At 63.6% G+C, this 49,049-nt stretch carries 47 protein-coding genes, 1 other RNA gene and 2 pseudogenes; 23 read left to right on the top strand and 27 right to left on the bottom strand.

All coding sequences use genetic code 11. From position 1 onward, the window contains the following. From APH35_RS20045 to APH35_RS20090, 10 genes and pseudogenes are all read right to left on the bottom strand, one after another. Window positions 1–1,010: pseudogene (locus APH35_RS20045) on the bottom strand (glycine dehydrogenase); the annotation flags it as partial. Window positions 1,011–1,142: 132 nt separating this feature from the next. Then, window positions 1,143–1,526, bottom strand: coding sequence for a glycine cleavage system protein GcvH (gene gcvH / locus APH35_RS20050; protein ID WP_012274747.1), 384 nt, complete (start codon window positions 1,524–1,526; stop codon window positions 1,143–1,145). A 51-nt stretch (window positions 1,527–1,577) separates the two neighbouring features. Next, the gene (gene gcvT, locus APH35_RS20055; RefSeq protein ID WP_012274748.1) at window positions 1,578–2,660 is read right to left on the bottom strand and encodes a glycine cleavage system aminomethyltransferase GcvT; all 1,083 of its coding nucleotides are present in this window, start codon (window positions 2,658–2,660) and stop codon (window positions 1,578–1,580) included. Window positions 2,661–2,783: 123 nt separating this feature from the next. Next, complete coding sequence (locus tag APH35_RS20060; RefSeq protein WP_060493204.1) at window positions 2,784–4,406, bottom strand: ABC transporter permease; 1,623 nt, start codon at window positions 4,404–4,406, stop codon at window positions 2,784–2,786. A 162-nt stretch (window positions 4,407–4,568) separates the two neighbouring features. After that, window positions 4,569–5,570 carry an extracellular solute-binding protein gene (locus APH35_RS20065; RefSeq protein WP_012274750.1) on the bottom strand — a complete coding sequence of 334 codons (1,002 nt, stop codon included), beginning with the start codon at window positions 5,568–5,570 and terminating at the stop codon, window positions 4,569–4,571. Between the two features lie 218 nt (window positions 5,571–5,788). Further along, a complete protein-coding gene (locus APH35_RS20070; protein ID WP_171577245.1) occupies window positions 5,789–7,006 on the bottom strand; it encodes a 2-octaprenyl-3-methyl-6-methoxy-1,4-benzoquinol hydroxylase in 1,218 nt (405 codons plus the stop codon). A 9-nt stretch (window positions 7,007–7,015) separates the two neighbouring features. Further along, window positions 7,016–7,498: a DUF4442 domain-containing protein gene (locus APH35_RS20075; protein WP_012274752.1), complete on the bottom strand. Its 483-nt coding sequence runs from the start codon at window positions 7,496–7,498 to the stop codon at window positions 7,016–7,018. Beyond that, a complete protein-coding gene (gene ubiH, locus APH35_RS20080; protein ID WP_012274753.1) occupies window positions 7,495–8,694 on the bottom strand; it encodes a 2-octaprenyl-6-methoxyphenyl hydroxylase in 1,200 nt (399 codons plus the stop codon). The genes APH35_RS20075 and ubiH overlap by 4 nt, the downstream gene beginning before the upstream one ends. Beyond that, window positions 8,691–10,025 carry a Xaa-Pro aminopeptidase gene (pepP, locus tag APH35_RS20085; protein ID WP_060515339.1) on the bottom strand — a complete coding sequence of 445 codons (1,335 nt, stop codon included), beginning with the start codon at window positions 10,023–10,025 and terminating at the stop codon, window positions 8,691–8,693. Before pepP ends, ubiH begins: the two co-directional genes overlap by 4 nt. Window positions 10,026–10,046: 21 nt before the next feature. Beyond that, entirely contained in the window at window positions 10,047–10,601 is a 555-nt protein-coding gene (locus APH35_RS20090; protein ID WP_016489744.1) for a YecA/YgfB family protein, read from the bottom strand. A gap of 181 nt (window positions 10,602–10,782) precedes the next feature. On the opposite strand from APH35_RS20090, the gene APH35_RS20095 reads away from it, so the two are divergent. The 4 genes from APH35_RS20095 (at window position 10,783) to APH35_RS20110 (ending at window position 12,173) form a co-directional block, all read left to right on the top strand. Then, window positions 10,783–10,965, top strand: coding sequence for a TIGR02449 family protein (locus APH35_RS20095; RefSeq protein WP_041166806.1), 183 nt, complete (start codon window positions 10,783–10,785; stop codon window positions 10,963–10,965). Next, window positions 10,962–11,282, top strand: coding sequence for a cell division protein ZapA (locus tag APH35_RS20100; protein WP_010955726.1), 321 nt, complete (start codon window positions 10,962–10,964; stop codon window positions 11,280–11,282). The genes APH35_RS20095 and APH35_RS20100 overlap by 4 nt, the downstream gene beginning before the upstream one ends. Window positions 11,283–11,299: 17 nt before the next feature. Continuing rightward, window positions 11,300–11,479: non-coding RNA, 6S RNA (gene ssrS, locus APH35_RS20105), on the top strand. 85 nt (window positions 11,480–11,564) lie between these two features. Further along, the gene (locus APH35_RS20110; protein ID WP_060493202.1) at window positions 11,565–12,173 is read left to right on the top strand and encodes a 5-formyltetrahydrofolate cyclo-ligase; all 609 of its coding nucleotides are present in this window, start codon (window positions 11,565–11,567) and stop codon (window positions 12,171–12,173) included. A gap of 18 nt (window positions 12,174–12,191) precedes the next feature. Here APH35_RS20110 and APH35_RS29090 read toward each other — a convergent pair whose 3' ends face one another. Continuing rightward, window positions 12,192–12,344 (bottom strand): hypothetical protein, encoded by a 153-nt coding sequence (locus APH35_RS29090; protein WP_012274758.1) that lies wholly within the window; start codon window positions 12,342–12,344, stop codon window positions 12,192–12,194. A 179-nt stretch (window positions 12,345–12,523) separates the two neighbouring features. Between APH35_RS29090 and APH35_RS20115 the strand changes: the two genes are divergently transcribed. The 4 genes from APH35_RS20115 (at window position 12,524) to APH35_RS20130 (ending at window position 17,859) form a co-directional block, all read left to right on the top strand. Further along, window positions 12,524–12,973, top strand: coding sequence for an EVE domain-containing protein (locus APH35_RS20115; protein ID WP_060493201.1), 450 nt, complete (start codon window positions 12,524–12,526; stop codon window positions 12,971–12,973). A gap of 95 nt (window positions 12,974–13,068) precedes the next feature. Beyond that, a complete protein-coding gene (locus APH35_RS20120; RefSeq protein WP_012274760.1) occupies window positions 13,069–14,028 on the top strand; it encodes an HlyD family secretion protein in 960 nt (319 codons plus the stop codon). Continuing rightward, a complete protein-coding gene (gene rbbA / locus APH35_RS20125) occupies window positions 14,025–16,745 on the top strand; it encodes a ribosome-associated ATPase/putative transporter RbbA (protein WP_060515340.1) in 2,721 nt (906 codons plus the stop codon). The genes APH35_RS20120 and rbbA overlap by 4 nt, the downstream gene beginning before the upstream one ends. Window position 16,746: 1 nt before the next feature. Next, window positions 16,747–17,859 carry an ABC transporter permease gene (locus APH35_RS20130; protein WP_060515341.1) on the top strand — a complete coding sequence of 371 codons (1,113 nt, stop codon included), beginning with the start codon at window positions 16,747–16,749 and terminating at the stop codon, window positions 17,857–17,859. 93 nt (window positions 17,860–17,952) lie between these two features. Here the strand turns inward: APH35_RS20130 and APH35_RS20135 are convergent, their stop codons facing one another. Beyond that, on the bottom strand, window positions 17,953–18,357 hold the full coding sequence (locus APH35_RS20135; RefSeq protein WP_012274763.1) for a flagellar basal body-associated protein FliL: 405 nt from the start codon (window positions 18,355–18,357) through the stop codon (window positions 17,953–17,955). Window positions 18,358–18,514: 157 nt separating this feature from the next. Here APH35_RS20135 and APH35_RS20140 point away from each other — a divergent pair, with 157 nt between their 5' ends. Then, window positions 18,515–19,492 (top strand): NADPH:quinone oxidoreductase family protein, encoded by a 978-nt coding sequence (locus APH35_RS20140; protein WP_060515342.1) that lies wholly within the window; start codon window positions 18,515–18,517, stop codon window positions 19,490–19,492. A 53-nt stretch (window positions 19,493–19,545) separates the two neighbouring features. Here APH35_RS20140 and APH35_RS20145 read toward each other — a convergent pair whose 3' ends face one another. The 5 genes from APH35_RS20145 to trxA form a co-directional block, all read right to left on the bottom strand. Continuing rightward, window positions 19,546–20,196, bottom strand: a complete 651-nt coding sequence (locus APH35_RS20145) for a gamma-glutamylcyclotransferase (RefSeq protein WP_012274765.1) — start codon at window positions 20,194–20,196, stop codon at window positions 19,546–19,548. Window positions 20,197–20,442: 246 nt separating this feature from the next. Further along, entirely contained in the window at window positions 20,443–21,411 is a 969-nt protein-coding gene (locus APH35_RS20150; protein WP_012274766.1) for a CDP-6-deoxy-delta-3,4-glucoseen reductase, read from the bottom strand. Beyond that, a complete protein-coding gene (gene ubiD, locus APH35_RS20155) occupies window positions 21,411–22,877 on the bottom strand; it encodes a 4-hydroxy-3-polyprenylbenzoate decarboxylase (RefSeq protein WP_012274767.1) in 1,467 nt (488 codons plus the stop codon). Before ubiD ends, APH35_RS20150 begins: the two co-directional genes overlap by 1 nt. A gap of 123 nt (window positions 22,878–23,000) precedes the next feature. Then, window positions 23,001–24,260 carry a transcription termination factor Rho gene (gene rho, locus APH35_RS20160; protein ID WP_003253661.1) on the bottom strand — a complete coding sequence of 420 codons (1,260 nt, stop codon included), beginning with the start codon at window positions 24,258–24,260 and terminating at the stop codon, window positions 23,001–23,003. Window positions 24,261–24,487: 227 nt separating this feature from the next. Beyond that, on the bottom strand, window positions 24,488–24,814 hold the full coding sequence (gene trxA / locus APH35_RS20165) for a thioredoxin TrxA (RefSeq protein WP_012274768.1): 327 nt from the start codon (window positions 24,812–24,814) through the stop codon (window positions 24,488–24,490). A gap of 256 nt (window positions 24,815–25,070) precedes the next feature. Between trxA and ppx the strand changes: the two genes are divergently transcribed. Next, on the top strand, window positions 25,071–26,573 hold the full coding sequence (ppx, locus tag APH35_RS20170) for an exopolyphosphatase (RefSeq protein WP_012274769.1): 1,503 nt from the start codon (window positions 25,071–25,073) through the stop codon (window positions 26,571–26,573). Here ppx and ppk1 read toward each other — a convergent pair. Further along, complete coding sequence (ppk1, locus tag APH35_RS20175) at window positions 26,560–28,803, bottom strand: polyphosphate kinase 1 (protein WP_060515343.1); 2,244 nt, start codon at window positions 28,801–28,803, stop codon at window positions 26,560–26,562. The genes ppx and ppk1 overlap by 14 nt on opposite strands. Before the next feature lie 213 nt (window positions 28,804–29,016). Between ppk1 and APH35_RS28490 the strand changes: the two genes are divergently transcribed. Beyond that, window positions 29,017–29,661, top strand: coding sequence for a DedA family protein (locus APH35_RS28490; RefSeq protein WP_151884243.1), 645 nt, complete (start codon window positions 29,017–29,019; stop codon window positions 29,659–29,661). A gap of 501 nt (window positions 29,662–30,162) precedes the next feature. Here the strand turns inward: APH35_RS28490 and APH35_RS29465 are convergent. After that, window positions 30,163–30,789, bottom strand: a pseudogene (locus APH35_RS29465) (sterol desaturase family protein); the annotation flags it as partial. A 112-nt stretch (window positions 30,790–30,901) separates the two neighbouring features. Here APH35_RS29465 and elbB point away from each other — a divergent pair. Next, window positions 30,902–31,561, top strand: a complete 660-nt coding sequence (gene elbB / locus APH35_RS20190; protein WP_012274772.1) for an isoprenoid biosynthesis glyoxalase ElbB — start codon at window positions 30,902–30,904, stop codon at window positions 31,559–31,561. A 96-nt stretch (window positions 31,562–31,657) separates the two neighbouring features. Here elbB and APH35_RS20195 read toward each other — a convergent pair whose 3' ends face one another. Continuing rightward, the gene (locus APH35_RS20195; protein ID WP_012274773.1) at window positions 31,658–32,110 is read right to left on the bottom strand and encodes a YaiI/YqxD family protein; all 453 of its coding nucleotides are present in this window, start codon (window positions 32,108–32,110) and stop codon (window positions 31,658–31,660) included. Window positions 32,111–32,276: 166 nt separating this feature from the next. Between APH35_RS20195 and APH35_RS20200 the strand changes: the two genes are divergently transcribed. Beyond that, window positions 32,277–35,132, top strand: a complete 2,856-nt coding sequence (locus APH35_RS20200; RefSeq protein ID WP_060515346.1) for a class I adenylate cyclase — start codon at window positions 32,277–32,279, stop codon at window positions 35,130–35,132. A gap of 113 nt (window positions 35,133–35,245) precedes the next feature. Here APH35_RS20200 and rnk read toward each other — a convergent pair whose 3' ends face one another. The 3 genes from rnk to cyaY form a co-directional block, all read right to left on the bottom strand. Beyond that, window positions 35,246–35,656 (bottom strand): nucleoside diphosphate kinase regulator, encoded by a 411-nt coding sequence (gene rnk / locus APH35_RS20205; RefSeq protein ID WP_012274775.1) that lies wholly within the window; start codon window positions 35,654–35,656, stop codon window positions 35,246–35,248. Between the two features lie 146 nt (window positions 35,657–35,802). Continuing rightward, window positions 35,803–36,027, bottom strand: coding sequence for a DUF1289 domain-containing protein (locus APH35_RS20210; protein WP_060515347.1), 225 nt, complete (start codon window positions 36,025–36,027; stop codon window positions 35,803–35,805). 1 nt (window position 36,028) lies between these two features. Further along, window positions 36,029–36,361 (bottom strand): iron donor protein CyaY, encoded by a 333-nt coding sequence (gene cyaY / locus APH35_RS20215; RefSeq protein WP_012274777.1) that lies wholly within the window; start codon window positions 36,359–36,361, stop codon window positions 36,029–36,031. Window positions 36,362–36,551: 190 nt separating this feature from the next. Here cyaY and lptM point away from each other — a divergent pair, with 190 nt between their 5' ends. From lptM to APH35_RS20245, 6 genes are read left to right on the top strand one after another with little or no spacing between them, the layout of a single operon-like run. Further along, entirely contained in the window at window positions 36,552–36,764 is a 213-nt protein-coding gene (lptM, locus tag APH35_RS20220) for an LPS translocon maturation chaperone LptM (protein WP_012274778.1), read from the top strand. Window positions 36,765–36,773: 9 nt separating this feature from the next. Further along, window positions 36,774–38,021 (top strand): diaminopimelate decarboxylase, encoded by a 1,248-nt coding sequence (gene lysA, locus APH35_RS20225; protein ID WP_012274779.1) that lies wholly within the window; start codon window positions 36,774–36,776, stop codon window positions 38,019–38,021. Window positions 38,022–38,025: 4 nt separating this feature from the next. Then, window positions 38,026–38,856: a diaminopimelate epimerase gene (gene dapF, locus APH35_RS20230; RefSeq protein ID WP_060493197.1), complete on the top strand. Its 831-nt coding sequence runs from the start codon at window positions 38,026–38,028 to the stop codon at window positions 38,854–38,856. A gap of 13 nt (window positions 38,857–38,869) precedes the next feature. After that, window positions 38,870–39,580 (top strand): DUF484 family protein, encoded by a 711-nt coding sequence (locus tag APH35_RS20235; protein WP_012274781.1) that lies wholly within the window; start codon window positions 38,870–38,872, stop codon window positions 39,578–39,580. Next, entirely contained in the window at window positions 39,580–40,479 is a 900-nt protein-coding gene (gene xerC / locus APH35_RS20240; RefSeq protein WP_012274782.1) for a tyrosine recombinase XerC, read from the top strand. The genes APH35_RS20235 and xerC overlap by 1 nt, the downstream gene beginning before the upstream one ends. Next, window positions 40,476–41,171, top strand: a complete 696-nt coding sequence (locus APH35_RS20245) for an HAD family hydrolase (RefSeq protein ID WP_012274783.1) — start codon at window positions 40,476–40,478, stop codon at window positions 41,169–41,171. The genes xerC and APH35_RS20245 overlap by 4 nt, the downstream gene beginning before the upstream one ends. An 84-nt stretch (window positions 41,172–41,255) precedes the next feature. Here APH35_RS20245 and sutA read toward each other — a convergent pair whose 3' ends face one another. The 3 genes from sutA to glnK all read right to left on the bottom strand — a co-directional run bounded on the left by sutA (window position 41,256) and on the right by glnK (window position 43,731). Then, the gene (sutA, locus tag APH35_RS20250) at window positions 41,256–41,585 is read right to left on the bottom strand and encodes a transcriptional regulator SutA (protein ID WP_011536349.1); all 330 of its coding nucleotides are present in this window, start codon (window positions 41,583–41,585) and stop codon (window positions 41,256–41,258) included. A 429-nt stretch (window positions 41,586–42,014) separates the two neighbouring features. Then, a complete protein-coding gene (locus APH35_RS20255) occupies window positions 42,015–43,346 on the bottom strand; it encodes an ammonium transporter (RefSeq protein WP_016712640.1) in 1,332 nt (443 codons plus the stop codon). A 46-nt stretch (window positions 43,347–43,392) separates the two neighbouring features. Next, the gene (gene glnK / locus APH35_RS20260; RefSeq protein WP_002555808.1) at window positions 43,393–43,731 is read right to left on the bottom strand and encodes a P-II family nitrogen regulator; all 339 of its coding nucleotides are present in this window, start codon (window positions 43,729–43,731) and stop codon (window positions 43,393–43,395) included. A 372-nt stretch (window positions 43,732–44,103) separates the two neighbouring features. Here glnK and APH35_RS20265 point away from each other — a divergent pair, with 372 nt between their 5' ends. From APH35_RS20265 to APH35_RS20275, 3 genes are read left to right on the top strand one after another with little or no spacing between them, the layout of a single operon-like run. Then, window positions 44,104–44,364, top strand: a complete 261-nt coding sequence (locus APH35_RS20265) for an accessory factor UbiK family protein (protein WP_041166618.1) — start codon at window positions 44,104–44,106, stop codon at window positions 44,362–44,364. Beyond that, window positions 44,365–44,718, top strand: a complete 354-nt coding sequence (locus APH35_RS20270; protein ID WP_012274786.1) for a gamma-glutamylcyclotransferase family protein — start codon at window positions 44,365–44,367, stop codon at window positions 44,716–44,718. It begins immediately after the preceding gene. Between the two features lie 38 nt (window positions 44,719–44,756). Beyond that, window positions 44,757–45,185: a TOBE domain-containing protein gene (locus APH35_RS20275; RefSeq protein ID WP_012274787.1), complete on the top strand. Its 429-nt coding sequence runs from the start codon at window positions 44,757–44,759 to the stop codon at window positions 45,183–45,185. 29 nt (window positions 45,186–45,214) lie between these two features. Here the strand turns inward: APH35_RS20275 and APH35_RS20280 are convergent, their stop codons facing one another. Beyond that, entirely contained in the window at window positions 45,215–47,209 is a 1,995-nt protein-coding gene (locus tag APH35_RS20280) for a DUF4034 domain-containing protein (protein WP_060515348.1), read from the bottom strand. Between the two features lie 215 nt (window positions 47,210–47,424). Between APH35_RS20280 and APH35_RS20285 the strand changes: the two genes are divergently transcribed. Then, window positions 47,425–48,957, top strand: coding sequence for a YifB family Mg chelatase-like AAA ATPase (locus APH35_RS20285; RefSeq protein WP_256098736.1), 1,533 nt, complete (start codon window positions 47,425–47,427; stop codon window positions 48,955–48,957). Window positions 48,958–49,049: the final 92 nt, after the last annotated feature.

Here is a 49,049-nt window from a genome sequence, read left to right on the forward strand (position 1 = left end):
GCCGTGCAGATGTTGGAGTTGGCCTTCTCGCGGCGGATATGCTGCTCGCGGGTTTGCAGGGCCATACGCAATGCCGTGTTACCACGGGCGTCGCGCGATACGCCGATGATGCGCCCCGGCATGGCCCGCTTGTAGTCGTCGCGGCAGGCGAAATAGGCCGCGTGGGGCCCGCCGTAGCCCATCGGCACACCAAAGCGCTGGGTCGAGCCCAGCACCACATCGGCACCCAGTTCCCCCGGTGGCGCCAGCACCACCAGGCTGAGCAGGTCGGCCGCCACGCAGGCCAGGGCCTGTTGGCTGTGCAACTGGTCGATCAGCGGGCGCAAGTCGCGCACTTCGCCATGGGTGTCGGGGTACTGCAGCAAAGCGCCGAACACCGCGTGATTGGCAAGGTTATCCACAGCATCGACGATCAGCTCGAAGCCGAAGCCCTCGGCGCGGGTCTTGAGTACCGACAGGGTCTGCGGGTGGCAGTGTTCGTCGGCGAAGAACGCGTTGCTCTTGTTGCGCGCCACCCGCTTGGCCAGGGCCATGGCCTCGGCGGCGGCGGTGGCTTCATCGAGCAGCGAGGCATTGGCCAGGGCCAGGCCGGTGAGGTCGATGACCATCTGCTGGAAGTTCAGCAGCGCCTCGAGCCGGCCCTGGGCAATTTCCGGTTGGTAGGGCGTGTAGGCGGTGTACCAGCCGGGGTTTTCCAGCACGTTGCGCAGGATGACCGTGGGGGTGATGGTGCCGTGGTAGCCCATGCCGATCAGGCTGGTCCACACCTGGTTCTGTTCGGCGTAACCGGCGAGCTTGGCCAGGGCGGCCTGTTCGTCCAGCGCCGCCGGCAGGTCGAGGGGGCGATTGAGGCGGATGTCAGGCGGTACGGTCTGCTCGATCAGCTCGTTGCGGCTGGCGACGCCCAGCACCTTGAGCATGGCCTGCTGCTCGGCGGCATCGGGGCCCAGGTGGCGACGCAGGAAAGGGTTGAGCTCTTGCAGTTGATGCAGGGATGGCGACTGGGACATGACGACGCTCTCTTCCTAGACCGGGTCTCATGGAGACTTACAAGTCTAGGAAGGGATTGCCGATTCTGCGGGGAAACTTGCTCACAGGCCTGGCCTCTTCGCGGCTAAAGCCGCGAAGCAGGCGACGCGGTGTTACTCGCCGATAGCTGCTGCGTAACCAGCAGCGTCCAGCAGCTTGTCCAGCTCGGCCTTGTCGCTTGGCTTCAGTTTGAAGATCCACGCGCCGTACGGTTCTTCGTTGAGCTGCTCTGGGCTGTCGGCCAGTTCTTCGTTGACGGCAATCACTTCGCCACCGATCGGGGCGTAGATGTCCGAAGCGGCCTTGACCGACTCGACCACGCCGGCAGCGTCGCCAGCGGCGAATACCTTGCCGACTTCGGCCAACTCGACGAACACCACGTCACCCAAGGCTTGCTGGGCGTGGTCGCTGATACCCACGGTCACGCTGCCGTCGGCTTCCAGGCGAGCCCATTCATGGCTTTCGGCAAAACGCAGGTCGGCGGGGATATTGCTCATGTCTTGAATTCCTCGATTGGCTCAGCGGTACGCCCGCCGGTTGATAATTGTTCAGATCAGGATCTTGCCGTGGCGCACGAAGGTCGGTTTGACCACCCGCACCGGGTACCATTTGCCGCGAATTTCCACCTCGGCCCGGTCACCGGTCGCCATGGGTACGCGCGCCAGGGCAATGGACTTGCTCAGCGTAGGTGAGAAACTACCACTGGTGATCTCCCCTTCGCCAATCCCGGCTACGCGCACCACCTGGTGGGCACGCAGCACGCCGCGCTCTTCCAGCACCAGACCGACCAGTTTCTCCTGCACACCGCGCTCGATTTCCGCCAACAGGCCGGCACGGCCGATGAAGTCGCGCTCGGCGGGCTCCCAGGCGATGCTCCAGCCCAGGTTGGAAGTGAGCGGAGTGTGGTTTTCGTCGATGTCCTGGCCGTACAGGTTCATGCCGGCTTCCAGGCGCAACGTATCGCGGGCGCCAAGGCCGCTCGGGGCAATGCCGGCGCCGACCAGGTCGTTGAAGAAGGCCACTGCTTGATCGCCTGGAAAGATGATCTCCAGGCCGTCTTCACCGGTGTACCCGGTGCGGGCAATGAACCAGTCACCTTCGGCGACGCCTTCGAACGGGCGCAGTTCACGAATCAGGGCCGCGCGTGCAGGGCTGAGCAAAGCGGCGACCTTTTCGCGGGCATGCGGCCCCTGGATGGCGAGGATGGCCAGGTCGGGACGGGGCTGGAAGTTCACGGCGAAACCGGCCCGCTGCTGCTCTAACCAGTCGAGCACTTTGGCTCGGGTGGCGGCATTGGTGACCAGGCGGTAGCCGTTTTCCATGCGGTAGACGAGCAAGTCGTCGATTACCCCACCCTGCTCGTGGAGCAGCGGGCTGTACAGTGCCTTGCCGACGTCGTCGAGGCGGGCCACGTCGTTGGCCAGCAAACGCTGCAGCCAAGCGGTGGCATCGGTGCCGTCGACATCGATCACGGTCATATGGGAAACATCGAAGACGCCGCAGTCGCTGCGCACCTGATGGTGCTCCTCGACCTGCGAGCCATAGTGCAGGGGCATGTCCCAGCCACCGAAATCGACCGTCTTGGCGCCTAGCGCCAGATGCAGGTCATACAAAAGCGTGCGCTGTCCCATGGGTTTCTCCTTCCGGGCGTGGCGAAGCGGCGGCGGTCGATGACGTGGGTCGTCAGCTCTTGTTGTAAGTACCCGCCGCGCGAATGCCGCGCATTGTAGCCGCAAGGTCGCCAGCTGGCACCCTCAGTGACTGTGACCGGGTCGACGTGCCGAGCGGCGGATCAGGCCGATGACCGGCAACAGGCCCACCAGCACCAGCGTCAATGCTGGCAGCGAGGCACGCGCCCACTCGCCCTCGCTGGTCATCTCGAATACCCGCACGGCGAGGGTGTCCCAGCCGAACGGTCGCATCAGCAAGGTGGCCGGCATTTCCTTGAGCACGTCGACGAACACCAACAATGCCGCGCTAAGGGCACCGGGTACCAGCAGCGGCAGATACACCTTGAAAAACAATCTTGCGCCACCGACACCGAGGCTTCGGGAGGCTTCGGGCAGTGACGGGCGAATGCGTTCCAGGCTGCTCTCCAGTGGCCCGTAAGCCACTGCGATGAAGCGCACCAGGTAGGCCAGCAGCAACGCCGAAAGGCTGCCTAGCAGCAGCGGCTTGCCGGCCCCGCCCAGCCAGCTGGACAGCGGGATGACCAGGTGGTTGTCGAGGTAACTGAAGGCCAGCATGATCGACACCGCCAACACCGAACCGGGCAAGGCATACCCCAGGTTGGCCAGGCCAACCCCGGCGCGAATACCGCCGGTCGGCGCCTGGCGCCGGGCAAAGGCCAGCAGCAGTGCCACGCATACCGTGACCAGCGCCGCCATGCCGCCCAGGTACAGGGTGTGCAGCACCAGGCCGACATAACGCTCGTCCAGGTCATGCCGACCGCGCTGCCAGAACCACACCAACAGTTGCAGCAGTGGGATGACAAAAGCGCAGGCGAACACCAGCAGGCACCAACCACTGGCCAGCAACGCCTTGACCCCACGCAGGTGATACAGCGCCTGCGCGCGCGGCCGTTCGTTGCCACTGCGGCTAGCACCGCGCGCGCGGCGCTCGCCGTACAGCACCAGCATGACGGCCAACAGCAGCAGGCTGGCCAGTTGGGCTGCACTGGACAAGCTGAAGAAGCCGTACCAGGTCTTGTAGATGGCAGTGGTGAAGGTGTCGAAGTTGAACACCGCCACCGCACCGAAATCGGCCAGGGTTTCCATCAGTGCCAACGCGATGCCGGCGCCGATCGCCGGTCGCGCCATGGGCAGTGCCACACGCCAGAATGCCTGCAGGGGCGACAGCCCGAGCACCCGCGCCGCCTCCATCAGGCCCTTGCCTTGGGCCAGGAACGCCGTGCGTGCCAGCAAGTAGACATAGGGGTAGAACACCAGCACCAAAACGATGATCACCCCGCCGGTGGAACGCACCCGAGGCAGGCGCATTGGCCCGAACACTTCACGCAGGGCGCTTTGCACCGGCCCGGCGAAGTCCAGCAGGCCGACGAAGACGAACGCCAGTACATAGGCCGGGATGGCGAACGGCAGCATCAGCGCCCAGTCCAGCCAGCGCCGACCGGGGAACTCGCAGAGGCTGGTGAGCCAGGCGAGGCTGACGCCCAGCACGGTGACGCCGATGCCTACACCCACCACCAGCGTCAGGGTATTGCCGAGCAGGCGAGTCATCTGGGTGTCGAGCAGGTGCGACCAGATCTGCAGATCAATCGATTGCCAGGACAGCAGCAGCACGCTCAGGGGCAGCAGCACCAGGGCGGCGATCAAGGAGACCGGTAAGTACCAGCGGCGTTGGGGGGTGTGGGGCAAGTTGACTGTCTCTGTGGCTGATTTGCGACCGCTCGGCGGTCGTTCGCGGGCATGCCCGCTCCCACAGGGGCCGCAGGATGCTTGAATCCTGTGCAGTTCCTGTGGGAGCGGGCGTGCCCGCGAAAGGGCCCTGATAGGCCCCGGAAGGATAAAGCCTGGCGCTTAGTTGTAGCCAGCCCGATCCATCAGGCGAATGGCTTCAGCCTGGCGCTTGCCAGCGATTTCCACTGGAATGCTGTCGGCCTTGAAGCTGCCCCACGCAGCCACTTCATCCGATGGTTTGACCTTCGGGTTGGCCGGGAACTCCTGGTTGATGTCGGCGAACAGCTTCTGCGCTTCTTCACCCGTCATCCATTCCACCAGCTTTTTCGCGGCTTCCGGGTGCGGTGCATGCTTGGTCAGGCCAATACCCGACAGGTTCACGTGCACCCCACGATCACCCTGGTTGGGCCAGAAGATCTTCACCGGCAGGTTCGGGTTCTGCTTGTGCAGGCGGCCGTAGTAGTAGGTGTTGACCACACCCACGTCACACTGGCCGGCCTCGATGGCCTGGATCACCGCGTTGTCGTCGGAGAACACATCGGTGGACAGGTTGTTGACCCAGCCTTTGACGACTTGCTCGGTCTTCGCCTCACCGTGGGTTTCGATCAGGGTGGCGGTCAGCGACTGGTTGTACACTTTCTTCGCGGTGCGCAGGCACAGGCGGCCTTCCCACTGCTTGTCAGCCAGGGCTTCGTAGGTGCTCAACTCCTCGGGTTTGACCCGCTCGGTGGAGTAGATGATGGTGCGAGCGCGCAGGCTCAGGCCGGTCCAGTCATGGGACGAGGCGCGGTACTGCGGCGGAATGTTCTGGTCGATGATGTCGGACTTGATTGGCTGCAGAATGCCCATCTGCTCGGCCTGCCACAGGTTGCCGGCATCGACGGTCAGCAGCAGGTCGGCCACGCCGTTGTCGCCCTCGGCCTTGATGCGCTGCATCAGCGGGGCTTCCTTGTCGGTGATGAACTTGATCTTGACCCCGGTCTTGGCGGTATACGCATCGAACACCGGCTTGATCAGCTCGTCGATGCGCGAGGAGTACACCACCACTTCGTCCGCTGCTTGGGCGGTGCCGCCGAACAGGGTCAGGGCCAGAGCGGCCAGTAGGGGCTTGCGTGGCAACATGTGAAGCACTCCTCGGATCGTTTGAGAGGTGCAAATGGTAGTGAATCCCATTTTCTGGCTCATCTACCTAGCCGTTACCGGATGTTGCAGAGGGGGCTGCTGCGCAGCCCATCGCGACGCAAGGCCGCTCCTACAGGGCCCGAGTGACCTCTGGCCTTGTGATATCCCTGTAGGAGCGGCCTTGTGTCGCGATGGGCCGCAAAGCGGCCCCAGCAATCTCAAGCCTTGGCCAAATCCGGCAGGTCCCCACTCAAACCCAGCGCCTGGCGCACAAACACCGCCTTGGCCTCCGGCATCTTCTCCACCAGTTTCAACCCACTATTTCGCAACCAGCGCAACGGCAGCGGATCAGCCTGGAACAACCGTTCGAACCCTTCCATGGCCGCCATCAACGCCAGGTTGTGCGGCATGCGCCGCCGTTCGTAACGGCTCAACACCTTCACATCCGCCAACCGCTCGCCACGCTCGCAAGCATTGACCAGCACCTCGGCCAGCACCGCGGCATCCAGGAAGCCCAGATTCACACCCTGCCCCGCCAACGGGTGGATGGTGTGCGCAGCGTCGCCGATCAAGGCCAGGCCCTCATCCACATAGCGCTTGGCGTGACGCTGGCGCAGCGGCACGCACACCCGAGGGTCGGCCTGCAGCACATGGCCCAGGCGCCCCTCGAAGGCACGTTCCAGGGCCTGCAGGAAGGCCGCTTCATCCAGCGCCATCAACTGCTCGGCATGTTCCGGGGTAGTCGACCACACAATCGAGCACCAATCCTGCTGGCCATCGCGGACCAACGGCAGGAAAGCCAACGGCCCCTCATCGGTGAAGCGCTGCCAGGCCGTACCCTGGTGCCCGGCACTGCAGCGCACACTGGTGACGATGGCATGGTGTAGATAATCCCACTCGCGGGTTTCGCAGCCAGCCAGGCGCCGCACCGCCGAATTGGCGCCGTCGGCGGCGATCACCAGCGGAGCACGCAGTTGCCGGCCATCGGCCAGGGTCAGCAGCCACTCATCGCCAGAGCGGCGCAATTGCTCCAGCCGCGCATTGGCCAGCAGGCCGATGTCGCTGTCATGCAGGCGCTCCAGCAGGCCATCCTGCACCACCCGGTTCTCGACGATATGGCCGAGCACCTGGGCATGCACGCTGGCCGCCGAGAAGTGAATCTGCCCGGTTCCACTGCCATCCCACACCTGCATGTCGGTGTACGGCGTGGCACGCCGCTGGGCAATGCCTTCCCAGGCGCCAAGACGCTCGAGGATGCGCTGGCTGGCCGCCGACAGCGCGCTGACACGCGGCTCGAACGGGGCCTGGGCGTCGAAGGGTTTGACCGTCAGCGGGCCACCATCGACCAACAGGATTTGCAGGCCACTGTGGCGCAACGCCAGGGCCAGGGCGCTGCCGACCATACCGGCACCGACAATCAACAGATCTGCGCGCATTTCCATGCCTTACGCCTGCCTCGCTTGCGGCTTGAGCCGCACGTATAGGGTTTTATCGACCCGCGCCACCAGCTCGCCGGCACCATCGCGGATATCGACCTGCAAACGCGGCAGGCACTTCTTGCCGGTGGCGGTCTGCTGGCGGATGTCGGCCAGCAGCGCATCATCGACGTGGAATTCGGCATACACCGGGCCTTTGCCCGGCGAGATGAAATCGATGCTGGCGGCCTTGTCCCAGACGATGTAGTCGCGCCCCAGCTGCTCGATCAACAACAGCATGTAGAACGGGTCGACCATGGCATACAGGCTGCCACCGAACTGGGTACCGACGTAATTGCGGTTCCAGCGCGTCAGTTTCATCGCCACCTTGACGCTGCGCAGGTCCGGGCTGATGTGCTGCACACGGATACCGGCGCCCAGGTACGGTGGGTAAAGGTTCAGCAGCCAGCGCAGCATGCGCGCCCGTCGTGCCAGTTTACGCGGGTTGCTCATGCCTGGCCCCGCGAATCAGGGCGGGTGCCCAGGCCCATGGCCTGGCGGGCGAACCAGCTTTTTGCCGGTGGCAACAGGTCGAGCCCGAGCAGGCCAAGGTTGCGCCCGGCGGCCAGCAGCGGCTGGTTGCTGCCGAACAGGCGGGTGACCTGGTCGGAGAAGCCAATGGTCATGGCCTGGTCCAGGCGCTGGCGCTGGTGATAAGCCTGCAGCGTGGTCAGGTCGCCAGGCTGCTGCGGGCCGGCCAGCAACGCTTCGGCCAGCGACTGCACGTCACGCAGCGACAGGTTGAAGCCTTGGCCGGCGATGGGGTGCAGGCTGTGCGCTGCATTGCCCAGCACCACCAGGTGCGGCCGTACCTGCTCCTGGGCCTCGATCAACGACAGCGGGTAGAGGTGCCGTGCGCCCACCTGGCGCAGCGCGCCCAGGCGATAGCCGAACACTCCCTGCAGCTCGCGCAGGAAGCTGCGCTCGTCGATGTCAGCCAGACGCCGTGCATCCATGCCCTGACGGGTCCACACCAATGCGCAGCGGTTTTCCGGCAGCGGCAGCAGGGCCATGGGGCCCTCTTCGGTGAAGCGCTCGAAAGCCTGGCCACCGTGGGCTTCACCCGGGGTGATGTTGGCGATCAACGCACTCTGCTGGTAAGGCGTGTGGCGCACATGGATACCCAGCTGCTCGCGCAGGCCGGAGCGGCCACCGTCGGCCAGTACCGCCAGGTCGCATTCCAGTTGGGTGTCATCGTTGAGCCGCAGGCGGTAACCGCCTTCGATGGCCTGCATCGCGGTCACTTCCGCCGGGCAGCGCCAGCTCACCACCTCGCTGTCCAGCCCTTGCCACAGGCACTGCCCGAGCCAGGCGTTCTCCACCACGTAACCCAGCGCCGGGACTCCCTCTTCCAGGGCATCCAGGCGGGTGGCGCCAAAGCGGCCACGGTCGGATACGTGAATCTGCCGGATCGGCTCGGCGCGGCGGCCGATGGCTTGCCACAGGCCAAGTTGTTGATAGATCTGCTGGGTGCCGAATGACAACGCCGACGAGCGCGCATCGTAGCTGGGCTGAAAGCTGTCGCCGGGAGCGAACGGCTCGATCAGCAGGATCTTCCAGCCACGCGCCTTGGCCCCTGCCTGCAGCGCCAAGGCCAGGCTTGCACCCACCAGGCCACCACCGATGATCGCCAGGTTTACCCGGTTCATGCCGCGTCCTTGCGGGCGGCCTGCATCAGCGCCTCGATCTCGGCAACCGTGCGCGGCACGCCCGAAGTCAGGATTTCACAACCTTGCCTGGTCACCACCACGTCGTCCTCGATCCTTACCCCAATGCCGCGCCACTTCTTGGCCACGGCCTGATTGTCGGCGCCAATGTAGATCCCCGGCTCCACGGTCAGCGCCATGCCGGGTTCCAGCACCCGCCATTCGCCGCCCACCTTGTAGTCGCCCACGTCGTGCACATCCATGCCCAACCAGTGCCCGGCGCGGTGCATGTAGAAGGCGCGATAGGCCTCGCTGTCGATCAGCGTCTGCACATCCCCTTCCAGCAAGCCCAGCTCCACCAGGCCAGCGGTGATCACCCGTACGGTCGCCTCATGGGCGTGGTTCCAGTGTTTGCCGGGGGCGATTTCGGTAAACGCCGCCGCCTGGGCCTTGAGCACCAGCTCGTAGATGGCCTTCTGCTCGGGCGAAAAGCGCCCGCTGACCGGGAAGGTGCGGGTGATGTCGCTGGCGTAGCAGTCGATTTCGCAGCCAGCGTCGATCAGCACCAGGTCGCCATCCTTGAGCGGCGCGTCGTTCTGCTGATAGTGCAGGATGCAGCCATTGCGCCCGGCCGCGACGATCGAGCCGTAGGCCGGCATCTTCGCCCCGCCCTTGCGGAATTCGTAGTCCAGCTCGGCTTCCAGGCTGTATTCGTGCAGCCCGGCCCGGCAGGCCTGCATGGCCCGCACATGGGCCCGCGCCGAAATGTCTGCGGCCGCGCGCATCACCTTCACTTCCGCCGCCGATTTATACAGGCGCATGTCGTGCAGCAGATGATCCAGCGCAACGAACTCGTTCGGTGGCTGGGCGCCCAGGCGTGCCTTGGAGCGGATCACGTTGATCCAGTCCATCAGCCGGCGGTCGAATTCGGGGTTGCTGCCCATGGCGCTGTAGACCCGCTCACGGCCTTCGATCAGGCCCGGCAAGATCTCATCGATGTCGGTAATGGGGAAGGCATCGTCGGCGCCGAAATCGCCCACCGCGCCTTCCTGGCCGGCCCGCAGGCCGTCCCACAGTTCGCGCTCGGGGTTGCGTTCACGGCAGAACAGTACATATTCGCCATGCTCGCGCCCCGGTATCAGCGCAATCACCGCCTCAGGCTCCGGGAAGCCGCTGAGGTACTGGAAGTCGCTGTCCTGGCGGTACACGTGCTCGACGTCACGGTTGCGGATGGCAACCGCAGCGGCGGGCAGAATGGCGATGCTGTTGGGGACCATCTGCGCCATCAGCGCCTTGCGCCGACGGGCATACTCGGCCTTGGGTATGTGGCTCATGGGCAGACTTCCCCCGGTTGATCAGTGCAGCGATGGCTTGGGCGCGGGTGCGGCCGGCTTGGCCAGCTCGGAGAACAGCAACAGAGGTGCCACGCGCAGGTACTCCATGACTTCCATGTAGTCGCTCTCGCCGTCTTCGGACTCTTCGAGGGCTTCTTGTACCTGGGAAATGGCCACCAGGTCCTGCAGCACATCCTTGGCCTCGTCGGACAGGTCCTTGCCACCGGCATTCAGGCCGAAACCGGTAATGAAGCCTTGGCACCACTGGCCCAGCGCGGTGGCGCGGTCGCTCAGGGCAGCGTCGTCGGAAGGCAGCAGCAGGACGATGGCCATGTCGTCGCTGGTCAGCTCGCCCTTGACCATTTCCTGCAGGCCGATCAGGGCGTTGCGCACGGTGTCACCCGGCTCGGTTTCCAGCAGTTGGGCGGCATCGGCCAGCCAGGCATCGGCATCGAAGCCGGCGCCGGCACAGCTGCGGCCGATCAGCAGGCCGTGCAGTTCGGCAGGGGTGACAGGGTGGCCATTACTGGAAAGCAGCATGGCGAAGGCGATGTAGGGCGATTGAGTATTGGGCATGGGCAGCTAGGCGCCAGACGGCGCAATGACTAGAATGGAGACCTTGTATCCTAGCACCGGCAGGCGCGCCAAGACCATCGGCACTGGCCGTTGCCGCCCAGGGAGAGGCATCATCGCCAGGTGACTCAACGACGGAGCGAATCGAGTGCAACCCACGCAAGAGAACGACCTGCAGGCACTGATGAGCCGATTCGAGTTGCTGATCGAACGCGTCGAGCAACTAAAACGGCAAAATGCACTCCTATTAGCGCAGGAAAAATCCTGGCGCGAAGAGCGCGCCCACCTCATCGAAAAAAACGAGATCGCCAAGCGCAAAGTCGAGTCGATGATTTTACGCCTCAAGGCTCTGGAGCAAGACTCATGAGTTCAAGCAATAGCGTCACCGTGCAGATCCTCGACAAGGAGTACTCGATCATCTGCCCGCCGGAAGAGCGCAACAACCTGGTCAGCGCCGCGCGCTACCTGGACGGCAAGATGCGCGAGATCCGCAGCAGCGGCAAGGTGATCGGTGCCGACCGCATCGCGGTAATGGCGGCGTTGAACATTACCCACGAAATGCTGCACCGCCAGGAAGATCGCAACGACGCGCCGGTCACCGGCACCAACCGCGAACAGGTGCGCGACCTGCTGGATCGGGTAGACAAGGCTTTGTCCGACGACACGGATACCAAAATCGGCTGAGATTGGTATACTGGCGCCACTCCCTGGGGGATGCGCCAGTCGGTTATGTCCCTGAGCCGATACGCACAACCACGGGGGTTGCACGCTGGGGCCGGTGTGCATGTCCGCCCGACGGAAAGCCTTAACGCCCCCTGCAATCTCCACCTTGAACTTTCGGGTTCAAGGGCTACACCGATAGCGGTCTTATCGGGGAGCCTGAATTCTCTTGCCCGCCCCCCGGCGGGCAATTCGTTTTGGCCGACCGCCCAGAGGTTGGCCAGCACACCTGGGATAGCTCGTGCCATGACCGACACTGCGCCGCTCACCCGTCCCCAGCTCCGTCGTCTGCTTCGCAATGCCCGCCGCGCCCTTACCCCTGCCCAGCAACGCCAGGCCACCCTCGGCCTGTACCGCCAGCTGGCGCAACACCCCTTGTTCCGCCGCGCACGCCACATTGCCTTGTACCTGCCCAACGACAGCGAAATCGACCCCTGCCTACTGCTGCGCGAAGCCCAGCGTCGCGGCAAGCGCACCTACCTGCCGGTGTTGCACGCCTGGCCGCGCACGCGCATGGTGTTCCAGCGCTTCGAGCAGGGTGAAAAGCTCAAGCCCAACCGCTTCCGTATTCCCGAGCCGGTCACTGACCGCAAACGCCAACGGCCGATCTGGGCGCTGGACCTGATCCTGCTGCCGCTGGTCGGTTTTGATGAAGTGGGCGGGCGCCTGGGCATGGGCGGTGGCTTTTATGATCGCAGCCTGGCCTACCAGGCGCGTCGGCAGACCTGGAAAAAACCGTTGCTGTTGGGGCTGGCGCATGAATGCCAGAAGGTCGAGCGACTGGCGCAGGCCAGCTGGGATGTACCGCTGCAGGGCACGGTCTCGGACCGTGGCTGGTACCTGGCGCCGCGTTGAGCGGCACCAGCGGGGGCATCAACGTTGCGGCTGGCCGGCGTCGACCGGCATCTGATAGGCGTTGTCCAGCTTGCGCTCCCAGAACCCTTGCGCATAACCGGTCGTGACCACACCCAGGCCAAAAATGAACACCAGGATCCACAGCAGATCCGGCTTTTTACGTTGATTCATCGAAGATTGCCCCCCAGGCAAACTGTTCAGTGCTCGGCGGTTTTCTGGGCACCGCCGGCGCATAGCGCTTTAAACGGGGCGCATTTTCCGACAACCTGCGTCCACACGCAAACCTTGACGCCAACCGGCTGTCGGTTTCGTGCAACAGGTTATTTCAAACCTTTTCAGGAGCAGCATCCATGGCCTACTGGCTGATGAAATCCGAGCCCGACGAGCTTTCCATCGAAGCCCTCGGCCGCCTGGGCGAAGCGCGCTGGGACGGCGTGCGCAACTATCAGGCGCGTAATTTTCTGCGGGCCATGAGCGAGGGTGACGAGTTTTTCTTCTATCACTCCAGTTGCCCGCAGCCGGGCATCGCCGGCATTGCCAGAATTACCCGCGCGGCCTATCCGGACCCGACCGCGCTGGACCCGCAAAGCCACTATTACGATGCCAAGGCCACCGCCGACAAAAACCCGTGGAGCGCGGTGGATGTAGCCCATGTGCAAACCCTGCCACGGGTGCTGGAACTGGGCTGGCTGAAACAGCAGGCCGGCCTGGCCGAGTTGCCACTGGTGCAAAAAGGCAGCCGCCTGTCGGTAATGCCGGTAACGCCCGAACAATGGGCGGTGATTGTCGCGTTGCGCTAAATGTGTAGCTAAGGTCAAGGGTTTGACCGATATCAACACGCCACCCGTGGCCGCAGGCCATGATGTGCTGTGCATGACCGCAAGGATGCAGAACGATGAACCGATACGCCCCCAGAATTTTCGCCACCGCGCTAATCGCCCTGCTCGCCGCAGCTGGCGGGCTGGGGTACTGGAAGTCGCTCCACGACCAGTTGCCCGAAGGCCTGAGCATGGGCAACGGCCGCCTTGAAGCCACCGAAGTACAAATCGCCAGCAAAATCCCAGGCCGCCTGGCCGAAGTGCTGGTCGACGAAGGTGACAAGGTCACCCGCGGCCAACTGCTGGCGCGTATCGACACCCGCACCATGGAAGCCCAACGCAGCCAGGCCGAAGCCGAAGTGCTGCGCGCCCGGGAGAACTACGCCGCCGCCCAGGCCAGCGTGCAACTGCGCCAGAGCGAACTGCTGCTGGCCAGCCAGGAGCTCAAGCGCGTGCGCGAGATCTTCCAGCGCAAGTACGCCAGCCAACAGTTGCTCGATCAACAGCAGGCGCGCTTCGACACGGCCAACGCAGCGGTAGTCGCCGCCCGCGCCCAGCTTGCAGCGATCAAGGCCGCCATCGGCGCCGCCGAAGCCCAGGTGGCCCAGCTCACCAGTGAAATCGACGACAGCAGCCTGCGAGCGCCCATCGACGGCATCATCCAGCTGCGCCTGGCTGAACCCGGTGAGGTGCTGGGTGCCGGCGGCCGAGTGCTGATGCTGATCGACCCCAGCGACCAGTACATGAACCTGTACCTGCCGGCCTCCACCAGCGGCCAGCTGACCGTGGGCGACCAGGCGCGCATCGTGCTCGACGCCCTGCCCGAACGCGCCCTGCCGGCCAAAGTGGCTTTTGTCGCAGCCAAGGCCCAGTTCACGCCCAAACAGGTGGAGACCCGCGACGAGCGGCAAAAGCTGGTGTTCAGGGTCAAACTCCGCCTGACCGACCCAGGTGTCGTGCCACAGGCTAAACCTGGCATGCCAGGCGCCGGCTATGTGCGCACGGCCGAGGTGGACTGGCCGGCCAACCTGCAATGAACGCCCCGGCACTGCTGGCCGATGGCATCAGCCACCGCTACGGCGACCTGACGGCCCTGCACACCCTGGGTTTCAGCCTGCCTGCGGGCACCCGCTGCGCGCTGATTGGCCCAGATGGCGCCGGCAAGTCCACTCTGCTGGGGTTGATCGCCGGCGTCAAACGCCTGCAGCAGGGTGAACTGCAGGTGCTGGGCGGCTCGATCCGCCAACGGCGCCATCGCGCAGCGCTGTACCCGAAAGTGGCATTCATGCCGCAGGGACTAGGCAACAACCTGTACCCAGAGCTGTCGATCAGCGAGAACATCCGCTTTTTCGCCACGCTGTTCGGCCTGGGCCGCCGCGAATGCGAGCAGCGCATGGCCAACTTGCTGCAGGCCACCGACCTGCAGCGCTTTGCCGAGCGCCCGGCCGGCAAGCTGTCGGGCGGCATGAAGCAGAAGCTGGGCTTGTGCTGCGCGCTGATCCACGAACCAGACCTGCTGATCCTCGACGAGCCGACCACCGGCGTCGACCCGCTGTCGCGGCGGCGTTTCTGGGAACTGGTCGAACAGGTTCGCGCGCAGCGCCCGCAACTGACCCTGCTGGTGGCCACCGCCTACATGGAAGAAGCCGAACAGTTCGAGCATTGCCTGATGCTCGATGGCGGCCGCCTGCTGGCCGCAGGCGCCAGCCACGAACTGGCCGCAGTCACCCCCAGTGGCAAACTGGACGACGCCTTCACCCACTACCAGGGCGCGGGCAAGGCGCAGCATCAACCCCTGAGCATTCCACCGCGCCAGGCCACGGATGGCCCGGTCGCCATCGAGGCGCACAACCTGACCCTGCGCTTTGGCGACTTCACAGCGGTGAACAAGGTCAGTTTCGCCATTGGCCGTGGGGAGATCTTCGGCTTCCTCGGCTCCAACGGCTGCGGCAAGACCACCACCATGAAAGTGCTCACCGGCCTGATGCCTGCCAGCGAGGGCAGCGCCAGCCTGCTGGGGCGCCCGGTGGATGCCAGTGACCTGGCCACGCGCAAGCGGGTCGGCTTCATGTCACAGAGCTTCTCGCTGTATGGCGAGCTCAGCACCCGGCAGAACCTGGCCCTCCATGCCCGCCTGTTCGACTTGCCCAAAGCCCAGAGCGCCCAGCGCATCGATGAGCTGATAAATCGCTTCGACCTCGCCGCCATCGCCGACCAACCGTCTGGCGCACTGCCCCTTGGCCTGCGCCAGCGCCTGTCGCTGGCCGTGGCGGTGTTGCATCGCCCTGAAGTGCTGATCCTCGACGAACCGACTTCCGGCGTCGACCCGGCCGCCCGCGACGACTTCTGGCGCCTGCTGGTAGAGCTGTCCCGCGAGCAAGGCGTGACCATTTTCCTCTCCACCCACTTCATGAACGAAGCCCAGCGCTGCGACCGTATTTCGCTGATGCACGCCGGGCGGGTACTGGCCTGCGACACGCCGGAGGCCTTGCAGCGCCAGTACCAGGGCGAAACCCTGGAGGACGCTTTCGTGCGGTGCCTGGAACAAGCCCAGGAGCTCGCGCCGCAAACCACGGATAACACCGTACTGGAGCAAGCAGCTTCGCCTGCCCCACCACTGCGCCAAGGCTTCAGCCTGCGCCGCCTGCTGGCGGTGGCCAGCCGAGAAGGCAAGGAACTGCTGCGCGACAAGGTACGCCTGGCCTTCGCCTTGCTGGGTGCACTGTTCATGATGGTGATTTTCGGCTACGGCATTTCACTGGATGTAGAAAACCTTGCCTTCGCCGTGCACGACCAGGATCAAAGCCCGCAAAGCCGCGCCTACCTCGAAGCCTTCCGAGGCTCACGCTATTTCGCCGAACAGGCGCCGATCCGCGACAGCCGCGAACTGCATCAGCGGCTGCAGCGCTCGGAAATCAAACTGGCACTGGAGATTCCGCCCGGTTTTGGCCGCGACCTGTACGCCGGGCGCCAACCGGTGGTGGCCGCCTGGCTCGACGGCGGCATGCCGTTCCGCGCCGAAACCAGCCGCAACTACGTGGAAGCCGTGCACCAGGCCAACCTGGAGCAACTGGCCAAGGCCAGCCCACAGCCGCAGCCGCGCCAGGACCTGGTGCGCCTGGAAACGCGTTTTCGCTACAACCAGGACGTGGTCAGCGTGAATGCCATCGGCCCGGGCGTGATGGCGCTGATCCTGGCCTTCATACCGGCCATGCTCACTGCACTGGGCATCGTTCGCGAGAAGGAGCTGGGCTCCATCACCAACTTCTACGCCACACCCCTCACCCGCCTGGAGTTCCTGCTGGGCAAGCAGATGCCCTACCTGGCGGTAAGCCTGGTCAACCTGGCGCTGCTGGTGGCGATGAACCGCTGGCTGTTCGCCGTGCCGCTCAAGGGCAGTGTGCTGGCCCTGGCCTGTGGTGGCGTGGCCTACCTGCTGGCCACCACCAGCCTGGGCCTGCTGATTTCAGCATTCACCCGCACCCAGATCGCCGCCATTCTCGGCACCATGATCATTACCAGCCTGCCGACCATCCAGTTTTCCGGGCTGATCGTGCCACGCTCGTCGCTGGACGGCGCGGCGGCGGTGATGGGCCAGCTGTTCCCGGCGGGCTACTTCCTCGACATCGCGGTCGGCACCTTCACCAAGGCGCTGGGCCTGCGCGAGCTGTGGCCGCAGTGCCTGATCCTGTTGGGCTTCTTTGCCGCATTCACCGGCCTGAGCCTGGCCATGCTGAAGAAGCAGGAGGCCTGACATGTCGCGCCTGAACCACACCCTGCGCCTAGGCCTGAAAGAACTGACCAGCCTGCGTCATGACAGCGTACTGCTGCTGTTCCTGCTGTATGCCTTCAGCGTGGCGATCTACATGCCGGCCGCCGGCTCGGTGATCGGTGTGCACAACGCCAGCGTCGCGGTGGTGGACGAAGACCACAGCCTGCTCTCGCGCAAACTCAGTGAAGCCCTGCAACCACCGGAGTTTCAGCCTGCCGTTCCGCTGACCGCGCAACACTTGGACCAGGCCATGGACAGCGGCCATTACACCTTCGTGATCAACGTACCGGTGAATTTCCAGAGTGACCTGCTGGCCGGGCGCTCGCCGGAGCTGCAGATAAACGTCGATGCCACGGCCATGAGCCAGGCGTTCATGGGCGCCGGCTACATCGGCCGCATCTTCGAGCGCGAGCTGCTCGACTACAGCCAGCGGGGCAACGTGCAAAGCCCGGTGCTGATCAACCCCAAGGCGCTGTTCAACCCCAACCTGGAGGGCGGTTGGTTCCTGGCGGTGATCCAGATCGTCAACAACATCACCATCCTGGCAATCATCCTCACCGGCACCGCGCTGCTGCGCGAGCGTGAGCACGGCACCCTCGACCACCTGCTGGTGCTGCCACTGACCGCGCTGGAGATCATGCTGGCCAAGATCGGCAGCAACGCCCTGGTGGTGGTGATATGCACCTGGATTTCGTTGGTGGTGGTAGTGAAAGGCGCGCTGGGCGTGCCGTTGTCCGGCTCGATGGGGTTGTTCCTGGCCGTGACCGCGCTGTACCTGTTCGCCAGTACGGCGCTGGGTATCTTCCTCGCCACCCTGGCACGCTCGACGCCGCAGTTCGGCCTGCTGGCGATCCCGGTGATCATCCCGATGCTGTTGCTGTCCGGCGGCAGCACACCGCTGGACAGCATGCCGCAGTGGCTGCAGTGGGTGATGCAGGGGTCGCCGTCGACGCATTTCGTCAGCCTGGGGGCCGCGATCCTGTTCCGCGATGCCGGGTGGGCGGTGGTGTGGCCGGATATCCTGGCACTGGCGCTGATCGGCCTGGTATTTTTCAGCGTGGCGCTTTCGCGGTTCCGTCGCAGCCTGGCGTCCTGACCCTGTGGGAGCGGGCGAGCCCGCGAAGCAGGCAGTGCGGTGAATGGCACCGGCTTCGCCGGTGTTCGCGGGCTCGCCCGCTCCCACAGTTGATCACTGCACGATCAGGTTGTTGAACAGCAAGTCTTCAACAATCGGCTTGCCCTCTTCCGCTTCCAGCACCTGCTGCACTTGTTTCAGCGCTTCTTGGCGAAGGTGCTCCTTGGCCTCGACGTTGCTCATGCTGTCAACCGTCTGCTGGGTGAACAGTGCCACCAGCTGATTACGGATCAATGGCTCGTGGTGCTGCACCGCCTTGGCTGCTTCGTCGCCGGTCACGCGCAGGGCCACGTCGGCCTTGTACACCCGCAGCCGCGGGCCGCCGTCGAGGGCATAGTTGCCGACAAAGGGTGGGCTCAGGCTGATGTAGGCGACCTTGGGCGCCCCTTCCTTGGCTTCTTCGGCCATGGCCGCAGCCGGCAGCAGCAACGCCAGCACCATCAAGATCAACGCTTTCACGAATTCGCTCCTCAATACAGTTGGCGCCAGCTTACCCAGCACACCGCTCAAACCCAAGCCCGGGCTTATGCCGGCCCATCAGGGCAGGCCATGCTCGTTGACCCGGCAAGCGGCCCTCCTACACTTATCGGCCATTACCCGCAAAGGAATAGCCCCGATGAAAGCCGTGTTGTGCAAAACCCTGGGTCCGGCGCGCGATCTGGTACTGGAAGACGTGGCCAGCCCGCAGCCGAAGAAAAACGAGATCCTGCTGGACGTGCAGGCTGCCGGGGTCAACTTCCCCGACACGCTGATCATCGAAGGCAAGTACCAGTTCCAACCTCCACTACCGTTCTCCCCTGGCGGCGAAGCGGCGGGGGTGGTGGCTGCAGTCGGGGAAAAGGCTGGCACGTTCAAGGTGGGCGACCGGGTCATGGCGCTGACCGGCTGGGGTGCGTTCGCCGAGCAGGTGGCGGTGCCTTTCTACAACGCGCTGCCGATCCCGGCGAGCATGGACTTCACCACCGCTGCGGCGTTCGGCATGACCTACGGCACCTCGATGCACGCCCTGCGTCAGCGCGGTCAGTTACAAGCAGGCGAGACCTTGCTGGTGCTGGGCGCTTCCGGTGGGGTCGGGCTGGCGGCGGTGGAAATCGGCAAGGCCATGGGCGCGCGAGTGATCGCGGCAGCCAGCAGTGCCGAGAAACTGGCCGTGGCCAAAGCGGCCGGGGCGGATGAGCTGATCGACTACAGCCAGGCCAGCCTGCGCGAAGAAATCAAGCGCCTGACCGGCGGCCAGGGGGTCGACGTGATCTACGACCCGGTCGGTGGCGAGCTATTCGAGCAAGCGGTACGCGGGTTGGCCTGGAATGGCCGGCTGCTGGTGGTGGGTTTTGCCAGCGGCAGCATTCCCCAGCTGGCGGCCAACCTGGTGCTGCTCAAGGGTGCGGCGGTGCTGGGGGTGTTCTGGGGCGCGTTTGCCCAGCGCCAGCCGCAGGATAATGCAGCCAACTTCAAGCAGCTGTTTGCCTGGCATGCCGAGGGCAAGTTGAAGCCATTGGTGTCGCAGACTTATCCACTGGCCGAGGCTGGGGCCGCCATCGAGAAGCTGGGGCAGCGCCAGGCTGTGGGTAAGTTGGTGGTGTTGGCCAAGTAAGGCAGTTCAGGCCTCTTCGCAGAAAACCCCGCGAAGAGGCCGGTAGAGGTTGTTCACACTTCGCGCAGGTTATGGCAACGCCGGAACCGCGCCTCCAGGTTGCGATCTGGCATCTGGTGGCTGCGCAAGGCATTCAACGTCTGCTCCACATAGTCGCGCGTGGTGCCATAACGCCCCTTGGCACTGGCCAGAATCTGGCTGAGCAAGGTATCCGGCAGATTCCCCGCATAACAGGGTAAATGCCGCTCCAGCACAAAGCCCAATGCCTGCACCTTGCTGCCATCGCCCAACCGGCAGCTAAGCCAGTGCGGCCGGTAGGCCGGGTACGGCATCTCCCGTTGCCATAGGGCCATCAGCGAGTCATCCAGGCTGCTTTCATCCAGCCGATAGGCAAAGCCGCTGCAGGAGCCACCACGGTCCAGGCCAAACACCAGCCCAGGGGTTTCCGGGGTGCCACGGTGTTCGTGCGACCACAGGTACAAGCCCCGGTGATAACCATGCACCCGCGCGCGCTGACGTTCCACCGAATTGCACTCGGGGCGCCAAATCAACGAACCATAAGCGAACAGCCACACAGGCCCGCCCTGATGCCGAGACATGGTCGTCTTCATGGAGTTGAACAACTGATCGTGAGTATGTTGCTGACCGAAGTCGAGTGCCGGAGGATATGAAACTTCCCAGGACATACTTTCAAGTGCCGACATAAGCTGCCGCCATTATCCCTGTGAACTACGGATGTAGCGAAATTCGATTACGCTGCAGCCCCAGGCCGCTTTACCCGGGGCGCTTGCAGTAACCATAGGCCAGAATTGCAGGAATACTCAAGCCCTCGCGTCAGTGTTTCATGCGCGGTTCCGACGACTGGGAAATACTGTTTCAGCCACTGTGAAAGTTAATGGCCAAGGCGGTAACAATTACCGCCTTATACCCATACTTGCAAACTTTGGTTATTAACCACGTGGCGCGTAGGCAAACACATCGGCACGCATGCGGTGCGCATCCATACCGGCCTCGACCAGGGCGTCGAGGGTGGCGTAGATCATGTTCGGCGAACCGCTGGCATACACATGCACGCTGTTGAGGTCGTCAATGTCTTCGCAAACCGCTTCATGCAACATGCCGCAACGGCCTTCCCAGCCGCACAGGTCGCTGACCACCTGGTGCAGGAACAGGTTAGGCAGGCGCTGCCATTCGTCCCAGTGCTCGATCTGATAGAAGTCTTCGGGCCGGCGCACGCCCCAGTACAGGTGTACCGGGTGCTTGAAGCCATTGGCTCGGCAATGCTCGAGCAGGCTGTGCATCTGGCCCATGCCGGTACCGGCGGCAATCAGCACCAACGGCCCGTCGGGCAACTCGGCCAGGTGGGTGTCGCCAAACGGCATTTCGATACGTGCCAGACCGTCACGCTTGAGTTGCTCGATCAGTTGCTGTGCGCTGGGCTCTCGCGCCAGCACGTGCAGCTCCAGCTCACGCCCGGCGTGGGGGGCGGAGGCCAGCGAAAAAGCGGCCTGCTTGCCACCCTCACGCTCGATCATCAGGTACTGCCCGGCGTGGTAGCGCGGTGGCTTGCCGGCCGGCGCGCGCAAACGCACCCGCCAGACGTCGCCACCAACGTCGACGCATTCGCTGACGCTGCACGCCAGCTTGCGCACCGGCAGCTCGCCCAAGGCGAGCACACCATCCCAGAGCAACACGCAATCCTCCAGCGGTTCGGCAATGCAGGTGAACAACTCGCCATGGTCGCGGACTTCGCCTTCCTGGCGTACCCGGCCTTCGACCAATAACGCGGCGCAGACATGGCAATTGCCATTGCGGCAGCTGTTCGGGCAGTCATAGCCCAGCCGCCGCGCTCCATCCAGGATCCGTTCCCCGGGTTCGAGCGCCAGCACCGCCCCGGACGGCTGCAACGTTACCTGCATCAATCTATTCCCAACTGATCCCACAGCTCATCGATACGGCGGGTGACGGCTTCGTCCTTGACGATAACCCGTCCCCATTCGCGTGTAGTCTCGCCCGGCCACTTGTGCGTGGCGTCCAGGCCCATCTTCGACCCCAGGCCCGATACCGGCGACGCAAAGTCCAGGTAGTCGATCGGCGTGTTGTCGATCATCACCGTATCACGCTTGGGGTCCATGCGCGTGGTAATGGCCCAGATCACATCGTTCCAGTCGCGGGCGTTGATATCGTCATCGGTGACAATAACGAACTTGGTGTACATGAACTGTCGCAGGAACGACCACACACCCAGCATTACGCGCTTGGCATGGCCCGGATACTGCTTTTTCATGGTCACCACCGCCATGCGGTACGAGCAGCCTTCCGGCGGCAGGTAGAAATCGGTGATTTCCGGGAACTGCTTTTGCAGGATCGGCACGAACACTTCGTTCAGTGCCACACCGAGAATCGCCGGCTCATCTGGCGGCCGACCGGTGTAGGTGCTGTGGTAGATCGGTTTGTGCCGGTGGGTGATGCGCTCGACAGTGAACACCGGGAAGCTGTCCACTTCGTTGTAGTAGCCGGTGTGGTCGCCATAGGGGCCTTCCGGGGCCATTTCGCCTGGGTGGATCACGCCTTCCAGAATGATTTCGGCGGTGGCCGGTACCTGCAGGTTGCTGCCGCGGCACTTGACCAGCTCGGTGCGATTGCCGCGCAGCAGGCCGGCAAAGGCGTACTCGGAGAGGGTGTCCGGCACCGGGGTCACGGCACCGAGGATGGTCGCGGGGTCAGCGCCCAGGGCCACGGCGACCGGGAACGGCTGGCCGGGATTCTTCTCGCACCACTCACGGTAATCCAAGGCACCGCCACGGTGGCTCAGCCAGCGCATGATGACCTTGTTGCGGCCGATCACCTGCTGGCGGTAGATGCCCAGGTTCTGGCGGTCCTTGTTCGGGCCACGGGTCACGGTAAGGCCCCAGGTGATCAGCGGCGCCACGTCGCCTGGCCAGCAGTGCTGAATCGGCAGAGCGCCGAGGTCGACATCGTCACCCTCGACCACCACTTCCTGGCACACCGCGTCCTTGACCACTTTCGGCGCCATCGACACGACCTTCTTGAAGATCGGCAGCTTCGACCAGGCGTCCTTCAGGCCCTTGGGCGGCTCGGGCTCCTTGAGGAAGGCCAGCAGCTTGCCGATTTCCCGCAGCTCATCGACCGACTCGGCGCCCATGCCCATGGCCACCCGCTCCGGGGTGCCGAACAGGTTGCCCAGCACCGGGATGTCGAAACCGGTGGGCTTTTCGAACAGCAACGCCGGGCCTTTGGCACGCAGGGTGCGGTCGCAGACCTCGGTCATTTCCAGGACGGGGGAGATCGGAACCTGGATGCGCTTGAGCTCGCCGCGCTGTTCCAGGCCACGGATGAAGTCGCGCAAGTCGCGATACTGCATGCAGGAGCCTCGTGTTGGCCGTATCGGTCGGGGGTGCAGAGTGTAGCGCCGATAGGGCCGCAATAGCCAAAATACAGATAGCAAAAAGCCGGGTTTCCCCGGCCTTTGCGTGGTACGACGATCTTACTTGCGCTTCATCGACAGGAAGAACTCGTCGTTGGTCTTGGTCTGCTTGAGCTTGTCGACCAAGAACTCGATGGCGGCGATTTCGTCCATCGGGTGCAGCAGCTTGCGCAGGATCCACATGCGCTGCAGTTCGTCGTCGGCAGTCAGCAACTCTTCGCGGCGGGTACCGGAGCGGTTGATGTTGATGGCCGGGAACACACGCTTCTCGGCGATGCGGCGGTCCAGCGGCAGCTCCATGTTGCCGGTGCCCTTGAACTCTTCGTAGATCACTTCGTCCATCTTCGAGCCGGTTTCGACCAGCGCGGTGGCGATGATGGTCAGCGAGCCGCCTTCCTCGATGTTACGCGCAGCACCGAAGAAACGCTTCGGCTTCTCCAGGGCGTGGGCATCGACACCACCGGTCAGCACCTTGCCGGAGCTCGGGATCACGGTGTTGTAGGCACGCGCCAGACGGGTGATGGAGTCCAGCAGAATGACCACGTCCTTCTTGTGCTCGACCAGGCGCTTGGCCTTCTCGATCACCATTTCGGCAACCTGCACGTGGCGGGTTGGCGGCTCGTCGAAGGTGGAAGCAACCACTTCGCCGCGCACGGTGCGCTGCATTTCGGTCACTTCTTCCGGGCGCTCGTCGATCAGCAGGACGATCAGGTGGCATTCGGGATTGTTACGGGTGATGTTGGCCGCGATGTTCTGCAGCATGATCGTCTTGCCCGCTTTTGGCGGGGCAACGATCAGGCCGCGCTGGCCTTTGCCGATCGGGGCGCACAGGTCGATGACACGGCCGGTCAAGTCTTCGGTGGAGCCGTTGCCGGCCTCCATCTTCAGGCGCTTGTTCGGGAACAGCGGCGTCAGGTTCTCGAACAGGATCTTGTTCTTCGCGTTTTCCGGGCGGTCGAAGTTGATGGTATCGACCTTCAGCAGGGCGAAGTAACGCTCCCCTTCCTTCGGTGGGCGGATCTTGCCGACGATGGTGTCGCCGGTACGCAGGTTGAAACGGCGGATCTGGCTGGGCGAGACGTAGATATCGTCTGGGCCGGCCAGGTAGGACGCATCAGCCGAACGCAGGAAACCGAAACCATCCTGGAGAATCTCCAGCACGCCGTCACCCGAGATCTCTTCGCCGCTTTTCGCATGCTTCTTCAGCAGGGCGAAAATCACGTCCTGTTTGCGCGAACGGGCCATGTTTTCGATGCCCATCTGTTCGGCCATTTCCAAAAGATCGGTAATCGGCTTTTGCTTGAGTTCAGTCAGGTTCATAAGGGGAGTGACGTAATCATGTAAGAAGGGAGAATTAAGCTTCTGGCTTAATGAGGCCGCGCCGCTAGATGGCGACAGGATCGCGTACTGATTCGAATTAGGGATGCTTCGGCGACGGCGTGTAGAGGGCACTGGAAAAGCAGTGCGAGGCCGAATGTAACACTTGCTTTTTTCTGCGTCTAGTGCTCTGAAAAAGAAAAGCCCCGCATTTGCGGGGCCTTTTCACATCACAGGTGGGCGTCGAGGAACGCGGCCAGCTGCGATTTGGACAAAGCGCCAACCTTGGTGGCTTCGACGTTGCCGTTCTTGAACAGCATCAGCGTCGGGATACCGCGCACGCCGTGCTTGGCCGGGGTTTCCTGGTTCTCGTCGATGTTCAGCTTGGCGACGGTCAGTTTGCCCTCGTAGGTGGCAGCGATGTCGTCCAGAACCGGAGCGATCATCTTGCATGGGCCGCACCATTCAGCCCAGTAGTCGACCAGCACCGGGCCTTGAGCCTGCAGTACGTCGGCTTCGAAGCTGGCGTCGGTGACGTGTTTGATTTTGTCGCTCATGGAAATCTCCAAGGTCGTAAGCAATAAAAAACGTTGCCCATCATAGCCGCCCCCGCCGCCTACAGGAAGCCGCGGACGATTGAGTGTAACTATAGTTGTGCAAGAAGCCGCGAATCGAAACTGTCATGTCGCCGTCATAGAATCGAATGGCACATTGCCTTGCATCAAGGCCAGCACACCGGCTGAGTGTCACGCGTTGGCGACAGCCTGCTATCGTGGCACGATTGCCAGGTTAACGACCGAGAACAACCAGATCATGCCGCATACCATCGCGAAGAACCTGTCCCTGATCGCCGCCATCGACCTTGGCTCCAACAGTTTTCATATGGTCGTGGCCAAGGCCCACCATACCGAAATCCGTATCCTTGAGCGGCTCGGCGAGAAGGTTCAGCTAGCCGCCGGCATCGACGAAGAGCGCAAGCTCAGTGAAGAGTCTATGGAAAGAGGCCTGGATTGCCTCAAGCGCTTTTCTCAACTGATCAACGGCATGCCGGCAGGCTCCGTACGCATCGTCGGTACCAACGCCTTGCGCGAAGCGCGCAACCGCAACGAATTCATCCAGCGCGCCGAGGCCATCCTCGGCCACCCGGTCGAGGTCATCTCCGGCCGTGAAGAAGCGCGCCTGATCTACCTGGGCGTATCGCACACCCTGGCCGATACCCCCGGCAAGCGCCTGGTGGCAGACATCGGTGGCGGCAGTACCGAGTTCATCATCGGCCAGCGTTTCGAGCCGCTGCTGCGCGAAAGCCTGCAGATGGGTTGCGTAAGCTTTACCCAGCGCTACTTCCGCGATGGCAAGATCACCCCGGCCCGCTATGCCCAGGCCTACACCGCCGCGCGCCTGGAGCTGATGAGTATCGAAAATGCCCTGCACCGCCTGACCTGGGACGAGGCCATTGGCTCGTCCGGTACCATTCGCGCCATCGGCGCCGCCATCAAGGCCGGCGGCCTGGGCAATGGCGAGGTCAACGCCGAAGGCCTGGCCTGGGTCAAGCGCAAGCTGTTCAAGCTGGGCGAGGTCGACAAAATCGACTTCGACGGCGTCAAGCCGGACCGCCGGACCATCTTCCCCGCAGGCCTTGCGATTCTCGAAGCGATCTTCGATGCCCTGGAGCTGCAGCGCATGGACCACTGTGACGGTGCCCTGCGCGAAGGTGTGCTGTTCGACCTGCTCGGCCGTCACCACCACGAGGATGTGCGCGAACGCACCCTGAACTCGTTGATGGAGCGCTACCACGTGGACCAGGGCCAGGCTGCGCGTGTGGAACGCAAGGCATTGCACGCCTTCGACCAAGTGGCCGACGCCTGGGACCTTAAAGACGGAAATTGGCGCGATCTGCTTGGCTGGGCCGCGAAAATACACGAAATAGGGCTAGACATTGCCCACTATCACTACCACAAGCATGGCGCCTACCTGATCGAGCACTCCGACCTGTCGGGCTTTTCTCGCGAAGATCAGCAGATGATGGCCCTGCTGGTGCGCGGCCACCGTCGCAACATCCCCAAGGACCGTTACGCTGAGCTGGGTGATGAAGGGGTCAAGCTGCTGCGCCTGTGCGTGCTGCTGCGCTTTGCCATTCTGTTCCACCACATTCGCGGCACCCAGCAGATGCCAAAGGTAGAGCTCAAGGGCGGCGACAACAGCCTGGATGTAGCCTTCCCTGAAGGTTGGCTGGAGCAGAACCAGCTGACCCAGGCCGACTTCGCCAACGAGGCGGAGTGGCTGGCCCGGGTCGGCTTCGTCCTCAGCGTACGTTGAGGACCGGGTTGCTCAGGCGCTCCAGCAGGGTCGCCTGGGCACTGCGCGGGTTCTGATTGCCGGTCGGGGTGCTACGCACGTAGCGCCCGTCTGGCTGCAACGTCCAGGCGTGGGTGTTGTCGGTCAGGTAGCCTTCCAGCTCCTTCTTCACCCGCAGCAACAGCTTCTTGCCTTCCACCGGGAAGCAGGTCTCGACGCGCTTGTCGAGGTTGCGCTCCATCCAGTCGGCGCTGGACAGGTAGATCTGCTCTTCGCCGCCATTGAGGAAGTAGAACACCCGCGTGTGCTCGAGGAAGCGGCCGATGATCGAGCGCACCTGAATGTTGTGCGAAACCCCCGGAATACCTGGGCGCAAGCAGCACATGCCGCGCACCACCAGGTCGATTTTCACACCCGACTGGCTGGCCTTGTACAGCGCCTTGATGACCTTGGCGTCGGTCAGCGAGTTGAACTTGGCGATGATGTGCGCCGGCTTGCCTTCGAGGGCGAACTGGGTTTCCCGCGCGATCATGTCGAGCATGCCCTTTTTCAGGGTGAACGGCGCGTGCAGCAGCTTCTTCATGCGCAGGGTCTTGCCCATGCCGATCAGCTGGCTGAACAGCTTGCCAACGTCCTCGGTGAGGGCGTCGTCAGAGGTCAGCAGGCTGTAGTCGGTGTACAGGCGGGCGTTGCCGGCGTGGTAGTTGCCGGTACCCAGGTGCGCATAACGCACGATCTCGCCCTGTTCGCGGCGCAGGATCAGCATCATCTTGGCGTGGGTCTTGAACCCGACCACGCCGTAGATCACCACCGCACCGGCCGCTTGCAGGCGGCTGGCCATCTGCAGGTTGGACTCTTCGTCGAAGCGCGCACGCAACTCGATCACCGCAGTGACCTCCTTGCCGTTACGCGCCGCGTCCACCAGGGCGTCGACGATTTCCGAGTTGGCCCCGGAGCGGTACAGGGTCTGGCGCACGGCGAGCACATGCGGGTCCTTGGCGGCCTGGCGCAGCAGGTCGACCACCGGGGTGAAGGACTCGAACGGGTGCATCAGCAGGATGTCCTGCTTGCTGATCACGCTGAAAATGTTGTCGGCGTTCACCAGCAGCTTGGGGATTGCCGGGGTGAACGGCGTGTACTGAAGCTCCGGGTGGCTGTCCAGGCCGGTAATGCTGAACAGGCGGGTGAGGTTGACCGGGCCATTGACCTGGTACAGCTCGCTTTCGCTGAGGCTGAACTGCTTGAGCAGGTAGTCCGACAGGTGTTTCGGGCAGGTGTCGGCCACTTCCAGGCGCACGGCATCGCCGTAACGGCGCGAGAACAACTCACCACGCAGAGCACGGGCCAGGTCGTCGACTTCTTCGGAGTCCAGCGCCAGGTCGGCGTTACGGGTGAGGCGGAACTGGTAGCAGCCCTTCACCTTCATGCCCTGGAACAGGTCGTCGGCGTGCGCGTGGATCATCGACGACAGGAACACGTAGTTGGCACCCGGGCCACCCACCTCTTCAGGCACGCGGATGACCCGTGGCAGCAGGCGTGGGGCAGGGATGATCGCCAAGCCCGAATCGCGACCGAAGGCGTCCACACCCTCAAGCTCGACGATGAAGTTGAGGCTCTTGTTCACCAGCAACGGGAACGGGTGGGTCGGGTCGAGGCCGATCGGGGTGATGATCGGGGCGATTTCGTCGCGGAAATAGCGACGCACCCAGGTCTTGAGTTTGGGCGTCCAGTAACGACGGCGAATGAAGCGAATCTGATGCTTTTCCAGCTCCGGCAGCAGCACGTCATTGAGGATCGCGTACTGGCGCTCTACCTCGATGTGCACCAGTTCGCTGATACGCGCCAACGCCTGGTGCGGCTGCAAGCCATCGGCACCGGCCTGTTCACGGGCAAAATTGATCTGCTTCTTCAACCCGGCCACGCGGATCTCGAAGAACTCATCGAGGTTGCTGGAGAAGATCAGCAGGAACTTGAGCCGTTCAAGCAACGGGTAGTTCTCGTCCAGTGCCTGTTCCAGCACACGGATGTTGAACTGCAACTGCGAGAGTTCGCGATGAATGTACAGGCTGCTGTCGTCCAGGCCAGGGACAGTGATTGCCGGGGCCGGTGCGGGCACCGGGGCCACAGGCTCGGCCGCCTGCTCCGCTACGGGCTCGGGCGCCGGCGGCAGGTCAGGCGGGGTCTGCACCATCTCTTCTGGGAGCTCCTGGGCATCCTTGATCGCGACAGGGGTGAGCACTTCATTATTCATCTGGCGTTCCTGAGGACGTTAACGCCCTATCATCAATTGAGCGGCAAGATAAGCGCCCATTATGACGCCTGTGTTACACACCAGGGCAAGCCATGGCGCGTGGCCTCTGGCATTGTCTGTGTAGGAATTGTTCACGTCGAGACACATTTGGACACTTTCACGATTGCGCGCGAAGGGGTAGGCTTCGCGTTCATTTCGCCAGCACCTCAGAAAATGCTTCAACAATTCCTGCAGGATTTCGGCTACTTTGCCCTTTTTCTAGGCACCTTCTTCGAAGGCGAGACCATCCTGGTGCTTGCGGGTTTCCTTGCGTTCCGTGGTTACATGGACATCAAGCTGGTGTGCCTGGTGGCCTTCTTCGGCAGCTACGCGGGCGATCAGCTGTGGTACTTCATGGGCCGCCGCCACGGGCGCAGGATCCTGGCGCGCAAGCCGCGCTGGCAGGCAATGGGTGACCGGGCGCTGGACCACATCCGCCGCCATCCTGATATCTGGGTGCTGAGTTTTCGCTTCGTCTATGGCCTGCGCACGGTCATGCCGGTGGCCATTGGCCTGTCGGGCTATCCACCCCGCCGCTATCTGCTGCTGAACGGCATTGGCGCGGCTATCTGGGCAATCGCCCTGGGCGCGGCCGCGTACCACTTCGGCGCCATTCTCGAAGGCCTGCTGGGCAACGTGAAACGTTACGAGCTATGGGTGCTCGGCGGCCTTGTGGCGCTGGGCGGCCTGCTGTGGCTGCGTCGGCGCTTCCGCACCCTGCGCGCGGAGCGCAAGGCGGCGGGCCTGGCCCAGGCCCCAGAGGCTGAGCAAGCTGTAAGCCACGAGCAGGAACCAGGCCAGCGGCGCGACCACCGCTAAGCCCAAGGCGCCGGCCAGGTACAACGCCGGCGCATTCAGCAGCAGCCGCGCCAGCTCCAGGCGCGCAGCCCAGCGCCGGTTCTCCAGCAAAGCGCCCAGCACGAACAGACCAAACGCCATCAGCGACCAGCCGAGCACCAGCGCGGCGATCGGCACGCGGTCGGCCACATGCATCAGGTAGCTGCCCAAAGCCACATACACCACGAACTGCGCCGCCACGTAGGCTTGTTGCGCGCGGCCCAGGGCAATCTCGAACTTGCGAAACAGCGCCAGGTCCTGCTTGGCCTGCGGGTAGCGCGCAGCCACGTCGGCCGGGCGCCAACCGGTGGGCATGAACCAGATGCGCAGCTTGTCCCACAGGCTGGCGGTGTGCCGGGCGTCATGCCAGAGCTGGGCATAGAACTGCAGGTTGGCCCACAGCGGGTTCCAGCTGGCCAACGGTGTCGTCACCCCGAACACCACCGGCTCGGCCGGGTCTTCCTCTTTGAAGGTGCCGAACAGACGGTCCCAGAGAATGAACACACCGCCGTAATTGCGATCCAAGTAAGCAGGGTTTTGCGCATGGTGGACGCGATGGTTGGATGGTGTGATCAACACCCACTCGAGCCAGCCAAGCTTGGGGATGTGTCGGGTATGCACCCAGAACTGATACAGCAGGTTGAGCGAGGCCACGGTGATGAACACCAGTGGCGGTACGCCCACCAGCGCCAGCGGCAGGTAGAACAGCCACGAGAAGATGAACCCGCTACTGGTCTGGCGCAGCGCCGTGGTGAGGTTGTACTCCTCGCTCTGGTGATGCACCGAGTGTGCGGCCCACAGCACGTTGCGCTCATGCCCCAGGCGATGCAGCCAGTAGTAACAGAAGTCGTACAGGACAATGGCCAGCAGCCATACCCACCACGCCTCTGCCGGCAACCGCAAAACCGCCAGGTGTTCGAAGGCCAGCGCATAGGTGACCAGCCCTACCCCTTTGGTCAGCAGCCCGGTACTGGTCGACAGTGCGCCGGTGCTAAGGCTGTTGATCGAGTCGGCCAGGGTGAAATTGCGCTGGCCACGCACGCGGTCAGCTACCAGCTCGACGGCAATCAGCACAAAGAAGAACGGCACGGCCAGCAGTATCAGGTCCATGGGCACGACCTCAGGCGTTATCCACCAAGATTAGGCCGCACTCGCGGGAATCCCTATGGCGACATCTGCCAAACTAGAGGACATTTAGCGCCTCGACACTGGAGTAGTGAACATGACAAAAAAAGTAGCGGTGATTCTTTCCGGCTGTGGCGTGTACGACGGCGCCGAAATCCACGAAAGCGTGATCACCCTGCTGCGCCTCGACCAGCGCGGTGCGCAGGTGCAGTGCTTCGCGCCGAACATTGCACAGATGCACGTCATCAACCACCTGACCGGCGAGGAAATGCCCGAGTCGCGTAATGTGCTGGTGGAATCGGCGCGCATAGCCCGCGGCGAGGTCAAGGACATCCGCGAGGCCAAGGCCGAGGACTTCGATGCGTTGATCGTGCCAGGCGGTTTTGGGGCGGCAAAGAACCTCTCCAATTTTGCCGTGGAAGGTGCCAACTGCAGCATCAACCCGGACGTACTGACCCTGGCCGAAGCCTTTGCCGACGCCTGCAAGCCGGTTGGGCTGATCTGCATCTCGCCGGCACTGGCCGCGAAGATCTACGGGCCGGGCGTGGTCTGCACCATCGGCAGCGACGCCGGCACGGCGGCGGCGGTCGAGAAGATGGGCGGTACCCATGAGGAGTGCGATGTGCACGATATTGTCGAAGACTCCCAGCGCAAACTGGTGACTACGCCGGCTTACATGGAAGCCAAGTCGATCAGCGAAGCGGCGGGGGGCATCTACAAGCTGGTGGACCGGGTGCTGGAACTGACACACGAGTAAGCACCGAAAGCGGCGCGGCCTTCTGTGCCTCGCGAAAGGGCCGCAACGCGCCCCTTTCGCGACACAAGGCCGTTCCCACAGAGAACCGCAAGCTCTTCAGGACTTGGACAGCCGGGCAATGATCCGGTCCAGCGCATTGGCAAATGCCTGCTTCTCCCGCTCGCCGTAAGCGCCCTGCCCACCCCCCACCTGGCCCTGCTCGCGCAGCTCGGTGAACAGGTTGCGCGCCGCCAGGCGGTCGCCCATGTTGCGTTCGTCGAACTCTCGCCCACGCGGGTCCAGTGCCGCCACGCCCTTTTTCACCAGGCGGTCGGCCAGCGGTACGTCACTGCAGATCACCAACTCGCCAGGCACGGCGTGCTCGACCAGGTAATCGTCGGCCGCGTCCATGCCGCTGGGTACCACAATCAGGCGCACGATCGCGAACGCCGGCTTGGCCACGGCCTGCCCCGCCACCATCACCACCTCGAACTTGCGCTTGAGGGCGAACTTGACGATCAGATCCCTGGCCGCTTTGGGGCAGGCATCGGCATCGATCCATACACGCATCGGAAATTCTCGACTTGGACTCAATGCGCCCATCATGCCTGAAGCACAACGAAAGCTGGAGCGCGAGAACGCTGGAAAAATGGCGCCAGAATTACAATTACTGCTTATCCGACCCCGCCACTCAGGCTAAACTCGCCACAGCTTCACTGGCCTGCCCGAGCGCGCAATGAACCACCCTCACGAAATCCGCCCCGACCTGGACGAAGGCATCGACCGCAAGGTCCTGGCGACATTGCGTGCGCGCTTCCTGCAGTTAAACCAAGGGCGGCTGCAGCGGGCAATGGAAGGCCTGTCGACACGTCAGCAACAGGTACTGACGCTGCTACCGCTGCTGTTTCACGTAAACCACCCGCTGTTGCCAGGCTACGTCTCGGGCAGTACGCCTGCCGGCGTATCGGGCTATGCGCCAGGTGCCGAGCTGGTGGCGGAGGCCCAGCGCCTGGCGCGCTCGTTCACCTACAAGGCCGCGCATGGCAACCCGCCACGTCCGATTCACGGCCTGTTCCTGATGGGCAGCCTGGGCTCGCTGGCCCAGGCCGAGCACAGCGACATGGACCTGTGGGTGTGCCACGCACCCGGCTTGCCCGAACACCAGTTGGATGAACTGCGCCGCAAGTGCCAGCAACTGGAGGCCTGGGCGGCAAGCCTGGGAGCCGAAGCACACTTTTTCCTGATCGACACGCAGGGCTTCGCCCATGGCGAGCGCGATGGCCAGCTCGGCTCCGACGACTGTGGCACCACCCAGCACTACTTGCTGCTGGACGAGTTCTACCGCACCACCCTGTGGCTGGCCGGGCGCACACCGCTATGGTGGCTGGTGCCGGTGTATCAGGAACACAACTACCACAGTTATACCCAGACCCTGCTGTCCAAGCGGTTCATCCGCAGCCATGACGCCCTCGACCTCGGCAACCTGGCGCACATTCCGCCCGGCGAGTTCGTCGGCGCCGGCCTGTGGCAGTTGTTCAAAGGTATCGACTCGCCCTACAAATCGCTGCTCAAACTGCTGCTGACCGAAGCCTACGCCAGCGAACACCCTGCCGTGCGCTGCCTGAGCCTGGACTACAAGCAGGCCGTGTTCGCCAACCAGCTAGACCTCGACGAGCTCGACCCCTACGTGATGGTTTACCGGCGCATCGAACGCTACCTGCTGCAACGTGGCGAACACGCGCGCCTGGAGCTGGTACGCCGCAGCCTGTACCTCAAGGTGAACAAGAAGCTCAGCGACCAGGGTCGCAGCATGGGCTGGCAACGCCGGCTGCTGCAGCGCCTGACCGACGAGTGGGGCTGGAGCCAGCAACAGCTGGCCTTGCTGGACAGCCGCCGTCAATGGAAAGTGCAACAGGTTGCTGTCGAGCGCCGCGAACTGGTGGCCGAGCTGAACCACAGTTACCGCTTCCTCAGCCAGTTCGCGCTCACCCAGAACGCCAGCAGCCGCGCCGACCAGCGCGACCTCAATGTACTGGGCCGGCGCCTGTATGCGGCGTTCGAGCGCCGCGCCGGCAAGGTCGAAGTGATCAACCCCGGTATCGCCCCAGACCTCGCCGAAGGCACCTTGACCTTGGTCCAGGCACCCAACCGCAAGGAGCCGGGCAACCACCACTGGGAGCTTTACAGCGGCAACTTGAGCACCCACGAGGTGGAGCACTTCAGCCCGATCAAGCGCTGCCGCGAGCTGCTCGAGCTGCTCGCCTGGGCCCATCGCAACGGCGTGATCGACAGCAGCACCCGCCTGGCGCTGCACCCAGGCAGTAGCGACCTTGGCGAGTACGAGCTGTTCAACCTGCTGGGCTGCCTGCAGCAGAGCATTCCCCTGCCCTTGCCGACCGTCAGTGAAGTGCGCCTGCTGCAGCCCAGCGTTGCCGACGAGGTGCTGTTGCTGGTCAATGTCGCCATCGACCCGCTGCGCCATCACCGCGACCTGAACATTCTGATGACCACCGAGCGCACCGACTCGCTGAGCTACGCCGGCGTGCGCGAAAACCTGGTGCTGACCCTGGACCAGGTCACCATCAACAGCTGGAACGAGGTGCTGGTCCAGCGCTATGACGGCGAGCACGCACTGGTGCGCTGCCTGCGCGATTTCCTCAACAGCCCGGTACTGCACGGCCACCGGCCGCGGGTGCGGGTGCGCTGCTTCTGCCAGAGCCGCGCCCAGGCCATCGGCCAGCGTGTAGAGGAGATTTTCGACACCGTGCAACTGCTGCTGGACCAGGGGCTGCACCATCGCTACCTGCTGCAGGTAGCCCAGCACACCCATGTACTGGAGCTGCTACCCCAGCATGTCAGCCTGACCACCCTGGACGAGCATGAGGCGCTGCTAGCCTACCTGGGCGAAGAGCGCGGCGCCTACAGCCCGCTGTACCTGGACGCCAACGCCCTGCAAGACCACGACCTGCGCCTGGTACTGGAGCACGGCAGGCCGGCCTGTATCCAGGTGTTCTATCGCCTGCAGGACGGCTGGGCCGAGCTGTATGTGTTGGATGAGTACAACGCGCTGTGGCAACAACGCCTGCCATTGCATGACGAAACGCACTTGCTGCTGCCGCTGCAACGCTTTCTGCGCTCGGTGGTGATGCGTCGCGATGCCCGCCTGCCGCTCGACGGCCTGCGGCCGGCCTCGCTGGATATCCACTATGCGCAGCTTCTGCCCTCTGGCGCAGGCAAGGCACGCAGCATCGAGCCGCGCCTGGCCCCGTCCGAGGGCAGCGACCAACCTTACTATGAGGTGCAGGCGATCATCCAGGCCGGAGTGGCGGGTGCAGCGCATGTGACACTGTATTGCGACCAGCAGGAGTTTTCCGAACTGGAGCATGGCGAACAGCTGTATGCGGTGGTAGCCCGGCAGATCATTGGCCAGCGCCGTGGTGCAGGGCGGTACCAGTGCTATATCACCGACCTGGACTTATCCGAGTTGCTGGATGACCGGCTGGGGGCGACGCAGGTGTACCTGAGCTACAAGCGGGTGCTGGAGCAGGCGTTGAACGAGGGGTTGGAGCAGGTTTTGGCGCAAAGCGCCTGAATTGCCGGGGGTGCTTTGCACCCCATCGCGACACAAGGCCGCTCCTACAGGGGAATGCGATTCCTTGTAGCGGCCTTGTGTCGCGATGGGCCGCAAAGCGGCCCCCTTGGCCCTTACAGGTCGAAATCGCCCGCCGCTTCCGGTTGGTATTCCACTTCCAGCAGCTTCAGCTTGAGGGTCTTGCCACCCGGTGCCGGCCAGTCGATCTGCTCGCCCACCGACAACCCCAGCAAGGCGCAGCCAATGGGCGCCAGGATCGAAACCTTGCCTTCCGGCCCGGCATCCTTCGGGTAAACCAACGTCAGGTGGTAATCCTTGCCGCTGGCTTCCTCACGGCAGTGCACGCGCGAGTTCATGGTCACCACGCCCGCTGGCACTTCCTCGTGACCGACCACCTGCCCGGCGCGGTCCAGCTCGTCCTGCAAGGCGAGCACACCCGGCGTACTCTCGTCGAGGCTGTCGATCAGACGCTCCAGACGTTGTACGTCCAATCGGGTGAGGATGAGGGAAGGCTTGGTGCTCATGATCCAGTCAGACTCCTTTGAACAGGCAGTTTTCAATGTGCAAATAAAGCAAAACCCCGCCCAAGGGCGGGGTTTGAGAAGGCTTTGGCGTCACCGACGCAGAACCCGACACTACCACAGCCGGGTAAATACTCAAGCCCCTGCGCTCAGTGTGCCTTAGCCAGATCGCGCAAGGCCTGGGCCTCGCGGCAGATCTGCCGACGCCGTTCGTCGTCAGCCGAGCGCCATTCGCGGATGTGCTCGACATGCCGGTGGCAACCTGTGCACACCCGCTGTTCGTCCAACCGGCATACGCTGATGCACGGCGATGGCACGGCGGGGCTGACGTTGCTGTAAAGCGGCTTGGGCGGCCGAGCCTGGGCGCTGCTCATGTCAGATCTCGTCGAAGTCCAGCTTCTCGCCGGCCCGCTCCCAGACGATGCGCTCGAGCATTTCGCCCAGCAGTTCTTCGCTCTTTTCGCACACCCACTTCTTGCTCTCTTCGTCGTAGTCGAAGTGGAAACCACCGGAACGGTCGGCCAGCCACAGCTGGCGCAGCGGCTCCTGGCGGCTGAAGATCAGTTGGGCGCCGCCCTCGAACTTGACGGTAAGGACGCCGGCGGAGTTCTCCATGTCCAGGTCCATGCCGCTCTCGTCGAACAGGTCTTCCAGGGCCTGTTGGGTCGCGTCGACCAGATCATGGAAACGCGCTTCACTCAAACTCATTGCAGGAACCTCGAAATTGGCTGCGTTACAGGCAAGCCGGGCAAGATACGGGCGCTTGCCGCCGAATGCAAAGATTAGCCACTGAAGGGGGTAAGAATAGCCCGCCCGGCGGACCGGTCCTTGCATAGGCAAGCCGCCGGTCGCTCGGTATACTCGGGCGCAATACTGCATTTTTCTAAGGATTTCACCCATGAAGCGCCTGATTTCCTCCTTCGCGGCGCTGGTCGCTGTTGCCTGCCTCGTTTCTGCCTGCGGCCAGAAAGGCCCGTTGTATCTGCCTGAAGACGGCGATAACGGCAAAGCGCACAAGGCGCACCAGCACCAGCCCAAAGCCAAGCCGGCCCCGGTACAAGAGCAGCAGCCCGAACTGCAGCCCGAGCCCGAGCAGTCGCCAGCGCAGTAAGGAAACCAGATGAACGCTTTCAACTACCGCGACGGTGAGCTGTTCGCGGAAGGCGTGGCCCTGTCGGCCATCGCCGAGCGCTACGGCACCCCCACCTACGTGTATTCGCGCGCCCACATCGAGGCCCAGTACCGTAGCTACGCCGATGCCCTGCAAGGCACTGAACACTTGGTGTGCTTCGCGGTAAAGGCCAACTCCAACCTGGGCGTACTGAATGTACTGGCGCGCCTGGGCGCAGGTTTCGACATTGTCTCCGGCGGTGAGCTGGAGCGCGTGCTGGCCGCTGGCGGGCGCGCAGACCGCGTGGTCTTCTCCGGCGTCGGTAAAACCCGTGAAGACATGCGCCGCGCCCTGGAAGTTGGCGTGCACTGCTTCAACGTCGAATCCACCGACGAACTGGAGCGCCTGCAAGTAGTGGCCGCTGAAATGGGCAAGGTTGCCCCGGTGTCGCTGCGCGTCAACCCGGACGTCGATGCCGGTACCCACCCTTACATCTCCACAGGCCTCAAAGAAAACAAGTTCGGCATCGCCATCGCCGACGCCGAGGCCATCTACGTGCGTGCCGCGCAGCTGCCGAACCTGGAAGTGGTCGGTGTCGACTGCCACATTGGCTCGCAGCTGACCACCGTGGAGCCGTTCCTCGACGCACTCGACCGCCTGCTGGTACTGGTCGACCGCCTGGCCGAATGCGGTATCCACCTGCGCCACCTGGACTTGGGCGGCGGTGTTGGCGTTCGCTACCGCGACGAACAGCCGCCGCTGGTGGCCGACTACATCAAAGCCATCCGCGAGCGCGTGGGCGAGCGCGACCTGGCCCTGGTGTTCGAGCCGGGCCGCTACATCGTGGCCAACGCTGGCGTGCTGCTGACCCGTGTGGAATACCTCAAGCACACCGAACACAAGGACTTCGCCATCATCGATGCGGCGATGAACGACCTGATTCGGCCGGCCCTGTATCAAGCCTGGATGGGTGTCAGCGCGGTCAAGCCTCGTGCGGGCGAAGGCCGTGCCTACGACCTGGTCGGCCCTATCTGCGAGACCGGCGACTTCCTTGGCAAGGACCGCGTGCTGAACCTGGCCGAAGGTGACTTGCTGGCCGTAGCGTCTGCGGGCGCCTATGGTTTTGTCATGAGTTCCAACTACAACACCCGTGGCCGTTGCGCTGAAATCCTGGTCGACGGCGACCAGGCGTTCGAAGTACGCCGCCGCGAGACCATCGCCGAACTGTACGCTGGCGAAAGCCTGCTGCCGGAGTAAGCCCATGCTGCTGCGTTTTACCAAGATGCATGGGCTGGGCAACGACTTCATGGTCCTCGACCTGGTCAGCCAGCACGCGCACATCCAGCCCAAGCACGCCAAGCAATGGGGTGATCGCCATACCGGCATCGGCTTCGACCAATTGCTGATCGTCGAGGCGCCGAACAACCCGGAAGTGGACTTCCGCTACCGCATCTTCAATGCCGACGGCTCCGAGGTCGAGCAATGTGGCAACGGTGCCCGTTGTTTCGCCCGCTTCGTGCTGGACAAGCGCCTGACTGCGAAAAAGCGCATTCGTGTGGAAACCAAGAGCGGCATCATCGTGCTGGACGTGCAGAACGACGGCCAGGTGAGTGTCGACATGGGCCCGCCGCGCTTCATCCCTGCCGAAATCCCCTTCGTCGCCGACGCACAGGCGCTGAGCTACCCACTGGAAGTCGACGGCCAGCTGCATTCGATTGCCGCCGTGTCCATGGGTAACCCGCACGCCGTGCTGCGTGTCGACGACGTGCGTACTGCCCCCGTGCATGAGCTGGGCCCGAAGATCGAAAACCACCCACGCTTCCCGCAGCGGGTGAATGCCGGCTTCATCCAGGTCATCGACCGCCACCGCGCCAACTTGCGCGTGTGGGAACGCGGCGCGGGCGAAACCCAGGCCTGCGGCACCGGCGCCTGCGCCGCAGCCGTGGCAGCCATCAGTCAGGGCTGGATGGACTCTCCGGTGTCCCTCGACCTGCCCGGCGGGCGCCTGCACATCGAATGGGCCGGCCCCGGCAAGCCCGTAGTGATGACCGGCCCGGCCGTACGCGTCTACGAAGGACAGGTTCGTCTCTAAGCGAGTAACCGCCATGACCGATCAGCCCAAGGTTGTACCCAAGCAGTCCACCGAACTCGATGCCGAAGCGGTGGTCGCCTACCTGCGCGCCCACCCCACCTTCTTCGCCGAGCACGACGAGCTGCTGATCGAACAGCACATCCCGCACCAGCGTGGTGACAGCGTGTCGCTGGTGGAGCGCCAGCTCAAGCTGCTGCGTGACCGCAACATCGAAATGCGCCATCGTCTGTCGCAACTGATGGACGTGGCCCGCGACAACGACCGGCTGTTCGACAAGACCCGCCGGCTGATCCTTGACCTGCTGGATGCCGGCAGCCTGGAAGACGTGGTCATGGCGGTCGAAGACAGCCTGCGTCAGGAGTTCCAGGTGCCCTTCGTCAGCTTGATCCTGTTCGGCGACAACGTCGCGCCGGTCGGGCGCTGGGTCAGCAACGCCGAGGCCCAGCAGGCCATCGGCGCCCTGCTGGGCGGCGGCAAGACGGTCAGCGGCAACCTGCGCGAGCACGAGCTGGCCTTCCTGTTCGGCGAGGAACAGCGCCGGGAAGTAGGCTCCAGTGCCGTGGCCACCCTTGAGTACCAGGGGCTGCATGGGGTGCTGGCCATCGGCAGCCGCGACCCGCAACACTACAAGAGCAGCGTCGGCACCCTGTTCCTCGGCTACATCGCCGAAGTACTCGGCCGCGTTGTGCCACGCGTTACCCAGACCCTGCGCTCGGTACGCTGATGGAACGCCAGCTGGAGGCTTATTGCGCACACCTGCGCAACGAGCGCCAGGTATCGGAGCACACCTTGCTGGGCTACCGCCGTGACCTGGACAAGGTCATCGCCTACTGCAAGGAACACGGGATTGCCGACTGGCAGGCGCTGCAGATCCAGCAACTGCGCCAGCTGATCGCCCGCCTGCACCACCATGGCCAGTCTTCGCGCAGCCTGGCGCGGCTACTGTCGGCCGTGCGCGGCCTGTACCGCTACCTCAACCGCGAAGGCCTGTGCCAGCACGACCCAGCCACCGGCCTGAGCGCGCCCAAGGGTGAGCGCCGCTTGCCCAAGGTGCTGGACACCGACCGCGCTCTGCAATTGCTCGATGGCGGCGTCGACGACGACTTCATCGCCCGACGCGACCAGGCGATCCTTGAGCTGTTCTATTCGTCGGGCCTGCGCCTGTCCGAGCTGACCAACCTCGACCTCGATCACCTCGACCTCGCCGCCGGCCTGGTACAGGTACTGGGCAAGGGCGGCAAGGCCCGCGTACTGCCTGTTGGCCGCAAGGCGCGCGAGGCGCTGCAGGCGTGGTACCGCCTGCGCGGCATTGGCAACCCGCGCGACCGCGCGGTGTTCATTACCCGCCAGGGCAACCGCATCAGCCCCCAGGCCGTCCGGCTGCGGGTAAAGGCCGCCGGTGAGCGCGAGCTGGGCCAGCACCTGCACCCGCACATGCTTCGCCATTCCTTCGCCAGCCATGTGCTGGAATCGTCCCAGGACCTGCGTGCGGTGCAAGAGCTGCTCGGCCATGCCGACATCAGCACCACGCAGATCTACACCCACCTGGACTTCCAGCACCTGGCCGCGGTGTATGACAGCGCCCACCCTCGGGCCAAACGCAGCAAGGGCAATGACTCATGAGCATCAAGCTGATCACCTTCGACCTGGACGATACCCTGTGGGACACCGCGCCAGTGATTGCCACTGCCGAAGTCGTGCTGCGCGACTGGCTCGAAGCCAACGCCCCGATCCTTGGCGGCGTGCCGGTGGAGCACCTGTTCGCCATCCGCGAGCGCCTGGTACAAGCCGAGCCCGGCCTCAAGCACCGCATCAGCGCCCTGCGCCGGCGCGTGCTGTTCCATGCCTTGGAAGAGGTCGGCTACAGCGAGAAACATGCGCAGGAACTGGCCAACGAAGGTTTCGAAGTATTCCTGCATGCCCGCCATCAGGTGGAGATCTTCCCCGAAGTGCAACCGGTGCTGGAGATTCTGCGCCACCACTACACCCTGGGCGTGGTCACCAACGGCAACGCCGATGTGAGCCGGCTGGGGCTGGCGGACTACTTCCGCTTTGCCCTGTGCGCTGAGGACCTCGGTATCGGCAAGCCGGACCCGGCGCCGTTTCTGGAAGCCCTACGCCGTGGAGAATCGGAAGCCAGCGCGGCGGTGCACATTGGCGATCACCCCGGCGATGACATCGCTGGCGCCCAGCGCGCCGGTCTGCGTGCGGTATGGTTCAACCCACAGGGTAAGGCATGGGCGGGCGAACAGGCACCGGATGCCGAGATCCAGCGCCTGTCGCAGCTGCCCGACATCCTTTCGCGCTGGCGTTGAAGGCCCGGCCTGCACAGCAACCTGTTCTGAACAACAGGCACAAAAAAGCCCGCAGCGACGGCGGGCTTTTTTGCGATCAGCCACTCAGATAGGGCGGCTGCCGTACTTGTTGTCCGGCTTCTTGGGCGGGTCGGCGACCACGTTGGCCTCGACTTCCTGCACCTTGCCACCGCGCGAAAGGAACTCTTCCATCGCCTTGGCCAGGGCATCACGCTCTTTCTGCTTGGCTTCCATGCTCGGCATCTCGTCTACCGAGACCGCCGCCTTGGATTTGCCCTTGGCAGCGGGTGCCGGGCTGCTGTCGTCATCGCCAGCATCTTCGGCGCCGTCGTCAGCCGCCGCTTCGAGGCCTTCATCAGCCTCGTCTTCGTCGCCTACTTCGAGGTCATCATTTTCCAGATCGTCGTCGCTCATGTTCTACCTCATGACTTGCGAAAAGCAGGTTAGTTATAGACCAGTGCAGCCGTAGACCGGCAGCCACCAGTGAAAATTCAACTGGCCGTGGGTTAGGCCACTGCCCTTGGGTCGGCACTCCTGATGGGAGGCGGCACCCAGCAGGCCCTGCTCCTGGCAGGACCTGACAAATCCATTAACCCCTGCTGGCCACACGCTATTGGCAAGCCTAGCAAAGGCTGGCGAAGTGTGTGGACTACACGTCAAACACCCTTCGGCGCGCATTCTAGCGCGCCCGTGGAAAAAGCAAAGCTCCATAAACGCCCTACGACTTGTAAGTTTTTTACCTACGTCGCGAACGTGTCGAATAAACCGTTTGCCGAGCGCGAAATGCTGAAAATCTGACAAAAAAATGCCCGGCAAGCCGGGCAAATTTTTACCGCGTCGCAGTTACAGGTTGTAGCCGCGTTCGTTGTGCTGAGCCAGGTCGAGGCCGACCGACTCTTCTTCTTCGTTGACCCGCAGGCCCATCACCACATCCAGCACCTTGAGGATCACGTAGGTGACGATGGCGGTGTACACCACGGTGAAGATCACGCCCTTGGCCTGGATCCAGACCTGCATGCCGATGTCGGTGACGGTACCGAAGCCGCCCAGTGCAGGGGCTGCGAACACGCCGGTGAGGATGGCACCGATGATGCCGCCGATTCCGTGCACGCCGAAAGCGTCCAGCGAGTCGTCATAGCCCAGCTTGCGCTTGAGGGTGGTGGCGCAGAAGTAGCAGATCACACCCGACGCCAGGCCAATCACCAGAGCGCCCATCGGGCCCACGGTGCCTGCAGCCGGGGTAATGGCGACCAGGCCGGCAACCACACCCGAGGCGATGCCCAGGGCACTGGGTTTACCGTGGCCGATCCACTCGGCGAACATCCAGCCCAGTGCCGCAGCGGCAGTGGCGATCTGGGTGACCAGCATGGCCATGCCGGCGGTGCCGTTGGCCGCAGCGGCGGAGCCTGCGTTGAAGCCGAACCAGCCGATCCACAGCATGGCCGCGCCCATCAGGGTATAGCCCAGGTTGTGCGGGGCCATCGGCGTGGTCGGGTAGCCTTTTCGCTTGCCCAGCACCAGGCAGCAGACCAGGCCTGCGATACCGGCGTTGATGTGCACCACGGTGCCGCCAGCGAAGTCCAGCACGCCCCAGTCCCACATCAGTGCGCCGTCACCACTCCACACCATGTGCGCGATAGGCGCATACACCAGGGTGAACCAGATACCCATGAACACCAGCATCGCGGAGAACTTCATGCGCTCGGCGAAGGCACCGACGATCAGCGCCGGGGTGATGATGGCAAATGTCATCTGGAAGGTGATGAATACCGCTTCAGGGAACAGCGCGGTGGCCGAGGTCAAGTTCTCGGGCGTTACGCCGCTGAGAAAGGCTTTGGAGAAACCGCCAACGAAGGAGTTGAAGTTGAGCACGCCCTTTTCCATACCGGTGGTATCGAAGGCCATGCTGTAGCCGTAAACGACCCAGAGAATGCTCATCAGGCCGGTGATTGCAAAGCACTGCATCATCACCGACAGCACGTTCTTGGAACGCACCATGCCGCCATAGAACAGGGCCAGGCCCGGAATGGTCATGAACAGCACCAGCGCCGTTGCGGTCAGCATCCAGGCGGTATCGCCGGAGTTCAGCGCTGGGGCAGCTTCCTCTGCCAGGGCAAGCCCGGGCATTACGAGGGACAATAGGGCTCCTAGCCCTGCGATCTTACGCAGAGTCATGTTGTTTTCTCCTGGGGCGTTGGGTTTGGTGAGGCTTTTTTGCTGCTTAGATCGCGTCGGTATCGGTTTCGCCGGTACGGATACGGATTGCCTGCTCCAGATTCACCACGAAAATCTTGCCGTCACCGATCTTGCCGGTGTTGGCTGCCTTGGTGATGGCTTCGATTACCCGATCAAGGTCCTTGTCATCGATGGCGACATCGATCTTCACCTTGGGCAGGAAATCGACCACATATTCAGCACCGCGATACAGCTCGGTGTGGCCCTTCTGCCGACCGAAGCCTTTGACTTCGGTGACGGTGATGCCCTGCACGCCGATTTCCGACAGCGACTCGCGCACGTCGTCCAGCTTGAACGGCTTGATGATGGCTGTGACTAGCTTCATGAAACTCTCTCCCGATTTGGTGGACTTGCCCCAGGAAAACAAACCCGTCTCAAGTCTAAGCGCAGCGCTTGGCTTTGTAACGCGTCGTCGGTATCCGGCTCCGCGTGCGCACTGCCCGGTCACAAGGAACTGCATCAGTGCATGGCTCGTTCAGGTCTTTGCAGAAACCTTGCCAGTTCCGGCAAAGCACCGGAAAACAGTGGGTTATGTGAAACAGTCGGGATTGGCCAGTCGCCAGCATGGAAAACATGCACAATATCGGTGCGCGCTGGCAGGGCGTACTGCGCGAAAAATGTGCAGGGGGAGCGAGCCTGAGTGGCTGAATGGCCCGTGCTACACTGCCGACCACTTTCAGTTTCAGTGGACCGCCCCATGCTCGCGCCAAAAGCCCTTCTCGATGCCCTGAGCGATCAAGCCTCGCGCCTGTTCAGCAACGATACCGCCCAGCCCCGTGCAGAACTGGAAAGCCAGTTCAAGGTGCTGATGCAAGGTGCCTTCAGCAAGCTGGACTTGGTCAGCCGCGACGAATTCGACAGCCAGATGGTCGTGCTGGCGCGCACCCGCGCGCGCCTGGAAGCACTGGAAAAACAAGTAGCCGAGCTGGAAGCACGGCTGAACCCACAAGGTGAGTGAATGCAGCCCTCCAGCGCATACCCGGTATTGCTGTTTTCCTACGGCACATTGCAGGACAAAGCCGTGCAACTGGCCAACTTCGGCCGTGAGCTGAGCGGCCAGGCCGACCGTATGCTTGGCTACCGCCAGGACTGGGTCGAGATCACCGACCCGGGCGTACTGGCCGCCAGCGGCAAGTCCCATCACCCCATCGTTTCCCCCAGCAGCCAGGCCGACGACAGCGTGGCCGGCATGGTCTTCCAGATCAGCGAAGAAGAGCTGGCGGCGGCGGACCGCTATGAAGTCGCCGACTACAAGCGCGTCGCCGTCACCCTCGCCTCGGGCCTGACTGCCTGGGTTTATGTGCGCGCCTGAATCCCTCGGGCGCGGGTTGTTACACGGAGCGTTTCCCCATGAAAGTCAGCGCACGCAATGTTTTCGAAGGCAAAGTCACCCAAGTTCAGCCCGGTGCGGTCAATGCCGAAGTCGAGCTGACCCTCGGTGGTGGTGAAAAACTGGTGGCAGTGGTCACCATGGCCAGCCTGCATAACCTCAACATCAATGTCGGTAAAGACGCCGTGGCGCTGGTCAAGGCGCCTTGGGTGGTGCTGCTGACTGACGCTGCCGGTTACAAGCTGTCGGCCCGTAATGCCCTGGAAGGTGAAGTGGTACGGGTTGGCGATGGTGCTGTGAACGCCGAGGTGGTGCTGAAGCTGGCCGGTGGCACCGAGGTGTATGCCATCGTCACCCGCGAAGCCGTGCAGGAGCTGGGGCTGGCGCCAGGCGTGAAGGCCACCGCGCTGATCAAGGCCTCGCACATCATCCTTGGCGCCAAGCCCTGAATGAGAGGGGGCTGCTTTGCAGCCCCGGTCTAATTCATACAGGCCTGTTTCGGTGGCAACTCGCTGGCATGCAAGGTGCCGCGGAACAATGCCGCGCCACACTGGGTAAACAACGTCTTCACCCGGTTGTGCGAATTGAGGATCTCGGCCTGGATATCCTCGATGGCCGTATCCCCCGGCTGTAATCTGGCCGCCCGGTTGGCCCATTCGATGGCGGCAAAGCGGCTCTGCTTGCGGGTGCCGCGGCCCTGCATCCACGCCAGCCCCAGTTCGGCGCTGGCACGCCCGGCAATCCAAGGGTCCGGGTACTCCACCAGGCTCAGCAGGTAGGTAACTGCCTCGGCTCGCTCCTGTGCTTCACCAAACTGACGCAACAAAATCCCCAGGTGCAAACGTGCACGGGCATTGGTCTGCGCATTGCCCAGTGCGTCGACCAGCAGCTGCCTGACGGCCAGCATGGCACTGCGCTCACTCAGGTCCTCATCGCCATCCATGCGCAGGCAGGCCAGGTTGTACTTGGCCTGCCGGCTGCCCGCTTCCACCGCGCGCTGCAGCCAGTACTCGGCGGCCTCATCATCCAGGTAATGCGCCGGTGTGTTGGCCAAGCCGCCATTGTGCAGCTCGTACAGGCCCAGGGCGGCCCCAGGCAGGTTCAGTTCGGCGCAGCGTTCGTACAGGTAGCAGGCCACTTCATGCCGGTTGGCTGCCCACAGCAACTTCGCCACCTCGAGCACCTCGAGCCCCGGTGCCTGACCCGCGCACTGGCGTTTCACCGCCCGCTGCGACCAAAGCCTTGCCTGCTCGACCGAGCGTGGCAGCCCCCACAGCCCGAACCGGTGCCCGGCAGCGCGCAATGCACAGGCGCCCGCATGGGAGCGGCCTTCACACAACCGCTCGATGGCGCTGCGCAACAGGTGTTTCTCATCCGTCATGCCTTTGCGCAGTATCAGTTCGACCAGGCAGCGAAATGGCTCGCCCATGGCACGGATGGCGCCGTGGTCGGTATTGCACGCAAAGCTCGCGGCAAAATCGCGCATTGCGCCGGCATGGTCTTGCACTGCACGGCTGCGCAGCGCCCCCCGCCAGGCCAGCACGACCGCGCTTTCTCGGGGCCTTTTCGGGCGTTGCGACCAGCTTTCGAACACCGGCTGCCATTCGGCGACGGCCTGCAACGGGTTGGCATGCGGCAGCATCAGCCTGCATTCGACGGCCATCCAGCGCAGCGCATTGCGCAAACTTTCGTCCCAGGTTGAACACAACGGGCCATTGGCCAAAAGCTCAAGCGCATCGATCCTGCCACCCCAGCGGGGCTGCAGGTAAACGGCAATGGCCTGAATCGCTTCGAAGCATCCAGGGCGAGCGACCAGTGCATGGCGCAGCCAGTAATAGCGGGGGTCTTCGTTTTCATGATCGACCCGCCTGCCCAGGCAAGGCGGCAACGCCTGTGGCAGCTCAGCCAGGGGGAATACCCCATGCTTCACCAGCAAGGGCGCTGCGGCTTCCTGCACTTCCACATCAGCATGGGCACTGGGCCTGTAACGCGCTGGATGCCCCTGAAACAGTTCGATCAACCAGCCAGGCTCGCGCAGCTGCGCACTGATACGCAGCATGCCAATGGCCGCGGCCACGGGTTGTGCAGACCGGTCCATTGCACGCAACAGGTGCGCGGTTGCGGTTTCACACATTTGCTCGACGGCCAGCACGCGGGCAGCGTTGCGTTGGCCCCCAACCTGCACCTGGCAGGCTCGGTGGAAGCAATGCATGCCCATGACCACTTGTGGGTGGTACGCCTTGGGGCAGGCGTCAATCCAGGCTTTGAGCGCTTGGCTCAGGGCCCTGTCACCCTGGTTTTCCAGGTCGACCAGCATGTGCCCTTCGATGGCAGCCAGGTAGGCCGGGAACTCGCCGAACGGGGCTTGGCGCCACCGTGCCTCAAGGCTGTCGAAAAAGCGGTTGAGTTCAACGAATGCACTGGCCTGTACCAGTTCGCGGATTACCTGGCGCGTGCGGGTAAGCGTTTGCACGGCGCAATACCTCAAGTCCATTTGAAAAAAGACGCGGTGCCATCCCATGGCAACTGCAATTGCCCAACAACACTAAGCCATACCTGGCGACTGCGCAAAGTCTATTGGATCCATTTTTGCCGGACGGCATCGAAACACAGGGAAAAACACTGCCCTGAAATACCAGGACGCATAGTTGTTGCGCCTGCCGTGGCAGTGCTGGCTATCCTTTGCACCTGCCGCAGGAAGCGGCCCTTTCCAGTGACAACGGAGTGTCCATGTCCCTAGCACTCGTCCACAGCCGCGCCCAAGTGGGCGTGCAGGCTCCAGCAGTCAGTGTCGAAACCCACCTGGCCAATGGCTTGCCCCATCTCACCCTAGTCGGCCTGCCGGAAACCACGGTCAAGGAAAGCAAGGACCGGGTGCGCAGTGCCATCGTCAATTCCGGGCTGAACTACCCGCAGCGTCGCATTACCCAAAACCTCGCCCCCGCCGACCTGCCCAAGGATGGCGGGCGTTACGACCTGGCCATTGCCTTGGGCATCCTCGCCGCCGACGGCCAGGTGCCGGTTGCCGCCCTTACCGAGGTCGAGTGCCTGGGCGAACTGGCGCTGTCTGGCAAACTGCGCCCGGTGCAGGGTGTGCTGCCGGCGGCACTGGCGGCGCGCGAGGCAGGCCGGGCACTGGTAGTACCACGGGAGAATGCCGAGGAAGCCAGCCTGGCAGGCGGGCTGGTGGTGTATGCGGTGGGGCACCTGTTGGAGCTGGTCGCCCACCTGAATGGCCAGGTGCCGCTGCCGCCGTATGCTGCCAACGGCCTGATCCTGCAGCAACGGCCTTACCCGGACCTGAGTGAAGTGCAGGGGCAGCTGGCGGCCAAGCGTGCCCTGTTGCTGGCGGCCGCCGGGGCACACAACCTGCTGTTCACCGGGCCTCCCGGCACCGGTAAAACGTTGCTTGCCAGCCGCTTGCCGGGGCTGCTGCCGCCGCTGGACGAGCACGAGGCGCTCGAAGTGGCGGCAATCCAGTCAATCAGCGGGCATGCACCGCTGAACAGCTGGCCGCAGCGGCCGTTCCGCCACCCTCATCACTCCGCCTCCGGCCCGGCGCTGGTCGGGGGCAGCAGCCGACCGCAACCAGGCGAAATAACCCTGGCCCATCACGGCGTACTGTTTCTGGATGAGCTGCCAGAGTTCGAGCGGCGCGTGCTGGAGGTGCTGCGCGAGCCGCTCGAGTCGGGCGAAATCGTGATTGCCCGGGCCCGCGACAAGGTGCGCTTCCCAGCGCGCTTCCAACTGGTGGCGGCGATGAACCCGTGCCCTTGCGGCTACCTGGGCGACCCCACCGGCCGCTGCCGCTGCAGCACCGAGCAGATCGCACGGTATCGCAACAAGCTGTCCGGACCACTGCTGGACCGCATCGACCTGCACCTGACCGTGGCCCGCGAGAGCACCACGCTGAACAACCAACCCTGCGGTGAGCCCAGTGCCGATGTGGCGGCCAAAGTGGCCCAGGCGCGCGCGGTGCAGCACAAGCGGCAAGGGTGTGCGAATGCTTTTCTCGATCTCGAGGGCTTGCGCCGCCACTGCGGGTTGGCGCCGGCGGACCAGGCCTGGCTGGAAGGGGCCTGCGAGCGGCTGACCTTGTCGTTGCGATCGGCACACCGGTTGTTGAAAGTGGCGCGGACACTGGCGGACCTGGAGTGTTGTGAGACGATTGGCAGGCCGCATCTGGCCGAGGCCCTGCAATACCGACCAGGGAGCGGTTAGATTCGCCTTGTGCGGCCCATGGCTGCTCGCCAATTGATCGCTGGCCACCGCTATCGTCTCTTTTATCAGGACAATGTTTCTCCCTGGTAGCA

This window comes from Pseudomonas sp. NBRC 111132, from assembly GCF_001320565.1.
In the GTDB taxonomy this organism is placed as follows: Bacteria; Pseudomonadota; Gammaproteobacteria; order Pseudomonadales; family Pseudomonadaceae; genus Aquipseudomonas; species Aquipseudomonas putida_P.

What these genes read in the sequence shown, in the direction of transcription:
- APH35_RS20130 (WP_060515341.1), top strand. Translation starts at nt 16,747, where the DNA reads ATGTCGCGCCTGAACCACACCCTGCGCCTAGGCCTGAAAGAACTGACC.
- APH35_RS20120 (WP_012274760.1), top strand. Translation starts at nt 13,069, where the DNA reads ATGAACCGATACGCCCCCAGAATTTTCGCCACCGCGCTAATCGCCCTG.
- lysA (WP_012274779.1), top strand. Translation starts at nt 36,774, where the DNA reads ATGAACGCTTTCAACTACCGCGACGGTGAGCTGTTCGCGGAAGGCGTG.
- APH35_RS20145 (WP_012274765.1), bottom strand. Translation starts at nt 20,196, where the DNA reads ATGTCGGCACTTGAAAGTATGTCCTGGGAAGTTTCATATCCTCCGGCA.
- APH35_RS20140 (WP_060515342.1), top strand. Translation starts at nt 18,515, where the DNA reads ATGAAAGCCGTGTTGTGCAAAACCCTGGGTCCGGCGCGCGATCTGGTA.
- APH35_RS20265 (WP_041166618.1), top strand. Translation starts at nt 44,104, where the DNA reads ATGCTCGCGCCAAAAGCCCTTCTCGATGCCCTGAGCGATCAAGCCTCG.
- ppk1 (WP_060515343.1), bottom strand. Translation starts at nt 28,803, where the DNA reads ATGAATAATGAAGTGCTCACCCCTGTCGCGATCAAGGATGCCCAGGAG.
- APH35_RS20210 (WP_060515347.1), bottom strand. Translation starts at nt 36,027, where the DNA reads ATGAGCAGCGCCCAGGCTCGGCCGCCCAAGCCGCTTTACAGCAACGTC.
- lptM (WP_012274778.1), top strand. Translation starts at nt 36,552, where the DNA reads ATGAAGCGCCTGATTTCCTCCTTCGCGGCGCTGGTCGCTGTTGCCTGC.
- APH35_RS20195 (WP_012274773.1), bottom strand. Translation starts at nt 32,110, where the DNA reads ATGCGTGTATGGATCGATGCCGATGCCTGCCCCAAAGCGGCCAGGGAT.
- APH35_RS20100 (WP_010955726.1), top strand. Translation starts at nt 10,962, where the DNA reads ATGAGTTCAAGCAATAGCGTCACCGTGCAGATCCTCGACAAGGAGTAC.
- APH35_RS20095 (WP_041166806.1), top strand. Translation starts at nt 10,783, where the DNA reads ATGAGCCGATTCGAGTTGCTGATCGAACGCGTCGAGCAACTAAAACGG.
- APH35_RS20110 (WP_060493202.1), top strand. Translation starts at nt 11,565, where the DNA reads ATGACCGACACTGCGCCGCTCACCCGTCCCCAGCTCCGTCGTCTGCTT.
- APH35_RS20255 (WP_016712640.1), bottom strand. Translation starts at nt 43,346, where the DNA reads ATGACTCTGCGTAAGATCGCAGGGCTAGGAGCCCTATTGTCCCTCGTA.
- APH35_RS20200 (WP_060515346.1), top strand. Translation starts at nt 32,277, where the DNA reads ATGAACCACCCTCACGAAATCCGCCCCGACCTGGACGAAGGCATCGAC.
- APH35_RS20090 (WP_016489744.1), bottom strand. Translation starts at nt 10,601, where the DNA reads ATGCCCAATACTCAATCGCCCTACATCGCCTTCGCCATGCTGCTTTCC.
- dapF (WP_060493197.1), top strand. Translation starts at nt 38,026, where the DNA reads ATGCTGCTGCGTTTTACCAAGATGCATGGGCTGGGCAACGACTTCATG.
- APH35_RS20245 (WP_012274783.1), top strand. Translation starts at nt 40,476, where the DNA reads ATGAGCATCAAGCTGATCACCTTCGACCTGGACGATACCCTGTGGGAC.
- sutA (WP_011536349.1), bottom strand. Translation starts at nt 41,585, where the DNA reads ATGAGCGACGACGATCTGGAAAATGATGACCTCGAAGTAGGCGACGAA.
- APH35_RS29090 (WP_012274758.1), bottom strand. Translation starts at nt 12,344, where the DNA reads ATGAATCAACGTAAAAAGCCGGATCTGCTGTGGATCCTGGTGTTCATT.
- cyaY (WP_012274777.1), bottom strand. Translation starts at nt 36,361, where the DNA reads ATGAGTTTGAGTGAAGCGCGTTTCCATGATCTGGTCGACGCGACCCAA.
- APH35_RS20115 (WP_060493201.1), top strand. Translation starts at nt 12,524, where the DNA reads ATGGCCTACTGGCTGATGAAATCCGAGCCCGACGAGCTTTCCATCGAA.
- rnk (WP_012274775.1), bottom strand. Translation starts at nt 35,656, where the DNA reads ATGAGCACCAAGCCTTCCCTCATCCTCACCCGATTGGACGTACAACGT.
- trxA (WP_012274768.1), bottom strand. Translation starts at nt 24,814, where the DNA reads ATGAGCGACAAAATCAAACACGTCACCGACGCCAGCTTCGAAGCCGAC.
- rbbA (WP_060515340.1), top strand. Translation starts at nt 14,025, where the DNA reads ATGAACGCCCCGGCACTGCTGGCCGATGGCATCAGCCACCGCTACGGC.
- ubiH (WP_012274753.1), bottom strand. Translation starts at nt 8,694, where the DNA reads ATGAACCGGGTAAACCTGGCGATCATCGGTGGTGGCCTGGTGGGTGCA.
- APH35_RS20075 (WP_012274752.1), bottom strand. Translation starts at nt 7,498, where the DNA reads ATGAGCAACCCGCGTAAACTGGCACGACGGGCGCGCATGCTGCGCTGG.
- APH35_RS20070 (WP_171577245.1), bottom strand. Translation starts at nt 7,006, where the DNA reads ATGCGCGCAGATCTGTTGATTGTCGGTGCCGGTATGGTCGGCAGCGCC.
- elbB (WP_012274772.1), top strand. Translation starts at nt 30,902, where the DNA reads ATGACAAAAAAAGTAGCGGTGATTCTTTCCGGCTGTGGCGTGTACGAC.
- gcvT (WP_012274748.1), bottom strand. Translation starts at nt 2,660, where the DNA reads ATGGGACAGCGCACGCTTTTGTATGACCTGCATCTGGCGCTAGGCGCC.
- rho (WP_003253661.1), bottom strand. Translation starts at nt 24,260, where the DNA reads ATGAACCTGACTGAACTCAAGCAAAAGCCGATTACCGATCTTTTGGAA.
- APH35_RS20275 (WP_012274787.1), top strand. Translation starts at nt 44,757, where the DNA reads ATGAAAGTCAGCGCACGCAATGTTTTCGAAGGCAAAGTCACCCAAGTT.
- xerC (WP_012274782.1), top strand. Translation starts at nt 39,580, where the DNA reads ATGGAACGCCAGCTGGAGGCTTATTGCGCACACCTGCGCAACGAGCGC.
- gcvH (WP_012274747.1), bottom strand. Translation starts at nt 1,526, where the DNA reads ATGAGCAATATCCCCGCCGACCTGCGTTTTGCCGAAAGCCATGAATGG.
- APH35_RS20270 (WP_012274786.1), top strand. Translation starts at nt 44,365, where the DNA reads ATGCAGCCCTCCAGCGCATACCCGGTATTGCTGTTTTCCTACGGCACA.
- ppx (WP_012274769.1), top strand. Translation starts at nt 25,071, where the DNA reads ATGCCGCATACCATCGCGAAGAACCTGTCCCTGATCGCCGCCATCGAC.
- ubiD (WP_012274767.1), bottom strand. Translation starts at nt 22,877, where the DNA reads ATGCAGTATCGCGACTTGCGCGACTTCATCCGTGGCCTGGAACAGCGC.
- pepP (WP_060515339.1), bottom strand. Translation starts at nt 10,025, where the DNA reads ATGAGCCACATACCCAAGGCCGAGTATGCCCGTCGGCGCAAGGCGCTG.
- APH35_RS28490 (WP_151884243.1), top strand. Translation starts at nt 29,017, where the DNA reads ATGCTTCAACAATTCCTGCAGGATTTCGGCTACTTTGCCCTTTTTCTA.
- APH35_RS20150 (WP_012274766.1), bottom strand. Translation starts at nt 21,411, where the DNA reads ATGCAGGTAACGTTGCAGCCGTCCGGGGCGGTGCTGGCGCTCGAACCC.
- APH35_RS20235 (WP_012274781.1), top strand. Translation starts at nt 38,870, where the DNA reads ATGACCGATCAGCCCAAGGTTGTACCCAAGCAGTCCACCGAACTCGAT.
- glnK (WP_002555808.1), bottom strand. Translation starts at nt 43,731, where the DNA reads ATGAAGCTAGTCACAGCCATCATCAAGCCGTTCAAGCTGGACGACGTG.
- APH35_RS20065 (WP_012274750.1), bottom strand. Translation starts at nt 5,570, where the DNA reads ATGTTGCCACGCAAGCCCCTACTGGCCGCTCTGGCCCTGACCCTGTTC.